Here is a 54958-nt window from a genome sequence, read left to right as displayed (position 1 = left end):
CTTGATCGAATCCGGGATCGACGGCTCGTTCACGTCGATCTTCTGGAACCGGCGGCTCAGCGCGCGGTCCTTCTCGAAGTGCTGCCGGAACTCCTTGTAGGTGGTGGAGCCCATGGTCCGCAGCTTGCCGCCCGACAGCGCCGGTTTCAGCAGGTTGGACGCGTCCATCGCCCCGCCCGAAGTGGCGCCGGCACCGATCACCGTGTGGATCTCGTCGATGAAGAGCACCGCGTTCGGGTGGTCCTCCATCTCCTTGACCACGGCCTTCAGCCGCTCCTCGAAATCGCCGCGATAGCGGGTGCCCGCCAGAAGCGCGCCCATGTCGAGGCTGTAGATCGTCGCCCGGGCCAGGATGTCCGGCACCTGGTTGTTGATGATCTTCCAGGCAAGGCCTTCGGCGATGGCGGTCTTGCCCACGCCCGGATCGCCCACCAGCAGCGGGTTGTTCTTGCGGCGGCGGCACAGGACCTGGATGCAGCGCTCCACCTCGGCCTCGCGGCCGATCAGGGGGTCCACGTCGCCCTTGCGAGCCTTCACGTTCAGGTCCACGCAATACTTGGACAGCGCGGATTCCTTGGTCTCCCCGGCCTCGGCCTTGGGCGTCTCGTGGTGATGCTCCTCGGCGCCCGACACGCCGCGGGGTTCGCCGAAGGCCGGGTCCTTCGCCACGCCATGCGCGATGAAGTTCACCGCGTCGTAGCGGGTCATGTCCTGCTCCTGCAGGAAATAGGCGGCGTTCGACTCCCGCTCGGCGAAGATGGCGACGAGGACGTTGGCGCCCGTCACTTCCGTCCGGCCCGAGGACTGGACATGGATCGCCGCGCGCTGGATCACGCGCTGGAAGGCGGCCGTCGGCACGGCTTCGGATCCCTCGACGCTGGTCACCAGCGTGGACAGGTCGTCGTCGATGAAGTCGACAAGGGTCTTGCGCAGCTCGTCCGTGTCCACCGCGCAGGCCTTCATCACGCGCGACGCATCGGGTTCGTCCAGCAGGGCAAGCAGAAGATGTTCAAGAGTGGCGAGTTCGTGGCGACGGGCGTTCGCAAGCGCCAGAGCGCCATGGATTGCTTGCTCAAGGGTGTTCGAAAACGATGGCACGATGTGGTGCTCCTGTCTTGCGGGCCGGGCGGGCGCGTGGGGGCCCGCTCGACCGTTGCCTCGTACACTTTAACATCGGGTCTTTGCCCAAAGCTTCAAGTGGAAATCCTACACGGCGGCCGCGCGCAGGCGATTGTGAACAGCCGGCGTGCGAGTGCCTAGAAATTGTCCTTCCTTTCGCGGATCGCGGCAAAGACCTCGACCACCGGGGCGTCCGGGAGGCCGACAGCCTGACGCAGATTCGGCCGGTCCGCGCGCAGGAAGGGGTTGGTGGCCAGTTCCTCGGCCAAGGTCGAGGGGACGGTGGGCCGACCATCGGCCCGCGCCTCCTCGGTGGTGTCGAGGCGAGAGATAAGGGCTGGATTTTCCGGTTCAAGAGAGTGGGCGAAGCGCAGGTTCGACTCGGTGTATTCGTGGCCGGAACAGATCAGCGTTTCGGGGGGAAGGGCGGCCAGTTTCTGCAGGCTGTTCCACATCTGGGCGGGCGTGCCTTCGAACAGTCGGCCGCAGCCCCCGGCCATCAGCGTGTCGCCCGTGAAGGCGTGGCCGGTTTCGGGGAAGTGGAAGGCGATGTGGCCGACGGTATGGCCGGGCGTGTCGATCACGTGCACCGGCGTGCCCAGCACCTTGAAGATGTCGCCTTCGGTCACTTCGATGTCCAGGGGGGGCAGGCGGGCCGCGTCGGCGGCGGCGCCCACGACCTTGGCGTCCGAAAAGGCCTGAAGCTTCGCCACGCCCGCGATGTGGTCGTCGTGATGATGGGTCAGCAGGATGTGCGTCAGCGTCCATTTCCGGGCCGAGAGCGCGGCCATGATCGGGCCGGATTCCGGCACGTCCACGCATACGGTTTCGTCGCGGTCGCTGTCGTGCAGCAGGAAGGCGTAGTTGTCCCTGAGGCAGGGGATCGTCAGCAATTCGATGGGCATGGCAATTCCTTCCGTCTCCGCCTAGAGTTCCAGCATTCCTCTAACGCGCGCCTTACGCAATGTATCTCGACGTCCTGGATTTGCGAAATTTCTACTATCGCACGCAGCTGGGCCGCGTGGCGCAACGGGCCATCCGCGACCGGCTGGTGGAGATGTGGCCCGAGGCCAAGGGCCAGACCGTGGTGGGCTTCGGCTTTGCTGCCCCCCTGCTGCGCCCCTATCTGGATCAGGCGCGGCGGGTGATCGCCGTGATGCCCGCGCCGCAGGGCGTGATGCCCTGGCCCGCGGGGATGGAGAACGTGTCCCTTCTGGCCGAGGAGGCCTCCTGGCCCTTGGAAACCGGCATGGTGGACAAGCTGGTCGTCCTGCACGGGCTGGAGCCGTCGGAGGAGCAGCCCGACCTTCTGGACGAATGCTGGCGCGTGCTGGGGCCGGGCGGGCGGGCGATCTTCGTGGTGCCGAATCGTTCGGGCTTCTGGGCCCGGACCGAAGGCACCCCCTTTGGCTTTGGCCGGCCCTATTCGGCCAACCAGCTGGAATCGCAGTTGCGCCGGCATTCCTTCGTGCCCGAACGCGCGGTGTCAGCCCTGTTCGCGCCGCCCTCGCACCGGCGGTTCTGGTTGCGCACGGCCGGGATGTGGGAACGGGCGGGGCGCCGCTTCGCGCCGTGGCTCGCGGGCGGGGTCGTGATGGTGGAGGTGTCGAAGCAGGTCTATGCCCCCCGCAAGCCCGGATTGACGGCGGCGGTGACGCGTCCCTTGAAGGCGCTGGAGGGGGTGACCGTCCCCAAGCCGCTTCCGGCGCCGCGCGCCTGGGCTGTCAAGAATTAATACATCGTTAACGCGTGAAAATGCCTGCGACATGGCGTCACATGCGACATCGGGGGCGCCCGGATGCGTCAGGAAATACAGGTTTCGCGGCGGCTTCACAGTTGCGGCACCCTTATTGCTCTGCTATTCCGACGCCGACCTGTGATGCATGTCCGACATGCGCACACCATTGCCTTGCGGAAGGGCTTTGTCCGCCGCAGGGGCAGAACATCGAAAGGGTTGAAGTGTCTGAACCGGCCTCGATTTCCACTGGTATCGCGACACGTTACGCGACCGCAGTCTTCGAACTGGCGAAGGACGCCAACTCGATCCCCGCTCTGGAATCCGATCTGGACACGCTCGACTCCGCCCTTGAAGGCAGTGCCGACCTGCGTGACCTGATCGCGTCTCCCGTCTACAGCCGCGCCGAACAGCAGGCGGGCATCCGCGCCGTGGGCGGGGCGATGGGCCTGTCGGACCTGACGGTCAACAGCGTGTCGGTGATGGCGTCGAAGCGCCGCTTGTTCGCCCTGCCGCGGATGATCGCCGCCCTGCGCACCATGATCTCGGACCATCGTGGCGAAGTGCTGGCCGAGGTGACCTCGGCCCAGCCGCTGTCGCCCGAACAGGCCGCGAGACTGTCCGAAACCTTGAAGGCCAAGGCCGGCAAGGACGTGAAACTGAAAACCGCCGTTGACGAGTCGCTGATCGGCGGCCTTGTCGTGAAGCTTGGTTCGACCATGATCGACACCTCGATCCGCTCGAAGCTTTCGGCTCTCCAGAATGCTATGAAAGAGGTTGGATAATGGCAATCCAGGCTGCTGAGATCTCTGCGATCCTTAAAGAGCAGATCAAGAACTTCGGTCAGGATGCCGAAGTGGCCGAAATCGGCCGCGTCTTGTCGGTTGGCGACGGGATTGCCCGCGTGCACGGTCTGGACAAGATCCAGGCCGGCGAGATGGTCGAATTCCCCGGCGGCGTGCGCGGCATGGCCCTGAACCTCGAGACCGACAACGTCGGCATCGTGATCTTCGGCAATGACAGCGGCATCAAGGAAGGCGACACCGTCAAGCGCACGAACTCCATCGTGGACGTGCCGGTGGGCGACGCCCTTCTGGGCCGCGTGGTGGACGCGCTGGGCAACCCGATCGACGGCAAGGGCCCGATCGTCACGACCGAACGCCGCGTGGCCGACGTCAAGGCGCCGGGCATTATCCCGCGCAAGGGCGTGCACGAGCCGATGGCGACGGGCATCAAGTCGGTCGACGCCATGATCCCCGTGGGCCGCGGCCAGCGCGAGCTGATCATCGGCGACCGTCAGACCGGGAAAAGCGCGATCGCGCTGGACACGATCCTGAACCAGAAGTCCTACAACGAAGCCGCCGGCACGGACGAGGGCAAGAAGCTCTATTGCGTTTATGTCGCGATCGGGCAGAAGCGTTCGACCGTTGCGCAGCTGGTGAAGAAGCTGGAAGAAACCGGCGCCATGGCCTATTCGATGGTCGTCGCCGCCACCGCCTCGGACCCCGCGCCGATGCAGTACCTGGCCCCCTATGCCGCGACGGCGATGGCGGAATACTTCCGCGACAACGGCCGCCACGCGCTGATCGTGTACGATGACCTTTCGAAGCAGGCCGTAGCTTACCGTCAGATGTCGCTGCTGCTGCGCCGTCCGCCGGGCCGCGAAGCCTATCCGGGCGACGTGTTCTACCTCCACTCCCGCCTGCTGGAGCGTTCGGCCAAGCTGAACGCCGACTTCGGCTCGGGCTCGCTGACGGCGCTGCCGATCATCGAGACGCAGGGCGGTGACGTGTCGGCCTTTATTCCGACGAACGTGATCTCCATCACCGACGGCCAGATCTTCCTGGAAACGGAACTGTTCTATCAGGGCATCCGCCCGGCCGTGAACACCGGTCTGTCGGTGTCGCGTGTGGGCTCCTCGGCCCAGACGGACGCGATGAAGTCGGTCGCAGGCTCGATGAAGCTGGAACTGGCGCAGTACCGCGAGATGGCGGCCTTCGCCCAGTTCGGTTCGGATCTGGACGCTTCCACCCAGCAGCTGCTGAACCGTGGTGCCCGTCTGACCGAGCTGATGAAGCAGCCTCAGTATTCGCCGCTGACCAACGCGGAAATCGTCTGCGTCATCTTCGCCGGCATCAAGGGCTACATCGACAAGGTGGCGGTCAAGGACGTCACCCGCTTCGAAGCGGAACTGCTGGCCTTCCTGCGGAACGATAAGCGCGATCTGCTGGACGACATCACCAACAACGACCGCAAGGTGAAGGGTGAGCTGGAAGAGAAGATCCGCGCGGCCTTGGACGCTTTCGTCAAAGACTTCGCCTGAGGGCGGGGCAGGGAGATAGAGCATGCCCAGCCTTAAGGACCTGAAAAACAGGATCGGAAGCGTCAAGAACACGCGGAAGATCACCAAGGCGATGCAGATGGTCGCCGCCGCGAAACTGCGCCGCGCGCAGGAGTCGGCGGAGGCCGCGCGCCCCTATGCCGAGCGGATGAACGCCGTGATGGCGGGACTCGCCGGCTCGGTGCAGGGCACGGACGGCGCGCCGCGCCTTCTGGCCGGCACGGGCCGCAACGCGGTGCACCTGCTGGTCGTGATGACGGCGGAACGCGGTCTTTGCGGCGGCTTCAACTCCTCGATCGTGCGCAAGGCGCGGCAGCATCTGACGACGCTGCTGGCGCAGGGCCGGACCGTGAAGATTCTGACCGTCGGCAAGAAGGGCCGCGAACAGCTGCGCCGCGACTTCGGCCACCTGTTCATCGGCCATGTGGACCTGTCGGACGCCAAGAAGCTGGGCTACACCCACGCACAGTCCATCGCGCGCGAGGTTCTGAGCCGCTTCGAGGCTGAGGAATTCGACGTCGCGACGCTGTTCTACGCGCGTTTCGTGTCGGTCATCAGCCAGGTGCCGACGGCGCAGCAGGTGATCCCGGCCGTGTTCGAGGCCGCGGGCGAGGAGCGGACGGACTACGACTACGAACCCTCGGAAGGCGAGATCCTGACGGATCTGCTGCCGCGGGGCGTGGCGACGCAGATCTTCACGGCGCTGTTGGAAAATGCCGCGTCCGAACAGGGCGCGCGGATGAGCGCGATGGACAATGCGACCCGCAACGCGGGCGACATGATCTCGGACCTGACGATCGAGTACAACCGGACCCGTCAGGCCGCGATCACCAAAGAGCTTATCGAAATCATCTCGGGCGCCGAGGCGCTCTGATCCCGAACGGAGAAACGACATGGCACAAGCAGCACAGGGCAAGGTGACGCAAGTCATCGGCGCCGTCGTGGACGTGCAGTTCGAGGGGCCGCTGCCTGCGATCCTCAACGCGCTGACCACCGACAACAACGGCAAGACGCTGGTTCTGGAAACGGCCCAGCATCTGGGCGAAAACACCGTCCGCGCCATCGCCATGGACGCGACCGAAGGTCTGGTGCGCGGCGCCGCCGTGACGGACATGGGCGCGCCGATCACCGTTCCGGTGGGCGACGCCACGCTGGGCCGCATCCTGAACGTCATCGGCGAGCCGATCGACGAGGCCGGCCCCGTGGCCGCGACCGAGATGCGCGCCATCCACCAGCCCGCCCCGGACTTCGATCAGCAGGCCACCACGTCCGAGATCCTGGTCACGGGCATAAAGGTCATCGACCTGCTGGCCCCCTATGCCAAGGGCGGCAAGATCGGCCTGTTCGGCGGCGCCGGCGTGGGCAAGACGGTTCTGATCATGGAACTGATCAACAACATCGCCAAGGTGCACTCGGGCTATTCCGTGTTTGCCGGCGTGGGTGAGCGCACCCGCGAAGGCAACGATTTGTATCACGAGATGATCGAGTCGGGCGTCATCAAGCCGGACAACCTGGCCGAATCGAAGGTGGCGCTGGTCTACGGCCAGATGAACGAACCGCCGGGCGCACGCGCCCGCATCGCGCTGACCGGCCTGACCATCGCCGAGCAGTTCCGCGACACCTCGGGTTCGGACGTGCTGTTCTTCGTGGACAACATCTTCCGCTTCACGCAGGCCGGGTCCGAAGTGTCGGCGCTGCTGGGCCGCATCCCGTCCGCCGTGGGCTACCAGCCGACGCTGGCGACCGACATGGGCGCGCTGCAGGAACGCATCACCTCGACGAAGAAGGGCTCCATCACCTCGGTGCAGGCCATCTACGTTCCGGCCGACGACCTCACCGACCCGGCGCCCGCCACGTCCTTCGCCCACCTCGACGCCACCACCACGCTGAGCCGTGCAATCTCGGAACTGGGCATCTACCCGGCCGTGGACCCGCTGGACTCCACCTCGCGCCTGATGGACCCGACCATCGTCGGCGAGGAGCACTACAAGGTGGCCCGCGACGTGCAGGGCATCCTTCAGCGCTACAAGTCGCTTCAGGACATCATTGCCATCCTCGGGATGGACGAGCTGTCGGAAGAGGACAAGCTGACCGTGGCCCGCGCCCGCAAGATCCAGCGCTTCCTGTCGCAGCCCTTCGACGTGGCGAAGATCTTCACCGGCGCGGACGGCAAGCAGGTTCCGCTGGAAGACACCATCTCGTCCTTCAAGGCGGTCGTGGCGGGTGAATACGACCACCTGCCGGAAGCGGCCTTCTACATGGTCGGCGGGATCGAAGAAGTCAAAGCCAAGGCCGAGAAGCTCGCCAAGGCCGCGGCGTAAGGGGGCAACATGGCCGATACCCTGCAATTCGACCTGGTCACCCCGGAGCGGAAGCTGTCTTCCGTTCCCGTGACCGAGGTGCAGATCCCGGGGGCCGAAGGCGACATGACGGTGATGGCGGGCCACGCGCCCACGATCACCACCCTGCGCCCCGGCATCCTCAAGGCCATCGGTCCGCAGGGTCATCTGACCTTTGCCGTCACGGGTGGTTTCGCCGAAGCCTCGGGCCCGTCGCTGTCGGTTCTGGCCGAACAGGCGATCCCGGTGGACGAAGCCAACGCCACCATCTTCGATGAGCTGGTGGCCGAGGCGCGCAGCTTGGCCGACGCAGCCTTGCCCGAGGACCGGGCGGTGGCGGACAAGAAGGTGGCCGATCTGATCGCCCTTCGCGCCGCCGCGGGATACTGAGAAAATACGGATGAAAAAGGGCCCGTCGCCATGTGCGATGGGCCCTTTTCCTATGCTGCGTCCGTGTTATCTTCCGCCGGACGTAGAGAAAATTTCATGAAACAGATCATATCCACGGCAAGCCTGGGGATTCTTCGCGGATCCCAGATGATGTTCACCGACTTCGCCGATGGAGGGGAGATGTGGACGAGCACCGGCCCTCGGGAACGGCGCCGGCCCATCCTGTTCTCCGACCGCTTCACCAACCTTCCCGTGGTGACCGTGACCGTGTCGATGTGGGACATGGCGCAGGAAACCGCCTTCCGCGCCGACCTTTCGGCCGAAAACGTGCGCGTGGACGGTTTCGATCTGGTGTTCCGCACCTGGTCGGACACGCGCATCGCGCGCATCCGGGCCGATTGGGTGGCGTTGGGCCCGATGCGCGACGACGATCAGTGGGACGTCGAATAACGCCTCAGCGCGAATAAAGACCTTCGTAGATCGGCACCAGCGTGTCCGTTTCGAACAGCGAGGAGACGGAGGTGCCGTTCCACGTGTTCAGGATGGCTTGGGCGAACATGGGGGCCGTCGGCACGATGCGGATGTTGGCGCAGTTGCGCACCGCGTCCGTCGGCTCGATCGAATCGGTGATGACCAGCGATTTCATGACCGATCTCGACACGCGTTCCACCGCCGGACCCGACAGCACGCCATGGGTGATGTAGGAATGAACCTCGGTCGCGCCGTTTTCCACCAGCACCTCGGCGGCCTTGCACAGGGTGCCGGCGGTGTCGCAGATGTCGTCCACGATGATGCAGGTCTTGCCGGACACGTCGCCGATCACCGTCATCTCCGCGATCTCACCGGCTTTTTCGCGGCGCTTGTCCACGATGGCCAGCGGGGCGCCGATGCGCTTAGCGATCTCGCGCGCGCGGGCCACGCCGCCCACGTCTGGGGACACGATCATCACGTCCTGCATCCGGCCGCGGAAGTGATGCTCGATGTCCAGCGCGAAGACGGGGGCGGAATACAGGTTGTCCACCGGGATGTCGAAGAAGCCCTGGATCTGCGCTGCGTGCAGGTCCAGCGTCAGGATGCGGTCCACCCCCGCCTCCACCAGCAGGTTCGCCACCAGCTTGGCCGAGATCGGCGTGCGGGCCTTGGCACGGCGGTCCTGACGGGCGTAGCCGAAATAGGGGATCACGGCCGTGATGCGGTCCGCCGACGACCGGCGCAGCGCGTCGGTGATGATCAGCAGCTCCATCAGGTTGTCGTTGGCGGGGTTGGAGGTCGGCTGGATCACGAACATGTCTTCGCCGCGGACGTTCTCGTAGACCTCGACGAAGATCTCTTGGTCGTTGAAGCGTTCGACCCGCGCATCGACGAGGCTGACAGCCATCCCCCGATGCACGGCCATGCGGCGCGCGATGGCCTTGGCAAGGGTCTGGTTGGCGTTGCCGGCAATCAGCTTCGGCTCGGTCAGTGCGGGCATGGGGGCTATCCTTGGCAGCGGAATCGTCGCGCCCCGAATAGCACCCAATGCCCGTGGCGGGAACGCCTATCCCCGCAGATGTGACAGGAAAGTATCGACCTCGTCGGCGGTCGTGGACCACGAGGTGACAAGCCGCGCCCCGAGGTTCGACCCGCCGTTCAGGTCGCGCAGGTTGTAGAACACGGCGCCCGCCGCGGTGGCCCGCGTGTGGCCCGCGGCCGGGAATTCCGCGAACAGCATGTTGGCCTGCACCGGGTGCATCAGGCGCCCGCCCGGCAGCGCCTCGATCCCCGTGGCCAGCCGCGCGGCGGAGGCGTTGGCCCGGCGGGCCAGATCCAGCCACAGATCCCCCTCAAGATACGCGTCCATCTGCGCCGAAAGATACCGGTGCTTGGAGAAGAGATGCGCCCCGCGTTTGCGGCGCAGCTCGAATTCCTTCGCCTTGGCGGGGTCGAAGAGGATGACCGCTTCCACGCCCATCAACCCGTTCTTGGTGCCGCCGAAGGACAGCACGTCGATGCCGGCCTTCCACGTCATCTCGGCCGGGGTGGCCCCGGTTGAGACAAGGGCGTTGGCAAAGCGCGCGCCATCCAGATGCGTCGCCAGCCCCGCGGCCTTCGCCATCCCGGTCAGTTCCGCAATCTGGTCGGGGGTGTAGACGGTCCCGAGTTCGGTCGTGTTGGTCAGCGTCAGGGCCGAGGGCTGGGCGTTGTGGACCGAGGCCGGGACCAGCCGGCCCAGCGTGGCCTTCAGCGCGGCCGGATCGATGCGGCCGTCGTCGCCGGGGACGGTGATCAGCTTGCCGCCGTTCATGAACGCCTCGGGGGCGTTGCATTCGTCCACCTGCACATGGGCCAGCGTGTGGCACAAAGCGGCGCCCCAGGGCGGGGTCAAGAGGGCCAGCGACAGCGAATTGGCGGCGGTGCCGGTGGCCACCAGATAGATCGCGGCCTCCGGCGCCTCGAACACCTCCCGCAGCCGGGCGCGGACGCGGTCCATCACCGTGTCGTTGCCATAGGGCATCTCATAGCCCCCATTGCAGCGGACAAGTGCGTCCAGAACCTGCGGCGGCACGCCCGAGGCGTTGTCGGAGGCGAAGAACATCAGGGGGTCTCCTCGATCAGGTAATCTTCCCAGTCCTCCTCGGATACCTGATATTCGGGGACAGTCCACCCCCGCACCGACGCCTGCGCCCTGTGGATCGATTCGCGGTCGCCGGTGATCAGGTGATGCCAGTCGGGCAAAGGCTTGCCTTCGTGCAGCCGGCGATAGGCGCAGGTCCTGGGCAGCCAATAGGCAATCTCGGGCAGCTTCTTCGGGGTCAGTTGCACGCAGTCGGGCACGTAGTCGCGCCGCGTCTCGTATTTCGAGCAGAAGCAGCTGGTGCCGTCCAGAAGCTTGCAGGCCACGCGGGTGAAGGCGATCTCGTTCGTGTCCTCGAACTCGATCTTGTTCAGGCAGCATTTGCCGCAGCCGTCGCACAACGCTTCCCATTCCTGGGGCGTCATGTTCTTCAGCTTCACGGTTTCCCAGAATTTGTCGCGCATCATGGGGCCCAAGTGGGGGTTGCGGGGCGGGATGTCAAAGCCCCGACAGACATTCGCGGGCACGGACGCAATCGGCGTCCATCTGGGCGATCAGCGCGGGCAGGCCGTCGAAGCGCAGTTCGGGCCGAAGATACTCCACCAGCGCGACGGACAGGTGCTGGCCGTAAAGATCGCCGGAAAAGTCGAACAGGAAGGTTTCCAGGTTCGGCACCTCTCCGTCGAACATGGGGCGCACGCCAAGGCTGGCCGCCCCCTGGTAACGCCCCGCCTGCGGGCCCGTCAGCACGTCCACCAGCACGGCATAAACGCCAAAGCGCGGCAGGTGCAGCCCCTTCAGGGCCATGTTGGCCGTGGGATAGCCCAGTTCGCGCCCGCGCTTTTCGCCGTGCAGCACCTCCCCCTCGATCCGGTGCCAGTGGCCCAGCATCGCGGCGGCGTGTTGGGGGTCCCCCTCGCTCAGCGCGCGGCGGATCGCGGTGGAGGAGATCTGGTCCCCTTCCAGCCCCACGAGTTCGGCGATCGTCACGTCGAAGCCAAGGTCGCGGCCCATGGCGGCCAGCGCCAGTGCGGTGCCGGCCCGGTCCCGCCCAAAGCAGAAGTCCTGCCCCACCACGATGCGCGACACGCCCAGACTTTCGGCCAGAACCTCGCGCACAAAGGCCTCGGGCGTCAGGGCGGCCAGTTCCTTGTCGAAGGGCAGTTCGTAAAGGTGCTGCACACCCAGCTTCGCCAAGCGGTTCGCGCGGCTTTCGGCGTTCATCAGGCGGAAGGGGGGCAGGTGGGGGGCGAACACCTCGCGCGGGTGCGGTTCGAACGTGACGACGCCCAGCGGGGCCGGTCCGCGCGCCAGGTCGATCACGGCCTGATGGCCCAGATGCAACCCGTCGAAATTGCCCATCGCGACCGCCGCGCCCCGCGCGTCGGTCGGAAGGTCGCGCCAATGCCTGTGGATGTTCATTGTCCGGTGCCCACCAGTGTCCACCCCCCTATCGCGCAGGGGGGCGGCGGTTGCAAGTCAGCGCAGGTGGCCGATGGCCCAGGTCGGCTCCAGCGTCTGCTCCAGGATCCAGCGCTCCAGCAGGGTGGCGTCGGGATTGGCGGTGTCGTCGCCGAAATGCCCGGCGGCGAGGCCCGAGGTGATGAAGAGCGTGTCGATCTTCTGGTTCAGCCCGCCCTGCACGTCGGTCAGGATGCCGTCGCCCACGCACAGCGTCTGGGCGTCCGTCACGTCGGCGAGGGCGGCCAGACGGCGGCGGGCCAGATCGTAGATCGGGGCGTGGGGCTTGCCCAGATACAGGCTGTCGCCGCCCATCTGGTCATAGGCCAGCGCGATGGCGCCCGCGCAGAAGACGCGGCGTTCGCCCACGTCCACCTCGATGTCGGGGTTGGCGCACAAAAGGCGCAGGTTGCGCGCCCGGGCCTGTTCCAGCACGTCCATGTAATCGGCGGGCGTTTCCGTCATGTCGTCAAACAGGCCGGTGCAGACGATGCCCTCCGCCTCCTCCAGCGGGACGCGGGTGATGGCGGGCTGGTTGGCGGCGACGGCCTTCAGATCGTCCGACAGGTCGGAAAAGAACGTCTCGTCCTTGGGGGCGCCGATGTGGTGGACGCGGCGACCCACTTCGCCCGTCAGCATCGCGAACTGCGCCGCATCGCCCGAGGTGGCGATGTCGTCCCAGCAGTCGCGCGGAACGCCCATGCCGTCCAGCTGCGCCGCCACCGACCGGCCGGGGCGGGGGGAGTTGGAGACGAGGATCACGACCCCGCCCGTCTTGCGGAACGCCCGAAGGGCCTTCACGGCATCGGGGAAGGGGGCCACGCCGTTGTGCACGCAGCCCCAGATGTCGCAGAACAGCGCGCGATACTGGCCCAGTTCGGCCAGTGCGTTGACGATCCGGGCCATCAGACGGCCAGCATCGGAATGATCTGCTTCTTGCGGCTCATCACGCCCGGAAGCACGACCGTGTCGCCCGTGACGGTGACGCCGAAGCTTTTCTCGGCGATGGTCTTCACCAGATCGTTCGGGACCAGCAGCGTCGCTTCTTCCTTCAGGATGTCGATCACGAACAGCAGGACCTGGTCGGCCCCATCCTCGGCCGCGACGCCGGGCATGGCCGCGACCAGCGCGTCCTTGCGCGACAAGATCTGCGCGGGCGAGGTGGTTTCAAGGACTGAGATGCGCAGCTCCTTCCCGCCGAGGCTGTATTCCTTGCTGTCCATCTTCAGCAGTTCCGCTTCGGAAAAGGCGGAGACGTCGGATTTCGCGGCGAACATGTCGGCGGCCAGTGCGGGGATGTCGACGCGCAGGGCGCGGGCCAGCTCCTCGGCCACGGCGCGGTCGTGCGGGGTGGTGGTGGGGCTGCGGAATTCCAGCGTGTCCGACAGGATGCAGGACAGCATCAGGCCCTGGATGTGGCGGGGCGCCCGTTCCACGGCGCTGCCCATCAGGTCGTACATGATCGTGGCCGTGCAGGCGAGGGGACGGATCGTGATGTCGATCGGCGTCTTGGTCTTCAGCCCGCCCACCAGCAGGTGGTGGTCGATGATCGCGGTAAGGGCGGCATCGCCGATGTTGTCGGGCAGTTCGGCCGGGTTGTTGGTGTCCACGATCACCACCTGGTCGCCCGCGGCCAGTTCCAGCTGGTCCGGCACCGGCGCGTCCCAATGCTTCAGCACGAACAGCGCCTCGGTGTTGGGGGTGCCCTGAACGAAGGCCTTGGCCGGCACGTTGCGCATCTCCGACTGGTACCAGGCCCAGACGATGGCCGAGGCGGTGGTGTCGGTGTCGGGGGATTTGTGGCCGAAGACCTTGAGCATGGGGATCATCCTGCATTGACGCGTTGCGGAATCTATAGGACGCACCTGCCCCCTTGTCACCCCGCCCGTTTTTGCGGCGCTTCCGGCACGGCCTATGCGTCCGGCGCATGACGGGTCTTCGCCTTTCCGCCGTTGTGGGGAAGGGCCCCGCAGCGCATCTTGTGGGCAACGGAGGACAACCGTTCCACATCGGAGAGACCGCCATGACCACGCTGAACGCCACCATCACCACCCCCCGCAACACCGCCCCCGCGTCGGGCCTGTTCGCGCGCATCGGTTCCTTCTTCGCCCTCATGGGCGCCGTGCACCGCGTGAAGGTGTCGCTGGAGTCCCGTCGTGAGCCGGCCGCGGCCGACCTGCAACTGCTGGGCATCAACCCCGCGCAGATGCCCAAGATGCACAACGCCCGCGCCTGAACCTCGGGCGCCCACGTTCCCTCGGCAAACACGCCGGAAGCCCCGCGCTTCCGGCGTTTTTGTTTTGTCTTGCACGGTGTCGTCAAAATTTCGCAGGACGCCCGTTGACAGGTCCGGACCACCTGCATAGCTTCCGGGTCGTTAGCACTCGGGTTGCCTGAGTGCTAAAGACATTCAACATGGACCCTGAGGGAGCTTCCAGATGGCATTCAAACCGCTGCACGACCGTGTTCTGGTCCGCCGCATCGAAGGCGACGAAAAGACCAAGGGCGGCCTGATCATCCCCGATTCCGCGAAAGAAAAGCCCTCCGAAGGCGAAATCGTCTCGGTCGGTGAAGGTGCGCGCAAGGATTCGGGCGAGCTGATCGCACCGTCGGTGAAAGCTGGCGACCGCATCCTGTTCGGCAAGTGGTCCGGCACCGAAGTGACGATCGACGGCAAAGAGCTGCTGATCATGAAGGAAAGCGACATCCTCGGAATTCTTTCCTGAGCCTTCGTTCTTCCTCAACGCAATTAGACTGACAGGAGCAATCCAATGGCCAAGGACGTCAAGTTCGACACCGATGCCCGCGACCGCATGCTGCGCGGCGTGAACATCCTCGCAGACGCTGTTAAAGTCACGCTGGGCCCGAAAGGCCGCAACGTCGTGATCGAGAAATCCTTCGGCGCCCCGCGCATCACGAAGGACGGTGTTTCGGTCGCCAAGGAAATCGAACTTTCCGACAAGTTCGAGAACATGGGCGCCCAGATGGTGAAGGAAGTCGCTTCACGCACCAACGACGAAGCCGGCGACGGCACCACGACGGCAACGGTGCTGGCGCAAGCCATCATCAAGGACGGCCTGAAGGCCGTGGCCGCCGGCATGAACCCGATGGACCTGAAGCGCGGCATCGACCTTGCGACCTCCAAGGTCGTCTCGGCGATCAAGGCGGCGGCACGTCCGGTGAACGACTCGGCGGAAGTCGCGCAGGTCGGCACCATCTCGGCCAACGGCGAAGCGGAAATCGGCCGTCAGATCGCCGACGCGATGCAGAAGGTCGGCAACGAGGGTGTCATCACCGTCGAAGAGAACAAGGGCCTCGAGACCGAGACCGAAGTCGTCGAAGGCATGCAGTTCGACCGCGGCTACCTGTCGCCCTACTTCGTCACGAACCCCGACAAGATGGTCGCGGAACTCGATGACGCGCTGATCCTGCTGCACGAGAAGAAACTCTCGTCCCTGCAGCCGATGGTTCCGCTGCTGGAAGCCGTGATCCAATCGCAGAAACCGCTGATCATCGTTGCTGAAGACGTGGAAGGCGAGGCTCTGGCCACGCTGGTCGTCAACAAGCTGCGTGGCGGCCTGAAGATCTCCGCCGTCAAGGCTCCGGGCTTCGGCGACCGTCGCAAGGCGATGCTGCAAGACCTCGCGATCCTGACCGGTGGTCAGGTGATCTCCGAAGACCTCGGCATGAAGCTGGAAAATGTCACGATCGACATGCTCGGCTCGGCCAAGAAGGTCACGATCACCAAGGACAACACCACGATCGTCGACGGCGCCGGCGACAAGGCCGAGATCTCGGCACGTGTGGCCCAGATCCGCACGCAGATCGAGGAAACCACCTCGGACTACGACAAGGAAAAGCTGCAAGAGCGCGTGGCCAAACTGGCCGGCGGCGTTGCCGTGATCCGCGTCGGCGGCATGACCGAAGTCGAAGTGAAAGAGCGCAAGGACCGCGTCGATGACGCCCTGAACGCAACCCGCGCGGCCGTCCAGGAAGGCGTTGTCGTGGGTGGTGGTGTTGCCCTGATCCAGGCCGGCAAGTCGCTGGAAGGCGTCGAGGGTGCGAACTCCGACCAGAACGCGGGTATCGCCATCGTGCGCCGCGCGCTGGAAGCCCCGCTGCGCCAGATCGCCCAGAACGCGGGCGTGGACGGTTCGGTGGTTGCCGGCAAGATCCGTGAATCGAACGACGTGAAGTTCGGCTTCAACGCCCAGACCGAAGAATACGGCGACATGTTCTCGTTCGGCGTGATCGACCCGGCGAAGGTCGTCCGCACCGCTCTGGAAGACGCGGCATCGGTGGCCTCGCTGCTGATCACCACGGAAGCCATGATCGCCGACAAGCCGGAGCCCAAGGCGGCCGCCGGCGGCATGCCCGACATGGGCGGCATGGGCGGCATGATGTAAGCTGCGGTTTCCGTTCGGAAATCAGGGGGCGTCCTTCGGGGCGCCCTTTTTCGTTTGCGCAAGAATCCGCGCATGCGGGTTGACAGCGGGAACCCGCGCTTGCCCGGACGCGGCTTCGCCCGCTAGCACTTCACCAACGATAACAAATCCGGGACGTGAAGATGCTGCGCACCACCCTTGCCCTGACGCTGATCCTTGGCCTTGCGGCCTGCGGAGGAGGGGGCGAGGTCTCCCGTGCGGCAGCACCCGATCTGTCGGTTCCATCTGGTCGCGCCGAAGTGTCGCGCATGGTCGACGATTACGCCGATCGCTACGGCGTGCCGCGCGCGCTGGCGCATCGGGTGGTGAAGCGCGAAAGCACCTACAACCCGGCGGCGCGCAACGGCACCTATTACGGGCTGATGCAGATCGCCCCGGCCACCGCCCGCATCATGGGCTTCCGAGGAGAGCCGACCGAGCTTCTGGACGCCGAAACGAACCTGACCTACGCGATGAAGTATCTGCGCGGGGCTTGGATGGTGTCCAACGGCAGCGAGGATCGCGCGGTGGAGTGGTATTCCAAGGGCTATTACTACGAGGCCAAGCGTAAGGGCCTGCTGGAACAGACGGGCCTCCGCTCCTGATCCTGCCGGTCGTTGCCCTTGCCGCGCTGCCCGTCCTGCTCCGCATGGCGCTGGACGGCGGGGCGGACCCGCGCAGCCTGACGGGAACGGTGCTGGCCTTCGCGGCTGCGTCCATGTGGCTTCTTCTTCTCGGGCGGCGCAGGCGGACGGGTCTTCGCCCGAAGCTGTCGATTGACGTCGCCTCGGGGCTTGGCGCGCTTGGCTGTGTCGCGTGGATCGGGGGGCTGGCCTTCGCGAAGGCCGATCCCAGCGCAGCGGTCGTGGTCGTTCCCGCGGCGGCCGCGCTGACCCTGCTGGCCGCGCGGCTGGTTTTGCGGGAACCGGTGCCGCCCTTGGCTTGGGGCTTCGCGCTTGTGGCGGCGGTGCCGCTGGCGCTGCTGGGGTCGCTCCTTCTGGTTCTGGCGGGCGCAGGCTTCGGGGCGCAGGCGGTGCTGATGCGGCGGGGCAGCGGCATGACTCGGCACGCAAGCCACCTGATCCTGTCCCTTCCCGTGGCGGTGGTCCTGCTGTTCGACCTGCCGCCCCTGCGGGGGGAGGCGCTGGCCTGCGCCATTGCCGCGGGACTCTGCGTCGGGGTGGGCGGCTGGGGCTGGAACTGGGTGCGCTTTCCGGCGCTGGCCCCGCTGGCGCTGGTCGGGGCAGCCCTGACGCTGGGGGTCGCGCCCTTGGTGCCGCTGGTGCTGGCCGTGATCGGCGCGTTCGGCGTTCAGCGGATGATCGGCTCCAACGGGTCGTAGATCATCCGGTCGCCCCACGCCGCTTCGGCCAGCGTGTCGGGCTTCACGCGCAGGGTGGCCAGTTCCTCCCGCGTCACCCAGCGGCGGTCTGTTACCACCCCTTCGGGATCGCGCCAGTCGTCCGACAGGGTTCCACGAACCAGGGTGCAGCGGAAGTAGAGGTCGACCTGGTGGAACGTGCCGTCCGGGTCGTGGAATTCGTTGACCAACACGGGCGCGCCGACGGACACGCTCAGGCCCGTTTCCTCATGCACCTCACGCATCAGGTTGTCGGGCAGGGCGCTGTGACGCTCCACCCCACCGCCCGGCGCGGTCCAGAGGTCGGACACGCCCCCGGGCCACGCGTTCACGATCAGAAGGCGGTCTTGCGCGTCCAGGATCAGGGCGCGGACCGCCAGCCGGGGGCCGGTCACTCGGAAACCGGCTTGGCCTCCAGCGCGGCGATGCGCGCGGACAGGGCCTCGTTCTCGGCACGGGCCTTGGTGGCCATCAGGCGGACGGCCTCGAACTCTTCCCGCGTGACAAGATCGCGGTCGGCCAGCCAGCGGTCGACCATGCCCTTGAAGGCGGTGTCGGCCTCAGTCTTGGCGCCCTGGGCCACGCCCATCGCGTTGGTCATCAGCTGCGACATGTCATCGAGGAATTTGGATCGCGCGGTCATGGCATCTCCTGTTGGCTTGGACCATGATATGGCGGCACGGGCCAAGGTTGACAACCCTGCCGCCGCACCGGACAAAGCGGCAAAACCCCCGAGGTGACATGAGCTACATCCCCTTTCCGGACATCTCGCCCGAGATCTTCACGCTGAGCCTTGGCGGATTCTCCTTCTCCCTGCGCTGGTACGCGCTGGCCTACATCGCGGGGCTGCTTCTGGGCTGGTGGGTGGTGCGCCGCGCGATCGGCTGCCCAAAGCTGTGGCCCGCCGACACCCCGCCCATGACGGCCGAGCAGGTGGAGCGCCTGCTGACCTGGGTGATCCTGGGCGTCGTGCTGGGCGGGCGGCTGGGCTTCGTGCTGTTCTACGAACCGGGATACTACCTGAGCCATCCGGGCCAGATCCTTCAGGTCTGGCAGGGGGGCATGTCCTTCCATGGCGGCTTCCTGGGGGTCGTGGCGGCCACCTGGATCTTCAGCGCGCGCGAAAGGGCGCCGAAGCTGTCGGTCGCGGACATGATGGCGCTGGCGGTGCCGCCGGGGCTGTTCTTCGGCCGCATCGCGAACTTCATCAACGCCGAGTTGTGGGGCCGTCCCACGAACCTGCCGTGGGGCGTGGCCTTTCCGGGCGAGGCCGCGCAGGAGTGCGGCCAGCTGACGGGCGTCTGCGCGCGCCACCCCTCGCAGCTTTATGAGGCGGGGCTGGAGGGGATCCTTCTGTTCGCGCTGATCTGGCTGCTGATCCTGCGCCGCCACTGGCTGAAATGGCCGGGGGCGATCTGTGGGGTGTTCATCGCGGGCTATGGCGTGTCGCGCTTTCTGGTGGAATTCGTGCGCCAGCCGGATGCGCAGTTCGTGTCCGAGGGCAACCCGCTGGGCCTCGCGTGGCAGATCGGCGGCTATGGCCTGACGCAGGGGCAGGCGCTGTCGCTGCCGATGGTCGCGGTGGGGCTGTGGCTGATCGGGCGGGCGCGGCGGGCGTGACGCCGCTGGGGGATCTTCTGGCGCGCCGCATCGCGCAGACTGGGCCGATCACCTTGGCCGACTACATGGCCGAATGCCTGCTTCATCCCGAACACGGATACTACACCACCGGAGAGCCGTTCGGGACCGCCGGCGATTTCACCACCGCCCCCGAGATCAGCCAGATGTTCGGCGAGATGCTGGGTCTGTGTCTGGCGCAGGCGTGGCTGGATCAGGGCGGCGGGGCGTTCACGCTGGCTGAACTTGGGCCCGGCCGCGGCACCCTGATGGCCGACATCCTGCGCGCGACGAAGGGCGTCCCCGGTTTCCATGCCGCCGCCGATCTGGTTCTGGTGGAGGCGAGCCCCCGACTGCGCGCGATGCAGGCCGAACGGCTGCCCGCGCGCCACGTGGACCGCGTGCACGACCTGCCGGACGGCCCCCTGTTCCTTGTCGCGAACGAGTTCTTCGACGCCCTGCCGATCCGCCAGTTCGTGCGCGAGGGCGCGGGCTGGCGCGAACGCGTGGTAGGGCCGGACCTGACGCCGGGCCTGTCTGCCCCGCTGACCCTTCAGTACTTGGCCCACCGGTTGGACGACACGCAGGATGGGGATGTGGTGGAGATCTGCCCGCAGGCCGCCCCCATCATGGAAGCGATCGCGCAGCGCGTGGCGCAGGGCGGTTTGGCGCTGATCGTGGATTACGGCGGCTGGCGGTCCCGTGGCGACACGTTCCAAGCGCTGTCGGGCCACGCCTCTGCCGATCCGTTCGCGGCCCCCGGGCGGGCCGACCTGACGGCGCATGTGGATTTCGAGGCGCTGGCCTTGGCCGCCATGTCCTGCGCCCACCGCTACACCACCCAAGGGCGGCTTCTGGCCGCGCTGGGCATCGGGCTGCGGGCCGAGCGCTTGGCAGTCAGGGGCAACGCCGCCACCCATCTTTCGGCGCTGGAGCGGTTGACCGATCCCGCGCAGATGGGTGAACTGTTCAAGGCGCTGGCGATCACGCCGCCCGCCGCACCACCACCACCGGGGTTCGCATGACGCTGGACATCATCACTTCGCGCGCGCTGCATCCGCTGCGCCACGGCTTCTTCACCCGCAAGGGGGGTGCCTCCTCGGGCGTGTTCGCGGGGCTGAACTGCGGCTATGGCAGCAGTGACATGCCCGAGGTCGTGGGCATCAACCGCGCCCGCGTGGCCAAGGCGATGGAGGTGCCGGCCGACGCGATCCGCACCCTGAACCAGGTGCATTCCGCCACGGTGGTGACGGCGCCCTTCGACGGCACGCCCGCCGCGGACGCCATGGTGACGAACCGGCCGGGGGTGGTCCTGTCCATCCTAACGGCGGATTGCCAGCCGGTGCTGCTGGCCGACGCCAAGGCGGGCGTGATCGGTGCGGCCCATGCGGGCTGGAAGGGCGCCATTGGCGGCGTGCTGGAGGCGACGGTGCAGGCCATGCGCGATCTGGGCGCCACGGACATTTCCGCCGTCATCGGCCCCTGCATCAGTCAGCGCGCCTACGAGGTGGGGCCGGAGATGCTGGACACCTTCCTGGCCGAGGATGACGCCTATGCCCGCTTCTTCGCGCAGGGGCAGGGGGACCGGCTGCTGTTCGACCTTCCGGGCTTCGGACTGTCGCGTCTGCGCGCGGCGGGGGCCGAGGCGGAATGGACCGGCCATTGCACCTATTCCGACCCCGACCGCTTCTATTCCTTCCGCCGCACCACCCACGCAAAGGAAGCCGACTACGGACGCCTTATCGCGACGATCCGGCTTTGATCCGCGCCTCCAGCACGTCGAAGGGGACGCCGGGTTCGTCCTTGGCCCCGCGGATGACAAGGCTGGTCTTCACGCTGGCCACGTTCGCGGCGCTGGTCAGATGTTGCGTCAGGAAGGTCTGGAACGTGCTCAGATCCGGGGCGACGCATTTCAGGATGAAGTCGATCTCGCCGTTCAGCATGTGACATTCGCGGACAAGCGAGAGGGAGCGGCAATGCTCCTCGAACGCGGACAGGTCGCGTTCGGCCTGGCTGTGCAGGCGCACCATGGCGAAGACCTGCACCTCGAATCCCATCTGGCGGGGATCGATCTGCGCGTGATAGCCGCGGACATAGCCCGCCTCCTCCAGCGCGCGGACGCGGCGCAGGCAGGGCGGGGCGGAAATGCCCACGCGGCGGGCAAGTTCGACGTTGGTGATTCGACCGTCGGCCTGAAGTTCTGCCAGGATCTGTCGGTCAATGGGATCGAGCTTCGATCCGGCCATGCAAGTCTCCGTTCGTGATGGTCGGACATTACAAGCGGCGCGTGCCGTGCGCAATATTCTGTCGCGCCCCCGGCGGGGGTTTTCGCCTGTCGGCGGCTCGCCTATATCGGGCCAGCATCATCGAAAGGGCATCCTCATGGCCGAAACGCGGCACAGCAAGGTTCTGATCATCGGTTCGGGACCGGCGGGGTATACGGCGGCCGTCTACGCGGCGCGGGCCATGCTGAAACCGATCCTGGTCCAAGGCCTTCAGCCCGGCGGCCAGCTGACCATCACCACCGAGGTGGAGAACTGGCCCGGCGACACGCATGTGCAGGGCCCGGACCTGATGGTGCGGATGGAAGAGCATGCCCGCGCCATGGGGGCGGAGATCATCACCGACTACATCACCGATCTGGACCTGTCGAAGCGGCCCTTCACGGCCTCGGCCGACAGCGGCACGACCTTCACCGCCGATGCCGTGATTCTGGCGACAGGGGCGCAGGCGAAATGGCTGGGCCTTCCCAGCGAGGAAAAGTTCAAGGGCTTCGGCGTGTCGGCCTGCGCCACCTGCGACGGCTTCTTCTATCGCGGGAAGGAGGTCGTGGTGATCGGCGGTGGCAACACGGCGGTCGAGGAAGCGCTGTTCCTGACCAACTTCGCCAGCAAGGTGACCCTGATCCACCGCCGCGACACGCTGCGGGCCGAAAAAATTCTTCAGGACCGTCTTTTCAATCATCCCAAGGTTGAGCTAGCTTGGCATTCGGTGGTTGAGGAGGTTGTGGGGACCGAAGGGCCGCTGGGCGTGACGGGTGTTCGGGTCCGGGACGTGCGCGACGGGGCGGAGCGGGTGATTCCCTGCGACGGTTTCTTCGTGGCAATCGGCCATTCCCCGGCGTCCGAACTGGTCAGGGATCAGCTGGAGCTGCATTCTGACGGATATGTGAAGGTGGAAGCCGGCGGAACGAAGACATCGATTCCGGGGGTGTTCGCGGCGGGGGACTTGACGGATCACGTCTACCGTCAGGCCATCACAAGCGCCGGAATGGGCTGCATGGCGGCCCTGGACGCCGAAAGATGGCTGGCCGGGATCGATACCGCCCACTTTTAGTAAAATGCAACATTTTACAATTGCTTCATAAAGACATGAAAAGGGCCAAGGTCGGCCCTTTTTAAGCTATAGAAGTTAGCCATTCGCTAATCCGTAACGCTTTTACGGAGACGAGTGATGTGGTTCTGGAATCCCGGCTGCGGGAATGCGGGTCAGACGGCAACCGACACCCCCAGCTGGGGGTGGTACAACGGGGACACGTGGCCGGATGGCTTCGGCGGCGGTCTTGATTATTTCGAGGCCAAGCGGGGCGAAGGCCTCAAGATCGACGCGGGCAGAAGCTATACCGACCTTGCGTTCCATGACGGCAACCGCGACGGCCAGCTGACCGAGCAGAACCAGTACGGCTTCTTCCCGCGCGACACCACGAATGGCGACCGGATCGAGATCGACGGCGAGTCGAAGAAGCTGGACGAGATCTACGCCTATCGCGACAGCACGCTGGAGATCGACGGCGTGCCGACCAAGGTCACGGCCTATGTCTTCCTGATGACCGACAAGTCTTACATGGTCCGGATCGCCGACGGGGACATTCCGGAAGGCGCGACGCCCGGTTCGTTCGGCGACCTGACGCTGGGCAAGTACGCGCTGGTGAACCTCCTGGACACGAAGGCGCCCATCGGCAGCTTCGACCAGCCGCTGATGCCGTGCTTCACCGCCGGCACCCTGATCGACACGCCCGAAGGCCCTCGCAAGGTCGAGGATCTGCGCGCCGGCGATCTGGTTCTCACGCTGGACAACGGCGCGCAGCCGCTGCGCTGGGTCGGTGGACGCACCATTCCGGGGCAAGGCGCCATGGCACCGGTCTGCTTCGCGGCGGGAACGCTGGGCAACGAGGCGGAGCTTCGCGTCTCCCCCCAGCACCGCATGCTCGTGGAAGGCTGGCGCGCCGAGTTGATGAGCGGCGAGACGCAGGTGCTGGCCGCGGCCAAGCACATGGTCAACGACGGGACGATCCGTCAGGTGCCGTGCGATTCCGTGACCTATGTCCACATCATGTTCGACCAGCACCAGATCGTGCGCTCGGGTGGCGTGTGGACGGAAAGCTTCCATCCGGGCCAGCACGGCGTGTCCGTGCTAAACGCCCAGTGGGATGAGATCGTGGCCATCTTCCCCGAACTGGCCGACGGTCCGAACGCCTATGGCCCGACCGCGCGGACCTGCCTGAAGGCATGGGAAGTGCAGGCGGTCCTAGCCTGAGCCATCACGAAAAAGGCCCCCGGTTCGGGGGCCTTTTGCCATCAGTGCACGTTCACCGGCGCAAGGTCGTTCTGCAGCGCAAGCTGGAAGGCCATGTGCCGGTTGCGCACCAGCGCCAGCTGTTCGCCGTCCGCGCTGTGCAGTGCGTAAAGCGTGTCGAGGCCTTCGGCCTGGTCCTGCACGTCCTGCGGAAGTTCGGCCACAAGCACCGGCCGGACATAGACCAGACGATCGCCGGGCGATTGGGGGGTGTTCATTTGGACTCTCCTTCGGCTTTGGCGGCGGTGCGAATGGGAATGGTCTGGACGATGGTGTCCGGAACCGTGCGGCGCAGATCGACATGCAGCAGGCCGTGATCCAGATCGGCGCCCGCCACCTCCACCCCTTCGGCTAGAACGAAGCTGCGCTGGAAGGCGCGCCCCGCGATGCCGCGGTGCAGGAAGACGCGGCGGTCCTGATCCTCGGGCTGGCGGCCCCGGATCACCAGCTGGCGATCCTCCACCGTGATGGACAGGTCCGCCTCGCGGAAGCCGGCCACGGCCAGCGTGATGCGATAGGCGTTCTCGGCCACGGCCTCAATGTTGAAGGGGGGATACCCTTCGGTCTTGGATGTGCGCTCCACCAGCCGTTCCAGCTGCTCGAAGCCCAGAAGATGGGGATGTGCCCCGAAGCTCAGTTTCGTCATGTCTTTTGCCCTTGCTGGAAGCGACAAATCGCAAAGGCCCGTCCGGCGCCTTCACTGACAATATGGGATGCGGGGCACAGGGGCGCAAGTCTTGGCCCCGATGCGAAAAATCCCGCGCATTTCACGGCGCCATCGGATAGATTGGACGCACCACAGCCCCGAGTTTGCCATGAACGCCCCAACCGAACTGAAACAGGAAGATGTGCTGCGGATCCGCGTGGAGGTGCTGCGGCGTGAGCACCGGGATCTGGACGACGCGATCCTTGCGCTGGAAACCCAGCCCGCGCCCGATCCCCTGCAGTTGCGGCGCCTGAAGAAGCGCAAGCTGGCCCTGAAGGACGAGATCACGCGGATCGAGGACGACCTGATCCCCGACATCATCGCCTGACGCCATTGCGGGCGGGCGGCACCGCTGTATGATGCGCGCTTTCAGCAACGGGGGATCGCCATGGGCGTGGAAGTCGGTATCATCATGGGAAGCCAGTCGGACTGGCCGACGATGAAGGAGGCGGCCACGATTCTGGACGAACTCGGCATCTCGTACGAGGCGAAGATCGTCTCGGCCCACCGGACGCCGGACCGTTTGTGGACCTATGGCAAGGAGGCGGCGGACCGTGGCCTGAAGGTCATCATCGCGGGCGCGGGCGGGGCGGCGCATCTGCCGGGCATGATGGCGTCCAAGACGCGGGTGCCGGTGGTGGGCGTCCCCGTCCAGACAAAGGCACTGTCGGGCGTGGACAGCCTGTATTCCATCGTGCAGATGCCCAAGGGCTTTCCCGTGGCGACCATGGCCATCGGGGCGGCGGGCGCGGCCAATGCGGGGCTGATGGCGGCCGGGATCCTGGCGATCCACGATCCGGCGCTGGCGCAGCGGCTGGACGCCTGGCGCGAGGCGCTGTCCGCCTCCATCCCCGAGGAGCCGCAGGAATGACCCTTCAACCCGGCGGCATCATCGGCATTCTGGGCGGCGGGCAACTGGGCCGCATGCTGGCGGTGGCGGCCAGCCGCCTTGGCTTTCGCACCCACATCTTCGAACCGGCGGCGAACCCGCCCGCGGCGGATGTGGCCTATGCGCTGACAACCGCAAGCTATGACGATCACGCTGCGCTGCGCGCCTTTGCCGAGGCCGTGGACGTCATCACTTATGAATTCGAGAACGTTCCCACGGCCGCGCTGGACGTGCTGGAGGCCGTGCGGCCGATCCGTCCGAACCGCCGGGCGCTGGCCACCAGCCAGGACCGGCTGGTGGAAAAGGACTTCCTGTCCTCTCTTGGCCTGAAGGTGGCGCCCTATCACGCGGTGAACGGCCCGGCCGATCTGGCCGCCGCCCTTGACGCCGTGGGCACGCCCGCCATCCTGAAGACCACCCGCTTTGGCTATGACGGCAAGGGGCAGGTCCGGATCATGGCGCCCGAGGAGGCGGAGGCCGCACTGGCCGCCATGAACGGCGCGCCCGCCGTGCTGGAAGGCTTCGTGACCTTCAGCCACGAGGTGTCGGTCATCGCCGCCCGCGGTCTGGACGGGGCCGTGTCGGCCTACGACCCGGGCGAGAACGTGCACCGCGACGGCATCCTGCACACCACCACGATCCCGGCGCGGCTGACGCCGAACCGCCGGTCGGACGCAGTGCTGATGGCGGCGCAGATCCTGAACGCGCTGGATTACGTCGGCGTCATGGGGGTGGAGCTGTTCGTGACCGCCGACGGGTTGATCGTGAACGAGATCGCGCCGCGGGTCCACAACTCGGGCCACTGGACGCAGAACGGCTGTGCCGTGGACCAGTTCGAGCAGCACATCCGCGCCGTGGCGGGCTGGCCCCTGGGCGATGGCGGGCGGCATTCGGACGTGGTGATGGAGAACCTGATCGGGGACGACATCGGGCGCGTGCCCGACATCGCGGCGGAACGCGGGGCGGCGCTGCATCTCTATGGCAAGACCGAGGCGCGGCCGGGGCGCAAGATGGGCCATGTGAACCGGGTCACGCAGGGCGCATGACCGGGGGGCTGGCGGTTCCCGCCCGCGCTGACTAGCTTCATGGGCAAAGGAGATGCCCATGACCGCCCACGCGAACCCGCTTCTTTCCGACTGGACCGGCCCCTTCGGCCTGCCCCCCTTCGACGCGATCCGGGACGGGGATTTTGGCCCCGCCTTCGACGCCGCCATGGCCGAGGCGCGGGCCAACATCGCCCGCATCGCGACGGACCCGGCCCCTCCGACCTTTGCCAACACCATCGAGGCGCTGGAACTGGCTGAAGGGGCGCTGGACCGGGTGGGGGGCGTCTTCTACACCCTGGCGGGGGCGGACAGCACCGACGCGCGCGAGGATCTTCAACGCGATCTGGCGCCGAAGATGTCGGCCTTTTCGTCCGAGATCATCAACAACCGCGCGCTGTTCCTGCGGATCGACACGCTGTGGCAATCCCGCGACCGGTTGGACCTGGGGGCCGAGGAGGCGCGCGTTCTGGACCTGTATCACCGCATGTTCGTGCGGGCGGGTGCGCAACTGGCCGGGCCGGAGGCGGAGCGGCTGACGGCCGTGAAGGCGCGGCTGGCCGTGCTGGGCACGCGGTTCAGCCAGAACCTTCTGGCCGAGGAGCGGGACTGGTTCCGCGACCTGTCGGCGGACGATCTGGCGGGCCTTCCGGACTTCGTGGTGGAAACGGCGGCCGCCGCCGCCGCGGAGCGTGGCCGCGAAGGGCATGTGCTGACGCTGAACCGATCGCTCATCGTGCCGTTCCTGCAATTTTCCCCGAACCGCGCGTTGCGCCGCATCGCCTATGAGGCGTGGACGGCGCGGGGCGCCAATGGCAACGCGGCCGACAACCGCGCCATCGCGGCCGAGATCCTCTCCCTGCGGCAGGAACGGGCGACGCTGCTGGGATATCCCAGCTTCGCCGCCTACAAGCTGGAGCCGGAAATGGCGAAGACGCCGGACGCGGTGCGCGACCTTCTGATGCGCGTCTGGCAGCCCGCGCGGGACAAGGCCGAGGCCGACGCCGCGGTGCTGGCCCGGATGATGCACGAGGGTGGCATCAACGGCGATCTGGAGCCGTGGGACTGGCGCTATTATTCGGAAAAGCGCCGGAAGGCGGAGCATGATCTGGATGAGGCGGCGATCAAGCCGTACTTCTCGCTGGAAGCGATGATCGAGGCGTCGTTCGACGTGGCGCACCGCCTGTTCGGGCTGGAGTTCCGGGCGCTGGACGTGCCGCTGTATCACCCCGACGCGCGGGCGTGGGAGGTGACGCGGGACGGCCGGCACATCGCCGTCTTTATCGGCGACTATTTCGCGCGAGCGTCCAAGCGGTCGGGCGCGTGGTGCACGGCGATGCGCACGCAGCGCAAGCTGGGCGGGGCGCAGGCCCCGATCGTGATGAACGTGTGCAACTTCGCCAAGGGCAACCCCAGCCTTCTGTCCTATGACGACGCGCGCACGCTGTTCCACGAATTCGGCCACGCGCTGCACCAGATGCTGTCGGACGTGACCTATGGCTTCATCTCGGGCACCTCCGTCGCGCGGGACTTCGTGGAACTGCCGAGCCAGCTTTACGAACACTGGCTGGAGGTGCCGGAGGTTCTGGCCAAACACGCCCGCCACTACCGCACGGGCGAGGCGATGCCGCAGGACCTGATGAGCCGGCTTCTGGCGGCGGGCACCTATGATCAGGCGTTCGCGACGGTGGAATACGTCTCCTCGGCCATGGTGGATCTGGCGTTCCACGAAGGTCCCGCGCCTGCCGATCCCATGGCCCGGCAGGCGGAGGTTCTGGGCGAACTGGGCATGCCGAAGCCGATCCGGATGCGCCACGCGACGCCGCATTTCAGCCATGTCTTCTCGGGCGACGGCTATTCGTCGGGCTATTACAGCTACATGTGGTCAGAGGTGATGGACGCCGACGCCTTTGCCGCCTTCACCGAGGCGGGGGATGCCTTCGATCCCGAAACCGCGCGGAAGCTGGAGACGCACATCCTGTCCGCCGGTGGCTCGCAAGAGGCGGAAGCGCTCTACACCGCGTTCCGTGGCCGGATGCCGGGGGTGGAGCCGCTGTTGAAGGGAAGGGGGCTGGCATGACCGGCCCCGCCATCACCTTCACCTATTGCACGCAATGCAACTGGATGCTGCGCACCGCCTGGATGGCGCAGGAGCTGTTGCAGAGCTTCGGGCAGGACATCGGGTCGGTGACGCTGGTGCCGGGCACGGGCGGGATCTTCACCATCACGCTGGACGGGGATCTGGTCTGGGACCGCAAGCGCGACGGCGGCTTTCCCGACAGCAAGGCGCTGAAGCAGTTGGTGCGCGACCGGGTGTGGCCCGACCGCGATCTGGGCCACGTGGACCGATAAGGGGAAGGGCGGGCGGCGGGGGCATCGAACCCCCGCCGCCCGCGCTGCCGCCCGCCTTATTCGCCGCGTGGGAAGCGCTTGCTGGTTTCCAGCACGTTCAGGTCCATGTGGTTGCGCATGTAGGCCTCGGACGCCTTCTTCAGGGGCTGGTAGTCCCAGGGGTAGTAGCCGCCCTGGCGCAGCGCCTCGTACACGATCCAGCGGCGGGCCTGGCTTTCACGGACCTGCGCGTCGTACTGGGAAAGGTTCCAGCGGTGGTCGGCCTGATCGCGCAGGCGGGCCAGCGTGTCGGCATGAGCCGGATCCTCGGCCAGGTTCGTCCGCTCACCCGGATCGGTGACAAGATCGTAGAGCTGTTCGGGATCGGCGTCGCAGCGGATGTATTTCCAGCGGCCGTCTCGGACAGCGACCAACGGCGCGATGCTGCCTTCGGCCGCATATTCCATCGGGACGGGTTGGCGCGCTTCGCCTTGCGCGATCGGCAGAAGGGTCGTGCCGTCGGTCCAAGGCATGATCTCGGCCATGGAGATGCCGGCGAGGTCGCAGAGCGTGGGCGTCACGTCGATGGTGGAGACGGGCGTGTCGACCCGGCCCTTTCCGATCCCCGCGATCATCAGCGGCACGCGGGCAGAGCCTTCGAAGAAGTTCATCTTGAACCACAACCCCCGGTCGCCCAGCATGTCGCCGTGGTCCGAGGTGAAGACGATGATCGCCTCCTGCCGCGTCGCCTCCAGCACGTCCAGGATCTCGCCGATCTTGTCGTCTACATAGGAGATGTTGGCGAAATAGCCGCGGCGGGCGCGGCGGATCATGTCATCCGTGATCGTGGCGTTGTTCGTGTCGCAGGCGTCCCACAGGCGTTGGGAATGGGGGTCCATCGCGTCGTAGGGGATCGTTTCGGGCGGTTCGGTCTGGGGGCAGTTTTCGTACAGGTCCCAATATTTCCGGCGCGCGACATAGGGGTCATGCGGGTGGGTGAAGCTGACGGTCAGGCACCACGGGCGCGGATCGTGCCCGCGCGACAGGTCGTAGAGCTTCTGCGTGGCCTGATGCGCCACGTCGTCGTCGTATTCCAGCTGGTTCGTGATCTCCGCCACTCCGGCGCCCGAAACGGAGCCGAGGTTGTGATACCACCAGTCGATCCGTTCGCCCGGCTTGCGGTAGTCCGGGGTCCAGCCGAAATCGGCCGGGTAGATGTCGGTGGTCAACCGTTCCTCCAACCCGTGCATCTGGTCGGGGCCGACGAAATGCATCTTGCCCGACAGGCAGGTCTGGTAGCCCGCACGGCGCAGGTGGTGGGCATAGGTGGGGATGTCGGAGGCGAATTCAGCCGCGTTGTCGTAGACGCGGGTGCGTGACGGCAGCTGGCCCGACATGAAGCTGGCCCGTGCCGGTGCGCAGAGGGGCGATCCTGTGTAGGTGTTCGTAAACCGCACGGACCGTTCGGCCAGCCGCTTCAGGTTCGGGGCGTGCAGGAAATCGGCCGGACCGTCGGGAAACAGCGTTCCGTTCAGCTGGTCGACCATCAGGATCAGGATATTGGGACGCGACATGAAACCTCCGGGGTCGGACGGCCGGCTGTGTCGCATGCTGTGCCCGGTGCCGCAAGGACCGGGAAGGGGAAAGGCGCGGCCGAAGCCGCGCCCCCAAATCTCAGGCGAGCTGGATGTTGACCGCGGATTCGCGGCCGTCACGGCTGGCTTCGACGTCGAAGGTCACGGCCTGACCATCATCCAGCGAGCGGATGCCAGCGCGCTCCAGCGCGGTGATGTGGACGAACACGTCCTTGCTTCCGCCTTCGGGGGCAATGAAGCCGAATCCCTTGGTGGCGTTGAACCATTTCACGGTGCCTTTGGCCATCGTGAGTGTCTCCTGTTCCGGGACCGTCCGCGTCATGCGACGGCGTGGCTAAGTCAGAGCAAGATCGAATCGCTGTGGCCGCAAAGGACAGGTCGATAAAGGGTAACGTCGCACACACAACGCTAGCACGAAAAATCCATCGCGCAAGCGTCGTGTGCCGGCGAAGCCGGGGTTAGCGTTAACGCGTGAACTTCTTGTGTTTCACGCGCTTGGGGTTCACCGCGTCGGGGCCCAGACGGCGGATCTTGTCCTTTTCGTAATCCTCGAAGTTGCCTTCGAAGAATTCGACATGGGCGTCACCCTCGAAGGCCAGAATGTGCGTGCACAGACGGTCGAGGAAGAAGCGGTCGTGGCTGATGATGACGGCGCAGCCGGCGAAGTTCTCGATGGCGGCTTCCAGCGCCTGCAGCGTTTCCACGTCCAGGTCGTTGGTCGGTTCATCGAGCAGGAGGACGTTTCCGCCCGACTTCAGCAGCTTGGCCAAGTGCACGCGGTTGCGTTCCCCGCCCGACAGCAGGCCCACCTTCTTCTGCTGGTCCGTGCCCTTGAAGTTGAACGACCCTACATAGTTGCGCGAGTTCACCTGCGCGTCGCCCAGTTCGATGATCTCGGCCCCGCCGGAGATTTCCTCCCACACGTTGGCCTCGGGGTTCAGCGAATCGCGCGACTGGTCCACGAAGGCCAGCTTCACGGTGTCGCCCAGCGTGACGGTGCCGGAATCGGGCTGTTCCTGCCCCACCAGCATCTTGAACAGGGTGGACTTGCCCGCGCCGTTCGGACCGATCACGCCGATGATGCCGCCGGGGGGCAGCATGAAGGAGAGGTTCTCGATCAGCTGCTTGTCGCCCATGGCTTTCGACAGGTTCTCGACCTCGATCACCTTGCCGCCCAGACGGGGGCCGTGGGGGATGACGATCTGCGCGCGGCCGACCAGATCCTTCACCGATTCATCGGCCAGCTTGTTGTAGGCCGAGATGCGGGCCTTGGATTTCGCCTGACGAGCCTTGGCGCCGGCGCGGATCCATTCCAGCTCCTTCTCCAGCACCTTCTGCTTGGACTTGTCCTCGCGCGCTTCCTGCGCCACGCGCTTGGCCTTGGCTTCCAGCCACGAGGAGTAGTTCCCCTCGTGCGGCAGGCCGCGGCCCCGCTCCAGCTCCAGGATCCAGGACGTGATGTCGTCCAGGAAGTAGCGGTCGTGGGTGACCGTCAGGATGGTGCCCTTGTATTCAATCAGGTGCTTTTGCAGCCAAGCGATCGTTTCGGCATCGAGGTGGTTGGTCGGTTCGTCCAGGAGCAGCATGTCCGGCTCTTCCAGCAGCAGCTTGCAGAGCGCGACACGGCGGCGTTCCCCGCCCGACAGGGTGGACACGTCGGCATCGTCCGGCGGGCAGCGCAGGGCTTCCATCGCGATGTCGACCGTGTTGTCCAGTTCCCAAAGGTTCTGGGCGTCGATCTGGTCCTGAAGGGCGGCCATCTCCTCGGCGGTCTCGTCCGAGTAGTTCATCGCCAGTTCGTTGTAGCGGTCCAGGATGGCGCGCTTGGCCGCGACGCCTTCCATGACGTTGGCGCGGACGTTCAGCGCCTCGTCCAGTTGCGGTTCCTGCGGAAGATAGCCGACGCGGGCGTCCTTGGCGGCCCATGCCTCGCCCTGGAAGTCCTTGTCGAGGCCGGCCATGACCTTCAGCAGCGTGGATTTCCCCGCGCCGTTGACGCCGACGACGCCGATCTTCACGCCCGGCAGGAAGTTCAGGTGGATGTTCTCGAACACCTTCTTGCCGCCGGGATAGGTCTTGGAGACGCCCTCCATGTGGTAGACGAATTGGTACGAGGCCATGGGCTGTGTTCCATCTTTCGGGGATTTGGCCGTCTACATAGCGATAATGCTGGACAAGGGCAATGTGGGGGTGGTTTCTGGCCGCCGGACAACGGGAGGGGCGTCTTGCAGGGCTGGCCAGTGGCGCGCAGGGGGATGGTGGTCGGGCTGCTGGGGGGATCGTTCGATCCGGCCCATGCGGGGCATGTCCACATCACGATGGAAGCGATGAAGCGGTTCGGTCTGGACCGGGTATGGTGGCTGGTCAGTCCGGGCAACCCCTTGAAGGCCAAGGGCCCCCGCCCGATGCAGGAACGCTTGGACCGGTCGCGCGCCCTGATGCGCCATCCCCGCGTGGCGGTCACGGACCTTGAGGCGCGGCTGGGCACGCGCCACACCGCCCAGACCCTGCGGGCCCTTCGCCGGCGCTATCCGGGGGTGCGGTTCGTGTGGCTGATGGGGGCCGACAACCTCGTGCAGTTCCATCGCTGGGACGACTGGCGCTGGATCATGAAGACGGTGCCGATCGGGGTCCTGGCGCGTCCGGGGTGGGGCGTGCAGGGACGGCTGGGGCGCGCGGCCCGCGCCTTCGGCAACTGCCGCACCGCGCCGGAGCGGTTGGGCCATGCGGACGCGCCCGCCTGGGCCTTCGCGGACCTGCCGATGGTGGACGTCTCCTCCACCGCGATCCGGGCGCGTGGCGAATGGGGCTAGCGCGGAAACACTGGCTTGGATAGCGTCCGACACATGATCTCCAGACGTTTCATCATGGGCGGTTTGGCCGCCATCGCCGCGGTGCCCGGATGTGCCGGCGCCCCCGCTGTATCCCCCCGTCCGCCGGTCCGCCTGACCAGCACCGGCGCGGCCGAGGCGCTGATCGCGCGGTCGGGCGTGTCGGGCAACGTGGCCTTCGTGGTGGCCGACGCCTCGGGCCGGGTGCTGGACAGCCGGGGCGGGGACGCGACCCTGCCGCCAGCATCGACCACAAAGGCGATCACCGCGCTTTATGCGCTGGACCGGCTGGGCCCGGGGTTCCGCTACGCGACCTCGCTGATGGCCTCGGGGCCGGTGTCGGGCGGCGTGGTGCAGGGGGACCTGTGGCTGGTGGGCTCGGGCGATCCGACGCTGGACACGGACGCGCTGGACGCGCTGGCGGCGCAGCTGGCCGCGCGCGGCGTGCGCGGGGTGACGGGACGGTTCATGGCCTATGGCGGTGCGCTGCCGCTGGTGCCGCAGATCGACCCGCAGCAGCCGGTGGGCGCGAACTACAACGCCGCCATTTCGGGTCTGAACCTGAACTTCAACCGCGTGTATTTCCGCTGGGGCGCGGGGGGGGCGGGGGCCAGCCTTGATGCACGGTCGGGGCGCGTGGTGCCGCCGGTGACGATGTCGCGCATCCGCGTGGTGGGCCGGACCAGCCCTGCCTACACCTATTCGTCCGGGCAGGGGGTGGACAACTGGACAGTGGCTTCGGGCGCGCTGGGCCGCGGGGGCAACCGCTGGCTGCCGGTGCGCCATCCCGACGATTACACGGCCGAGGTGTTCCGCTGGCTGGCCGCGCGCCACGGTGTCGCGCTGCCGCAGCCGGTGGTCACCCGTTCGGCCCCGTCCGGGACGGCGCTGGCCACCCATGCGAGCGGCCCGCTGACCGAGATTCTGGCGGACATGCTGGAATATTCCAACAACATGTCGGCCGAGGCTGTGGGGCTGACCGCTTCGCGCCAAGGGTCGCTGGCGGCCTCGGGCGCAGCGATGAGCCAGTGGGCCGCGGCCAAGTATGGCGTGGCGATGGACCTGCGCGACCATTCGGGCCTGTCGGGCCGGTCGCGCGTGGCCCCGGCGCAGATGGTGCACGCGCTGGCGCTGGCGCAGGCGGATCCGAACGGGCGCTACCTGCGCGGCCTGATGAAGAACGAGGGGCTGTTCGACGCCAACGGGCGCGAAACGCTGTCGGACGCGATCCGCATCAAGGGCAAGACCGGCACGCTCAACTTCGCGTCGGGGTTGGTGGGCTATGTCAGCGCGGGCGGGGTAGAGCGTGTCTTCGCCATCTATTGCGCCGACCTGTCCCGGCGCGAAGGGCTGGAGTCCGACGAGGAAGCCCGCCCCGTCGGCGGCGCCGCATGGACGCGCAACGCGCGGATCCTGCAAAGCCGCCTGATCGAGGCGTGGGTCGCTCAGGCCTGAAGGCGGGCGTGGCGGGCGCGGGCGCCGCGCTCGATCGCGGCGGCGTGCAGGCGGTCGAGGCGCAGTTCCTCGCGGATCTCCTCCAAGAGGCGCAGTTCGGTCTGATACAGGCGGCCGTCGGCGGCGGCGACGTCGCAGGCCAAGGCATAGGCCGTCTCATGCAGGCGTTCGTCCAGCGCGGTGCGCACCAGGGCGAACAGCGCGTCCAGCCCGTCCTCCTCGTTGAACAGGTCGAACACGACGCGGGCGACGTTGCCCAGACGGTCGATGTCGTATTCGGCAAAAACCGGCAGATGGTTCAGCATCTGCTGGATCGCCACCAGTTCGGACGTTTCCACCGCCCCGTGCGAGGCGGAAACGGCGATCATCAGCGCCAGAAGCGCATCGGGCTGCGAAAGGGAGGGGATGGTGTCGTCCATGGTCGTGTCCTTCTTTTGTCCCAGATTATTGACGCGCAGGGGTGGCGGCAATAGACCACGCGCAGCGGCAGGGTGCCGCGCAACAAGGGAGATGTGCCCATGACGGCCCTTCAGGACGCCGCGATGAATTCCAAAGCCTGGCCTTTCGAGGAGGCCCGCCGGATTCTGAAACGCGTTGGCGGCAAGGTGCCCGAAAAGGGATACGTCCTGTTCGAGACGGGCTACGGCCCTTCGGGTCTGCCCCATATCGGCACCTTCGGCGAGGTGGCGCGCACCACCATGATCCGCCGCGCCTTCGAGGCGATCTGCGACATCCCCACGCGCCTGATCTGCTTTTCGGACGATCTGGACGGGATGCGCAAGGTGCCCGACAACGTCCCCGAGCAGGAGATGCTGCGCGAGAACATCCAGCGGCCGCTGACCTCGGTCCCCGATCCGTTCGGGGAATATGACAGCTTCGGCGGCCACAACAACGCCATGCTGCGCCGGTTCCTGGACACGTTCGGGTTCGAGTACGAGTTCTATTCGGCGACCGACTTCTACAAGTCCGGGCGGTTTGACGCGGTGCTGCTGCGCGCGGTGGAGCGGTACGATGATCTGATGAAGGTGATGCTGGCCTCGCTTCGCGAAGAACGCAGCGCGACCTATTCCATCTTCCTGCCGATCAGCCCCAAGACCGGCCGGGTCCTGTATGTCCCGATCCGCGACGTGAACGCCAAGGACGGCACCATCACCTTCGACGACGAGGACGGGACCGAGACAACGCTGCCCGTCACCGGCGGCAATGTGAAGCTGCAATGGAAGCCTGATTTCGGCGCCCGCTGGGCCGCGCTGGACGTGGACTTCGAGATGTACGGCAAGGACCATTCCACCAACACGCCGATCTATGACCGGATCTGCGAGATCCTTGGCGGAAAGAAGCCCGAGCACTTCACGTATGAGCTGTTCCTGGACGAGAACGGAGAGAAGATCTCCAAGTCCAAGGGAAACGGGCTGACCATCGACGAATGGCTGACCTATGCCAGCACGGAGTCGCTGTCCTACTTTATGTATCTGAAGCCCAAGACGGCGAAGCGGATGCATTTCGACGTGATCCCGAAGGCGGTGGACGAATACCACCAGCAGTTGCGCGCCTTTGCCACGCAGGACGAGGCCAAGCGCGTCGACAACCCGGTCTGGCACATCCACAGCGGCAATCCGCCGGAATCGAAGATGGTGGTGCCCTTCGCGATGCTGCTGAACCTTGCGTCCGTGTCGGCGGCGAAGGACAAGGCGGGGCTGTGGGGCTTCATCAGGCGCTACGCGCCCGACGCCTCGCCCGAGGGGAACCCGGATCTGGATCAGGCGGCGGAATTCGCGGTCCGCTACTTCAACGACTTCGTGGCCCCCAAGCGCCAGTTCCGCCTGCCGACCGAGCAGGAGCGTACGGCGATGGAGGATCTGCTGGCCCGCCTGAAGACGTGGGACGGCCCGATGGAGGACGAGGCGTTGCAGACCATGGTCTTCGCTGTCGGCAAGGAGCACGGGTTCGAGCCGCTGCGCGACTGGTTCAAGGCGCTGTACGAGGTGCTGCTGGGTGCGTCGGAAGGGCCGCGTTTCGGCGGGTTCATCGCGCTCTATGGCGTGGACGAAACGGTCGCCCTGATCGAGTCCGCCCTGCGCGGCGAGCTGGCCTGACGTTGCGCCCCTCCGCACGGTGGTGTCGGGGGGGCTTAACCGCCCGTTGATACTCCTGCCCGCAACTCAAGCGAGGCGAGGATTTCGATGAACAAGGCGATTACCGACGGTCTGGTGTTGATGCCGCCCGCCTTCTCCCAAGGGCTGAGCCTTTGGTCGCGGGCGGACGGGGAGCCGGGGCAGGCCAGCTATGCCGGGCAGGCGAACGCGGCCTATGTCCCCTCGGACCAGGATTTCGCCGGCTGCATGGAGCTTCTGAAGCAGGAAACGACGCAAAAGCTGCGGTGCTTCCAGTCGATCCCGTTCCAGCCGGGCCTGTACCTGCGCGTGACGGCGCGCATCAAGGCCATCAGCGGCACCTTCCCCACGGTGCGGATCGCCGCCTGGGCGGGTGACGCCAAGGGCAAGGCCGTGAGCGTTCCGCTGACGGGGCCGGAAGTCACGCTCAAATCCTATGGGCAGGTGGTGGAGGTGACGGCCATCATCGGGTCGGGCAACCGCAAGGGCGTGGACATGGTCTGGGGCACGGCCCCGGTCTATTCCCACCTTGGCCTTGACCTGACGGGCCCGAACGGCGGCGTGGTGCGGATCGACGACATCGTGGTGGAGGATGTGACCTCCGTCTTCCTGCGCGACATGCTGGGCATGGTGGACGTGCGCGATTACGGCGCGCTGGGCGACGGGGTCACCGACGACCGGGCCGCCTTCCTGGCCGCCGACGCTGCCACCAACGGCCAGCGGCTGTTCGTGTCGCCCGGGACCTATTACATCGCCTCGCACCTGACCCTGAACAGCCGCGTGCGCTTCGAAGGCATGCTGAAGATGCCCGACGCCATGCGTCTGGCCTGCACGCACAACTTCGATCTGGACACCTACGCCGCGGCGTTCGGCGGCGAATACCAAGGCTTCCGCAAGGCGCTTCAGGCGCTGTTCCATTTCACTAACCACGTGTCGCTGGACCTGTCGGGCCGCATCGTTGACATTCCCGAACCCGTGGACGTGGCCGCCCTGTCGGGCCTTGCCAACTTCGAGCAGCGGCGCGTGCTGACCAACGGCCAGCTGAACGCGGTGCAGAGCGCGAGCTGGACGACGGGCGTCGTCACCTCGGTCGCGACCTACAGCACCTCCAACCCCTACCGCCTGACGGATGTGGCGAACGTGGCCAGCATCGCCGTCGGATCGCATGTCCGCGGCCCCGGCATCCCGCGCGAGATATACGTGAAGTCGGTGGACGTGGGCGCGGGCACGGTGGAGCTGAACCTGCCGCCGGGCGCCACGGTCGGCACGCGCACGCTGACCTTCTCGCGGTTCAAGTACATGCTCGACTTCTCGGGTTTCTCCAAGTTCTCGAAGTTCGAGATCACGGACGTGGAGATGCAATGCAACGGCTATTGCAGCGCGATCATGCTGCAACCGGCGGGCACCATCTTCCGGCTGGCCCACAGCGTCATCAACAAGCCGCTGGACCGGGGCATCACCTCCATCGGGACGGGCTGCCAGGGGCTGATCCTGGACGAGAACCAGTTCCTGTCGAACGAACAGGCCGTCAACGCGGGCGACCGGACCTCCATCGCGCTGAACATCAACGCCAACGACGTGAAGCTGCGCGACAACCGCGTGGTGCGGTTCGCCCATTTCGTGGTGGCCCACGGGTCGGGCCACATCTTCATCGGCAACCACTTCTTCCAGGGGGACGGGGAAACCTCTGTGCGCCGCGCCGGCGTCGTGATGACCGAGATGAACTGCAAGACGCTGTTCACCGGCAACTATGTCGACAACTGCTTCCTTGAATGGACGAACGAGCATGATGTCGCGCCGGAATTCGCCTCGGAATTCTCCTATGGCGGGCTGACCATCACGGGCAACATCTTCATGGCCAGCGGGGTGCTGCCCTCGTTCCGCTGGCTGGTGGTCACGCCCCGAGGCGCCGGCCATTTCATCAACGGGCTGAGCGTGATGGGCAACGCGTTCCGGACGGTCAACGCGGCGGTGGACCGGGTGGACATGGCGGACGAGACCTATGCGACGCTGAACCACAGCCGGTTCCGCAACACGGTGTTCCTGTCCAACACCTTCAACGGGGTGACGCAAGCCACCTTCAGCCCCGTGACGGTGGAGCATGCGCAGAACACCGCCTCGGCCACGTGGACGGTGGATTCGGGCGGGTTCCTGCCCTTCGGGGGGTATGCGCGGAACGTGACGGCGGTGATCGCCAAGGGCGCCATCACCGACAGTTCAGGCCGCACCCAGCTGCCCGCCCCCTGGACCGAAGCCGAGCAGGGATCGGCCAAAACGGCGGTAAACCTGCGCTGGATGCAGGCGGTCAAGGGTGTGGCACAGGTGACCCTGCGCTGCGACAATCCGACCTGACCGTTCCTTTCCGGAAGCGGGTCACACGATGTTCGGTGCCCGCTTGGGCACCGCCGTGGGCGACGGTACCGTCCTTGCGGATCGCAGCAAAGGCCACCAGCCCCTCCGATGACGTGTCGCTTTAACCCGACGGCCGATTGCCCTTGCCGTTGGACGCCAGCAGTTCACGCCCCTCGGCCGGCTTGTAGTTGCCGCTGAACTTGTCGGCTGACACGTCCGCCAGGAAATAGTTCGGGTTCGAATGGGCCATGTCGCTACTGGACGCGCACGCCGCCAGCGCAAGGCATGCGACGATGAAAACGACGACACGTCCACATGTCGTGGCTTTCGGCCGATTGTAACGAAAAACATCTGTTGATGGCCGGGTTTGGCCCTGATCCACTCATAGACGGTGGAGGTGATCGGGATGATGGGATCGCGGCAGATGGCGCAAGGCGCACTCGTCTACGAGTTCTCGCTGGAGGATCACATCCCGCAGGACCACCTTATCCGGGCCATCGCCCGGTTCGTGGATCTGGGCGACATCCGTCAGCATCTGGACCGTCCTACCGCAGCACCGGCCGACCGTCGGTCGATCCAGAGCTGATGATCCGCATGCTGCTGATCGGCTACGGCTTCGGCATCCGGTCGGAGCGGCGGATCTGCGAGGAGGTCCATCTGAACCTCGCGCACCGCTGGTGCTGCCGGCTCGACTTGAACACGGCGGTGCCGGATCATTCGACCTTCTCCAAAAACCGGCATGGCCGCTTCCGCGACAGCGACCTGCTGCGTCAGGTTGTCGAAACGGCCGTCCGACGCTGCATCGCAGAGGGGTTGTCCGCCGACCTTCGACATCCCTAAGAGATCGGCGGCTGACTTTGGGATTTAGCAGGGCCGCCCCTGCACGGAACGTAACCATTGCCGTGACACCGTTTCTGCAGTTTGACATGACCCATGACATCCATTTTGCCGCCCGACCGTCTAAGCCTGACCAGTCTGCGCATCTTCGTCGCCATCGCGGAGGAGCGGAATCTGACCCGTGCGGCCGGGCGGGAGGCGATCGCCTTGTCTGCGGCCAGCAAGCGGCTGGCGGATCTGGAGGCCGATTTCGGGGTTCGCCTGCTGGACCGGACCCCGCGGGGCATGCGGCTGACGGCAGCGGGGGAAAGCCTGCTTCATCATGCGCGACGGGTTCTAGGGGCCGCGCAGGATCTGACGGCGGACATGTCCGACTTTCGCAAAGGCGTGCGCGGTCATGTGCGCCTTCTGGCGAACCTTTCCGCCATCGTCGCCTATCTGCCCGAGGATCTGGAGCGATTCTTCCTGAATCATCCCGATCTGCGTGTCGATCTGCAGGAACGTCCCAGCCTCGAGGTTGTGCGCGGGGTGGAGGAGGGGCAGGCGGAACTGGGCATCTGCTCCGCCCATGCGGACCTGCAGGGGCTGACGGTCGTGCCCTACAAGACGGACGATCTCGTCGTCGTCATGCGGGCGGATCATCCTTTGGCGGGGCGGGGACCGCTGGCCTTCCGGGACACCCTGGCGTTCGATCACATCGGCCTGCATGCTGAAAGCTCCATCTTCATGCGGTCTCAACGGGCGGCACGGGACGAAGGAATGTCTCTTCGCCGCCGCATCCATGTTCCGGGGTTCGACGCCGTGTGCCGCACGGTTCAGGCGGGTCTGGGCGTCGCGCTCATTCCCGCACCGGTGTTCGGCATCCTCGGCTCGTCGATGTCGCTGCACGCCGAAGCCCTGACCGACCCTTGGGCGCGGCGCGAGATCGTCATCGTCCACCAGTCCGCGCGCCCGCTGTCCGCCGCCGCCGAACGGTTGCACGACGCGCTGCGACGTGGGTGACCCTTCGCGATCGGCGAAGGCGTATTCCTGCATCAGGAATGGAGGGTTGGCCCGAATCGCCATATCCTTTGGTGGGAAGAGGAGGATCGACATGTCTGGACCATTGGCCGGCCTTCGCGTGCTGGAAATCGGCACGCTGATCGCGGCACCCTTTGCCGCACGGATGTTCGCTGAATTCGGGGCCGAGGTTATCAAGGTGGAACAGCCGGGATCTGGGGATCCGCTGCGCCGTTGGCGTAAGATGCACAAAGGAACCTCGCTTTGGTGGTATCTTCAGGCCCGAAACAAGCGGTCCGCCGCGCTGGACTTGAAATCCCCCGAAGGACTGGAAGCCGCGCGCGATCTGGCCGCAAGCGCCGACGTGGTGATCGAGAACCTGCGCCCGGGCGGGCTGGAGAAGCTGGGCCTGGGCTGGGACGTGCTGAAGGCGTTGAACCCGGACCTCGTTCTGGTGCGCATCTCGGGTTATGGGCAGGACGGCCCTTATCACGACCGCCCCGGCTTCGGCGCCATCGGCGAAGCGATGGGCGGCATCCGCTACACCACCGGCGATCCCGCGTCGCCCCCGGCACGCGTGGGTGTCAGTCTCGGCGATACCCTCGCCTCGCTGCACGGAGTGATCGGGGCGCTGATGGCGCTGCTGCACGCCCGCTCGAAGGGGGGCGGGCAGGTCGTCGACGTGTCGCTGACCGAAAGCGTGTTCAACGTGATGGAAAGCCTGATCCCGGAATACGCGATGTTCGGCCTTGTGCGAGAGCGGACCGGCGGGGCACTGCCCGGCATAAGCCCCTCGAACACCTATCAGACGCGCGATGGCGCCTATGCCGTGATTGCCGGAAACAGCGACGCGATCTTCCGTCGCCTGATGATGGCGATCGGACGTCCCGATCTGGCCGAAGACCCGGCCTTGGCCACCAATGATGGCCGGGTCGCGCGGAATGCCGAACTGGACGCGGCAATCCTGAGTTGGACCTCGGTCCGGGAAATCGATGAGGTTCTGGCACGGCTGGAGGCGGCCGAGGTGCCTTCGGGGCGTATCTACTCGGCGGCCGACATCGTCGCCGATCCCCATTATCAGGCGCGCGACATGCTGCTTTCGGCGGCCTTGCCGGATGGCACCGCCGTGACCTTCCCGGGCATCGTGCCAAAGCTGTCCGAAACGCCCGGCCGGATGCGGTGGGTGGGCCAGACGCTGGGGCAGGACACGCGCGCGGTGCTGGAAGACCTCGGCTATGCGCCGGATCGTGTGGACGCGGTGACGGCAGGGAGGGGCTGAGCCATGGCAGACGTGTTCCTGCAGGAGGTTGGCCCCCGCGACGGGCTGCAGATGGAAGCCGTCTTCGTGCCCACGGCGCAGAAGATTGCGTTGATCGATGCACTGACGGCAACTGGCCTGTCGCGGGTGGAGGTTTCGAGCTTCGTGTCGCCCAAGGCGGTTCCGGCGCTGGCCGATGCGGCCGACGTGTTCGCCGGTATTGCACGGCGTCCGGGCGTGATCCATGTGGCGCTCGTGCCGAACGCCAAGGGGGCCGAACGCGCCATTGCGGCCAAGGCCGATGAACTGAACATGGTTCTGTCCGTCAGTCGCACGCACAATCTGGCCAACATGCGCATGACGCCGGAGGAAAGCCTTGCAGGGTTCCGCGACATCGTCCGCATGGGCAAGGGGGCGGGCGTCCTGTTGAACGGAACCGTCGCCACCGCCTTCGGCTGCCCGTTTGAAGGGGCCGAACCGCCGGAACGGGTGCTGGAACTGGTGCGCCTTTATCTCGAGATGGGATGCACGGGTGTCACGCTGGCGGACACGACGGGCATGGCCAACCCCCGGCAGATCGAGGACCTCGCGGGCGCAGCCCTCTCCATCGCCGGAGCGGGAGCGTTGACGCTGCATTTGCACAACACCCGCGGGCTTGGGCTGGCCAACGTCTTCGCTGCCTGGCGGGCGGGGGTGCGGCGGTTCGATGCGGCCTTGGGCGGATTGGGCGGTTGCCCTTTTGCGCCCGGCGCGTCTGGAAACATCGCCACCGAGGAGACGGCGGCGATGTTCAGCGAGATGGGCGTTGACACCGGCCTCGACCTGCGGGCGCTTCTGGAGGAGGCGCGGGGGCTTGCCGCGATCGTTGGCCACGATGTGCCCAGCCAGCTGACCAAATCCGGGCTTGTAGAAGACCTGCATCCGGCGCCCGCCCCGCGCTGAGGAGGCGCGGGGCGATCTGAGACGTCGATCCTTTGGGAGGAGGAATCGTGCCTGAACTTCTGGTTCTCGCGAACGCGATGTTCGCGATCGTTCTTGTCGTGCTGCTTGTCATTGTCGTGCGGGTTCACCCCTTCATCGCACTGCTGGTGGGGCCGATGTATCTTGGCCTCAGCTCTGGTCTGGGTTTCGTGCCCACGATCACCGCGATCACCACCGGCTTTGGCGAGTTGATGGGGGAGATCGGCCTGCTGATCGCCTTCGGCATCATGATCGGCAGCTTCATGCAGCGCATGGGCGCGTTCCAGCGCGTCGTCGATCTGCTGACCAACCGCATGGCCCCCGGCCGCATCCCGTATGCGCTGACCGGTGTCGTAACGGCCATTTTTCCCGCGATCTACACGGATGTGCTGCTGTTGATGGCCACACCTCTGGCGCGGCGGATCGCGGCCCGGATGGGGCCGGAGGGGGTTCCCGTCATGGCGGCGGCCACTTCGGTCGGGATCTATCTGGCGCTGACCTTGGTCGTGCCAGGTGTGGGCGCACTTGCCTTGGCGGCGATGCTGGGCGTGGATCTGGGCACGATGCTGTTGTTCGGCCTGATCGTCGCCTTGCCCACGGGCTTCATCACGGTCTTCCTCGTGACGCGGCTGGCCAGGCGGGGTCTGTGGGATCCGGCCCTGGACGAAACGACCGACGCGACCGAGGTGGTGGACGAGGACGTGCGCCCCATCTCCTTGCGGATGTCCCTTCTTCCCGTTCTCGTACCGATCGCAATGATCGCGGCGGGCGCCGTGGACCGCGCGCTGGGTCTGGGAAATCCCATGCTGACCGCGGTGGGCAACTCCACATTTGCCTTGTTCGTCGGGATGGTGATTGCCCTTCTCATCGCCAAGGCGCGTCTTCCGATCGAGGTCCGCCTTGATGCGATGTCCGGGGCCTTCGCACAAAGCGGGCAGATCCTTCTGCTGACGGGCGTGGCAGGGTCGCTGTCGGCGGTCGTTGCCCTGACTGATCTCGGCGACATTCTGTCGGGATACTTCTCGGCCGACACCTCGGCACCGCTGGTTCTGGTCTGGCTGATAGCCGCCGTGCTGCACATCGCCATCGGGTCGGTGTCGGCGTCCGCTATCACCTCTGCGGCTCTGCTTGCCCCTGTCGCACAGACCTTGGGGATCTCACCGGTTCTGATCGCCTTGGCCGCAGGATCTGGCGCGCTGTTTCTTGTGCATGTCACGAGCAACAGCTTCTGGATGATGTCGAGCCTTATGGGATTGACCGTCCGCGGCACGCTGAAAGGGCTGAGCTTGCCGGTAAGTCTGGCATCCCTCGTGTCGCTGCCCATCATCTTGCTTTTGTCGACGGTGCTGTAAGGGATTCCGGTCAATCAAAAGCATGAAGAAAGCGGCCTGATAGCTCCTTGGCTGCCGGCCCGCACCAGCATTGTGGAGCGATGAGCGACCATCCTCCAAGCTGGAACAGGGTTGAACATCATGCTACGCTTGTTCAGTATTTGGAACGGAGCGGTTATGAGCGGACGTGGTGTCGAACGGATACTGGATCTGGTGGAATGGTTCGCCGTGACACCGGGCGCCGTCTCCCTTTCGCAAGTGTCGACGGCGCTGAGCATGCCCAAGTCAAGTGCACTGCAAATGCTGCGGACACTCAATGAAAGAGGCTACATCGAACGCGATAACACAGGCCGCTATTTACTGACCCGACTCCCCGGGGAAATCACGGCCTTCGGAAATTCACACGGTGCGCTTTTGGCACTTGCGGCTCCTTTGATCGCCCGGGCGGTGGACGAAGTGGGGGAAAGTGGATTCCTCGCCGTGTTGGAGGGCAGTGAGATTCGCTACCTCAACAAAATCTTGCCGGCCCGGGAAATTCGATATGACCGGGACATGTCGATGACCCGTCCGGCACACAAGGTCGCGAGCGGGATCGTCATCTTGTCGAATGCGGCGGCGGAGGTCTTGGAGGGGATCAACGCGCGTTTGTCTGCAAAGGACAGAGCGGACCTTCAGGCAGCGATAAAGGGCGCAAAGCGCGATGGGTTCTACATGAACGCACATGGCGTGGTGGAAGGAGCGGCAGGCGTTGCGGCCCCGGTTTTTGACGCCGAGGGTAGGGTCGTCGGCGCGATTAACATCGCCGGACCCCAAGGCCGCATGGCGGCGGCGGCCGAGCGGGTGAGTGCGACAGCACTTTCCACAGCGCGAGCCGTCACGGAGGAAATTCGGAGACGTGCCATTCACGCTCACTGACGTCTCGACGCTACAGTCCATCTGCGAAAGCCTCCCCTTCCGGGAGGCTTTCTCCTTTCATGCGAAAGGATGTTGACCCCGTTCAAGATGGAGTTCAATATGAAGAATATGTTCACAATAGTGAACATTAAGTATTTCGCGACGTGGCATTCGGACGACTGCTATCCCCAACCAGGCCGTGGAGGCGGCATTGATTGGGGAAGGTGAAAGACTTGTTCTGGGAGGAACGCATGAAACTGCAACTTCGTCATATGATCACCGCGGCCGTGATCCTGCCTGGGGGCGTACTGGCGCAGCAGCTGCCGGATTATTATCCCGCCAATTATTCCGCTATCGTCGAGGGGTCGCGGTCCGAGTCCGGACTGACCATCTATTCCAACATGGCCGACAACAACTGGCAGCCGATTCTGGATGGCTTCAAGGCCGAGTTCCCGTGGATCAATGTGGAGACGATCGATCTCGGCTCCGGCACCGTTCATTCCCGCTGGGAGGCGGAGAAGGGATCGTCGAGCCGGACTGCCGACGTGCTGGTCTCGGGCGCGAACGATCGCTGGGCGAGCTATGGCAAGGACGGGCTGATGGAGCCCTATGACAGCCCCGAATTCGCGCATCTGCCCGCTTTCGCGCATCCCTATCCGGGCGTGGCGGTGATGTCCGCGGACCCGCTGGTCATCACCTACAACGCGGCCCTGCTGTCGGACGAACAGCGCCCTACGGGCTTCGCCTCGCTGATCGCCGCGGCCGAGGCCGATCCGGGCACCTTTGACGCGCGCATCACCACCTATGACGCGGCCCGCAATTCTTTCGGGCTGGCGGCGTGGTGGAACTACATGAACGTCAAGGGCGACGAGGGCTGGGACAACCTTCGCAAGATCGGTCCGATGATCCGGGGCGAAACCTCTGGCGGGCCGATGAACGAGAAGATCGCGACCGGCGAATACGTCATGGGCATCGCGGTGTCGGGCATCACCATCTTCCCGCGGCTGGAGCAGCCCGGCGGCGAGATCCTGGGCTTTGCCTTCCCGGACGATGGCACAATCATGATGCTGCGCGGCCTCGGCATTCCCAAGGGCGCGGCCAACATGAACTCGGCCAAGCTGTTCGTCGACTATGTTTTGTCCACCGAGGGGCAGACGACGGTGGGCAAGGGCGGTCTGGTCCCGTATCGGGAGGATGTGCCGGAGGATCAGGTCCGCTACACCTACCAAGGGATCGCCGAGCAGATTGGCGAGGACAACCTGATCATCGCGGGCTTTGACGAGCGTCTGATTACCGAGGCCGGTCCCTTCGTGGAAAAGTGGAACGCGGCGCTGGCCGGCAACTGACATCGCGGGTGGCCCTGCGCCACCCGACCTTCCAAGGACATTTCCGATGACGGATATCAGCGATACCGGCCCCCGCCGGTCGATCGACCGGTCACGCCTGATCTTCTGGGGCGTCACAGCCCTGACGACGGTGCTGGTCGCGGGGCCGATTGTGCCCATCATCATCCAAGCCTTCCTCGACAAGCCGCTCTACGACACCACAGCAGGCTTCACGCTGGGCAACTTCACCCGCCTCGCGTCCGAGCCGGGGATGGCGCGGGTGTTCCTCAACACGCTCTATTTCGGGGCGCTGACGATGGTGCTGGCGCAGGTCTTCGGCGCGGTCATGGCGGTGCTGGTGGGGCGGACGAACCTGCCCGGACGCCGCTGGATGGGCGAGATCTTCATCTGGCCGCTGTTCGTGTCGAACCTCGTGATCGCGTTCGGGTGGTTCACGATGTATGGCCCGTCGGGATTTATGACGCTGGCGGCGAAAAGCTACCTCGGCGGGGCGCCTTGGAACCTTTATTCCGTGACGGGCATGGGCATCGTCGCGGGGCTGAGCCAGGCGCCGCTGACCTACCTCATGTGCCTTGCCGCCGTGACGAAGGCCGATCCTCAGTTGGAGGATGCCGCGCGTTCCGCCGGGGCGGGCCCCGTCCGCGCTCTGTGGTCGGTGACGATCCCGATGATCCGTCCCGCCGTCATCTATTCCGCCGTCCTGAACTTCGTCGTGGGCATCGAGATGCTGGCGATCCCGCTGCTCTTCGGCGGCCCCTCCGGGATCCAGACGGTGACGACGTTCCTGTATGACAAGGGCATCAACGCCGCGGTGCGTCCGGAATACGGCATCGTCGGCGCAGCGGCGATCCTGCTGCTGATCCTCGTGGCGCTTCTGGTGTGGTTGCAGGGATACCTGATGCAAGCGTCGGGACGCTTCGTGACAGTGCGCGGCAAGGCCAGCCGCCCGTCCACGCTGGATCTGGGCAAGTGGCGCTGGCCCGCCTTCGCCTTCGTGTTCAGTTTTATCTTCTTCACCATCCTGTCGATCTTCGGCGGCATCTTCCTGCGGTCGACGGTGACGTTCCTGACGCCACTGATCCCGTTCTGGAAGGTGCTGACAACGGCAAACTTCGATCTGGTGTTCAACTCCTCCACCTATGTCCGTTCCATCGTGAACTCGGTGCTCGTCTCCACCATCGGGGCGGCGCTCGGCACGTTCTTTATCGTCGTGATCGCGCTGGTCGCCCGCCGGTCTGAGTTTCGGTTCCGCCGGCCCCTGGAATACGTGGCGCTTTTCCCGCGCTCGCTGCCCGGCATCATTGCGGGCCTTGGCTTCTTCTATGCGGTGATCTGGTTGCCGGGCGCGGATGTGATCCGCGGCACGATCCTCGTGCTGATCATCGCCTTCATGGTCCGCTACATCCCGGTGGGCTTTGGCGCCATTGCCCCCGCCTTGGCCCAGATCGGCGAGGAACTGGACCGCGGGGCCCGCATCTCGGGTGCGGACTGGTGGACCACGGTGACGCGGATCATCATGCCGATCCTGAAGCCCGCGCTTTTCAGCTGTTACGCGCTGCTGTTCATCCACTTCTTCAAGGAATACGTGACCGCCGCGTTCCTGTACCAGCCGGGGTCCGAGATCATCGGCACCACCATGCTGCAGCTTGTGGCGCAGGGCGACAATGGCCCCGTCTCGGCCCTCGCCACCATCCAAGTCATCATCACGGCGCTGTTCGTCATCCTTGCGCGCCGCCTGCTGGGAGCCAAGATCTATGGCTGATCTCGTCCTTGAAAACCTGACCATCAAGTATGGCGCCGTCACGGCGGTTGAAAACCTGAACATCCACGTCGCCTCGGGCGAGTTCCTGACCCTGCTGGGGCCGTCGGGCTGCGGAAAGTCCACGTCGCTGTTCGCGGTGGCGGGGCTGAACCACGCAACTTCGGGCACGATCCGGGTGGGCGACAAGGTGCTGTTTGACGGCAATCCGCGCAACACCGTCCCACCTGAACGGCGCAACATCGGCCTCGTCTTCCAGTCTTACGCCCTTTGGCCGCACAAGACGGTGGCCGACAACCTCGCCTTTCCGCTGATCCTGCGGAAGATGGGCAAGTCCGAACGGGAGGAACGCATCAAGGAGGCCCTCGGCCTTGTAGAAATGCTCCCCTATGCCGAACGCTATCCGTTCGAACTGTCGGGCGGCCAGCAGCAGCGCGTGGCGCTGGCCCGCGCGCTGGTTTATCGCCCGCCCTTGCTGCTGCTGGACGAGCCGTTGTCGAACCTTGACGCGAAGCTGCGCGAACGCGCCCGCGTCTGGCTGCGCGAGTTGCAGGAGCGGCTGAAGGTGACGACGATCTACGTCACCCACGACCAGTCCGAGGCGCTGGCCGTGTCCGACCGGATCGCTGTGATGAGCATGGGGCGCATGCGCCAGCTCGGCTCCCCCCGCGACATCTACGAACGGCCCGCCGACAGCTTCGTCGCGGATTTCATCGGCTCGTCCAACTTCCTTGACGCCACGATGATCGAGGCGGGAACCGAAAGTGCTCGCGTGCGGCTGGTCGACGGAACCGAGATCGTGACCGCCCCCGGCCGGGCGTCAAAGGACGGATCGCTGGTCGTGGCCATCCGCCCCGAACGGATCGAGGTCGTGTCCGAGGTGGGTCCGAACTGCCTGCGCGTCCGCGTGGACCAGAAGGTCTATCTTGGTTCCGTGTGGCAATATGTCGTCCGCTCGGGCGAGATGGAGTTCCGTATCCAGACCACGTGGGAAATCGACGCTCCCACCGTCATCGTCCGCATCCCGCCCGAACACTCCGCCGTGTTCGCCGAGAAGTTCGGGAGCAGCTGAGATGATCCGTTTTGATCCCACACTGCGCGGTCCCCTTCACGGGGTGCGCGTGATCGACCTGTCCCGCCTTGTTGCCGGCAACATGATGTCGTTGCAACTGGCCGATTTCGGCGCCGACGTCATCAAGATCGAGCCGCCGCAGGGAGACCCGCTGCGTGATTGGCGCGATGGGGGGCAGTCGCTGCACTGGAAGACCTACGGGCGCAACAAGCGTTCCATCGCGTTGAATCTGCGCGAGGCAGGGGCGATGGCGGTGCTGCGCCGCCTGCTGGAAACCGCCGACGTGTTCATCGAGAACTTCCGTCCCGGCACGTTGGAAGAAATGGGCCTTGGCCCCGGCGTTCTGGCCGAACTCAACCCCCGCCTGATCACCGTGCGCATCTCGGGTTTTGGGCAGACGGGGCCTTACGCCAAGCTGCCCGGCTTCGGCACGCTGGTGGAGGCGATGAGCGGCTTCGCCTCGCGCACGGGCTTCCCCGACCGCGAACCCGTACTGCCCCCGCTGGCGCTGGCCGACATGATCGCCGGCATCACCGGGGCCAACGCGGCGATGATGGCGCTGTTCGCCCGTGAACGCGGCGACGCGCAGGGCCAGGTGATCGACCTGTCGCTGCTGGAGCCTATCTTTGCCGTTCTCGGGCCTGAGGCCGCGATCTACCGCACGACCGGCAAAATCAAGGAGCGCTCCGGCTCGGCGTCGAACACAGTGTCGCCGCGCAACGTCTATCGCTGCGGCGACGGCAAGTTCGCGGCGCTGTCGGGATCGACCCAGACCGTCGCGATGCGCATCTTCGACGTGATCGGCAAACCCGAGATGAAGTCCGATCCGCGCTTTGCCACCAACGTCGCCCGTGTCGCCCATCGCGACATCGTGGACACCGCCGTGGCGCAGTGGTTCCTCGCTCGCCCGCGCGACGAGGCACTGGTCGGAATGCGGGAGGCGGGGGCGACGGTCGGCCCCGTCTACGATATCGCGGACATCGCTCAGGACGCCCACTTCGCCGAACGCGGGATCATCGTCGAGGTGGAGGATGCCGAAAACGGCCACCTGCCGCAGCACAACGTCTTCCCGCGCCTGTCCAACACGGCAGGCGGCTTTCGCCGCGCCGCGCCCGGGATCGGTGAGCACACGGACGAGATCCTGGCAGAACTGGGGATGACCCTATGATCCGCTCCCTCCTCTATGTGCCAGGCAACATACCCCGCTTTCTGGAAAAGGCCGGGCAGCGCGGCGCGGACGTCGTCATCATCGACCTTGAAGATGCCGTTCCCGAGGCCGCTAAGACTGCGGCGCGCGAAGCGTTGACCAGCAGCGTGCCGATGGCAGGCCGCCGTGTCTTCGTGCGTGTCAACATGAACGAGCGGCTTTTCGACGACGCGGCCGCGGCGGTGCGGGCGGGGGCGGAGGGGCTGTATCTGCCTAAGGTGGCCCATGTGGACGTGCTGCATGATCTGGCCGCCCACCTTGCCCCGCTGGAAACCGGGCGCGCGCCCATCGACTTCGTGCCACTGATCGAGGACTCCGAAGGGTTGTTTGAAGCCCGTGCCATTGCGAAGGGGCCGCGCGTTCTGGCCCTGTCGTCGGGCGGTGAGGATCTGGCGACCTCCATGGGGGCCAAGCCCACCGCCGAGGTGCTGCGCGTGCCGAAGCTGATGATCCATTATGCCGCAAAGGCGGCGGGGGTCATGTCCTTCGGCATGTTCCGCAGCACGGTGGACTACACCGATCAAGCGGCGATCCGCGAGGCGGCGCGAGAGGCGCGCGACTTCGGCTTCGACGGTGCGAGCTGCATCCATCCCGCAGTCGTCCCGATCCTGAACGAGGGATTTACACCCTCCGCCGACGAGATTGCCTGGGCACGGCGCGTCGTCGAAGCGAACGCGATCGAGGCCGCGGCCGGGCGGGGTGCATTCACGCTGGACGGCAAGTTCATCGACGCGCCCATCGTGACGCGAGCCGAACGCCTGTTGTCAGTAATTGACCGCCAGCCGCATCCCGGTGGCCCGGTTTCCTTTCTGAAAGGCTTCTGTTCATGACCACCATCGGCTTTCTGGGTTTCGGCAAGGCGTCCTTCAGAATCACGGACGGGCTGCGCGATGAGGGCGATGGTGTGCACGCCTTCGATGCCGCATGGCAGACCCCACCCGCCAGCCAGACGCGGAAATTTATCGTTGTGGGGTGCTTATCCTCTGGAAGATGATGCAAGGAGCGTTCAATCAGATGAAGTAAGCTTGACCTGCGGGAGCCCTACTCGCCGTCAAGTCATTCCTTGATGTAGCGCTTTGGCGGCTTTGCGCGGATCTCGTTCTTGTTCAGATGGGCGCCGATGAGAGTGAGGTTGACCACCGAGTTTTCGTTCCCGATACCGCGCGTCTGCAAGTGTTGCTTCGGGAAAAAGTGGTGGCAATTTTTAGATGAGGCGATCTTTAGGCAACTGTTGTCGAGGATGACCCGACCATTGTTGTTGAAGTTGTTCGGCTGGGCAGACGCGATCAGGCAGATGACGCCTTTGCAGAGCGAGTTGTCGCCGCCGGTGATCAGCGCACGACGGCCCGGCAGGCGGTTGGAGCCGACATAGCTCTCTTCGCCATGATCGGGCGGGTGTCATCTTGCTGGCGAGGCCCGGCCATTGCTGCTGCTGCGCCTCGAACGGCGTCTGGGGATAAGCCGTTTGCGGGTTGCGCATCTTGGTCAGGGGAGAGGTCTGGGCTGTGCCTCCGTCGGTCTGCGCCTGCGCCGCCCCGGCAAGGCCCGCAGCGGCGAAGCCCCCGACCATCCTGCCCCTGGCAGGGAGTGCGCCCGAGCGAGCTCATCACCTTCCTCCGGCGCAACGGCTTCGCCATCCGCCGGATGCCGAGGCCGTGGCGCGGAACTCAGGTGAGGATGACGGCCGCCGACCGGCGGGAGTTCCACGCGCGCTTCATCAGATTCCGCAGGCTGGGCGTGGCGGCAGGGATGGACTGAGACACCCTGCACGCACGCCTGAACGCTGACAGGATCACGCCCGCGGACGGTGGCGCACGCATCTACGACCGCGCCGCCGTCGCCCATCTTCTATGATAAACGGCCTGCGTCACAATTGGTCTTGACGCCCTTGCGCACGCTATTGCGGTCGTTGGCGCACGCTTCTCCTGTTTCTGGCAACAACTGTCAAAGAAAGGAAAAGCGTGCGCAGGACGTGCCTGACGGCTGATTCTGAGAATCGAAAAAGTATTTCGATTCAACTGGTTAACATCTCTCTGATTGGCCACGAAAAGCAATAGCCTGCGCAGGAAAGGAATAGCATGCGCATGCGTAAGTATCTGGTTATATTGAGGATTCGGTGTGGTCAACGTTACCCGAATTCTTGGTCATGACGAAGGTCTAGTCAACAATAAGAAACTGGCGGTTGATTTGCTGACGCCCGAGCCTCATGGTCGGGGTGTCTGCGCAGAAGCGCCTTAACAGCCAAGGCAGTCATTAGGCCTTTGGACCTCCCCTCGTTTGTAAGCGGTGCTCCTCCTCACTCTGCAATAATCCATGGCCAAATTGCTCTTCTGGCATGAAGACCCGCTCTACCGGCATGCTTGACTGGACCCCACAGCTCTGGCGAAGACACACTCGCTGGACCGCGGCTTATTGCAGTCGTCGATGGCACTACTCAGCCCGGGATTTGATGCGGGCCCTATGGCGGTTGCCGGAGAAAAGGTAAGGGCCGGCCTCCGACCTGCAGGCACCGCGCGACACAGGAAGGTGGCGCGAAAGCGCCGTCAGCGTTGAGTGAAAAGGTTCCATAGCTCTCGGTTAAGCGTCATCGCAGGCGCTTGCGTTTTCAGAAGGGGCGAACCCGGAACCCGGATCAATGCGCGACCCGTTCACCGAGTTGAATCGTGACGCCACCGGTCTCATCAATTGCGTAGGAGACGATTTCGTAGACTGCGATCAGCATGCCGGACCCGAATAATTTTTGGTTCTCATCCTTTCCACCCTGCCGGACCAAGGCATACTTGCTCACCTCAAGAGATGCGGTGAATTGCTGGTATTTTTTAAGAAAGCCGTTGCGAGGCCCTTCGAAGGGGTCATGGTATATCTGCTTGGGACCGATCCGTGCGCTATGAAGAATCGGAGCGTTGCTTATGTCGAGGCCTCGGCCTTTGGCATATCCGATCCAAGCCGAACGATACGAGAAGCCAGTATTCAAATCTTTCATCTTTATCATCCGTGGGTCTCCAGGTTTGGTCGCCATTGTTCTGTATATATAGTAAAGCACACCAGGTGCGAGATCCGCACGTTGGAGTCGAGCTGACATGGCATAAACCTCCCTATCAGACTGGAAGAACTCACCTGCAACACCGGAAAAATTGATTCAGAGCCACGTTGTGATGGAGATCAGCAAAAGGAGGACTTCAAGCGCACTTTTCGTTCTTCTGCCAGCTAGAATAGATTGCTCGGGGGATAGTCGCTTTGTATAGGTATGCAGCATGCCAATGGTAAAAAGTAGATTGGTGCCGACCCCAGAAACATGCGGCTATGCTAGGATTCGCGCGTATTCATCTGTGGTAGGACGTGAAGAAAGCTCGCTCAAAACCGTGCCATGCCTTGAAGCAGTGCACCCTAATCTCCTAAAAATTTTTGCACTGTCAGAATAAACACGAACAGCACTTCGCAAACGATGGTGTCGGGCTCTCTTACTTTTTGGATTGCTCGTCCTCTCCTCGCTGTCACGAACTGAAGTAATCTGTTCATTTATTGCATGGACATGACTGCGCAGATGAACGAAGTCGGATATCATATCTGACGGAAGGCGCGACATGTCGAATTCACGCATTCCGAGAATCATCTCAGACGTGCGATTTCCTTGGAGCGACAATCTTCTTAGTGGGTTGTTCGGTGTGAGAGCAATTTCTAAACGTTCACTCACGGTTTCGAGGGCTTCAAACGCAAGTCGATATGCTGCTTGGACATGTAACCTGCTACCGGCATCAATTATATCTTGTTGAGCTTTTTTCTGAGCGTTGGCTATATTGAATCCGAAAATGATTGCAAGGATTGCACCCACAGCTTGAACCCAAGCTTCTAATTCCCCGTCGAACATGCAGCGAAACAAGAGTGCAGAAGGAAAAGATATTAGTAGCACTGCGAGCGCAGTTCCGACTACGGGGAGTTGTGACTTAAAATCCCGCGATGTATTTCAACATTTGACCGTTATAATCATAGGTTCTGCGCCTGATCCGTTCGCGCTTGAGCAGGTTGAAGAAGCTTTCGGCGACGGCGTTGTCATGGCAGTTGCC

The 54958-nt window shown here is 65.2% G+C and carries 56 protein-coding genes and 1 pseudogene (1 of these 57 cut by a window edge); 38 read left to right on the top strand and 19 right to left on the bottom strand.

The window, feature by feature from the left end; all coding sequences use genetic code 11:
• Together clpA and gloB are read right to left on the bottom strand one after the other, a co-directional pair.
• Nucleotides 1-1098 carry the beginning of an ATP-dependent Clp protease ATP-binding subunit ClpA gene (gene clpA / locus PIJ50_RS09130; protein ID WP_271974604.1) on the bottom strand. Its footprint begins 1221 nt before the window's first position, so only the first 1098 of its 2319 coding nucleotides appear in the window; its start codon is at nt 1096-1098; its stop codon lies off the left edge, out of view.
• A gap of 158 nt (nt 1099-1256) precedes the next feature.
• Entirely contained in the window at nt 1257-2024 is a 768-nt protein-coding gene (gene gloB, locus PIJ50_RS09125; protein WP_271974603.1) for a hydroxyacylglutathione hydrolase, read from the bottom strand.
• A 59-nt stretch (nt 2025-2083) separates the two neighbouring features.
• Here gloB and PIJ50_RS09120 point away from each other — a divergent pair, with 59 nt between their 5' ends.
• The 7 genes from PIJ50_RS09120 to PIJ50_RS09090 all read left to right on the top strand — a co-directional run bounded on the left by PIJ50_RS09120 (nt 2084) and on the right by PIJ50_RS09090 (nt 8374).
• Nucleotides 2084-2854: a class I SAM-dependent methyltransferase gene (locus tag PIJ50_RS09120; protein ID WP_271974600.1), complete on the top strand. Its 771-nt coding sequence runs from the start codon at nt 2084-2086 to the stop codon at nt 2852-2854.
• Nucleotides 2855-3078: 224 nt separating this feature from the next.
• A complete protein-coding gene (locus PIJ50_RS09115) occupies nt 3079-3639 on the top strand; it encodes a F0F1 ATP synthase subunit delta (RefSeq protein ID WP_271974598.1) in 561 nt (186 codons plus the stop codon).
• A complete protein-coding gene (atpA, locus tag PIJ50_RS09110) occupies nt 3639-5177 on the top strand; it encodes a F0F1 ATP synthase subunit alpha (protein ID WP_271974597.1) in 1539 nt (512 codons plus the stop codon). The genes PIJ50_RS09115 and atpA overlap by 1 nt, the downstream gene beginning before the upstream one ends.
• A gap of 22 nt (nt 5178-5199) precedes the next feature.
• Nucleotides 5200-6069 carry a F0F1 ATP synthase subunit gamma gene (locus tag PIJ50_RS09105; RefSeq protein WP_271974596.1) on the top strand — a complete coding sequence of 290 codons (870 nt, stop codon included), beginning with the start codon at nt 5200-5202 and terminating at the stop codon, nt 6067-6069.
• Nucleotides 6070-6088: 19 nt separating this feature from the next.
• Complete coding sequence (atpD, locus tag PIJ50_RS09100; RefSeq protein ID WP_271974595.1) at nt 6089-7516, top strand: F0F1 ATP synthase subunit beta; 1428 nt, start codon at nt 6089-6091, stop codon at nt 7514-7516.
• Between the two features lie 9 nt (nt 7517-7525).
• Nucleotides 7526-7924 (top strand): F0F1 ATP synthase subunit epsilon, encoded by a 399-nt coding sequence (locus PIJ50_RS09095; RefSeq protein WP_271974593.1) that lies wholly within the window; start codon nt 7526-7528, stop codon nt 7922-7924.
• Between the two features lie 96 nt (nt 7925-8020).
• Nucleotides 8021-8374 (top strand): H-type lectin domain-containing protein, encoded by a 354-nt coding sequence (locus PIJ50_RS09090; protein ID WP_271974591.1) that lies wholly within the window; start codon nt 8021-8023, stop codon nt 8372-8374.
• A gap of 4 nt (nt 8375-8378) precedes the next feature.
• Here the strand turns inward: PIJ50_RS09090 and PIJ50_RS09085 are convergent, their stop codons facing one another.
• From PIJ50_RS09085 to PIJ50_RS09060, 6 genes are all read right to left on the bottom strand, one after another.
• On the bottom strand, nt 8379-9395 hold the full coding sequence (locus PIJ50_RS09085; RefSeq protein ID WP_271974589.1) for a ribose-phosphate pyrophosphokinase: 1017 nt from the start codon (nt 9393-9395) through the stop codon (nt 8379-8381).
• 66 nt (nt 9396-9461) lie between these two features.
• Nucleotides 9462-10499, bottom strand: a complete 1038-nt coding sequence (locus tag PIJ50_RS09080; RefSeq protein WP_271974588.1) for a threonine aldolase family protein — start codon at nt 10497-10499, stop codon at nt 9462-9464.
• The gene (locus tag PIJ50_RS09075) at nt 10499-10942 is read right to left on the bottom strand and encodes a YcgN family cysteine cluster protein (RefSeq protein ID WP_271974587.1); all 444 of its coding nucleotides are present in this window, start codon (nt 10940-10942) and stop codon (nt 10499-10501) included. Before PIJ50_RS09075 ends, PIJ50_RS09080 begins: the two co-directional genes overlap by 1 nt.
• 34 nt (nt 10943-10976) lie before the next feature.
• Nucleotides 10977-11900, bottom strand: coding sequence for a bifunctional riboflavin kinase/FAD synthetase (locus PIJ50_RS09070; RefSeq protein WP_271974585.1), 924 nt, complete (start codon nt 11898-11900; stop codon nt 10977-10979).
• A 57-nt stretch (nt 11901-11957) separates the two neighbouring features.
• Nucleotides 11958-12845: a TIGR01459 family HAD-type hydrolase gene (locus PIJ50_RS09065; RefSeq protein WP_271974583.1), complete on the bottom strand. Its 888-nt coding sequence runs from the start codon at nt 12843-12845 to the stop codon at nt 11958-11960.
• Nucleotides 12845-13759 carry a manganese-dependent inorganic pyrophosphatase gene (locus PIJ50_RS09060; RefSeq protein WP_271974582.1) on the bottom strand — a complete coding sequence of 305 codons (915 nt, stop codon included), beginning with the start codon at nt 13757-13759 and terminating at the stop codon, nt 12845-12847. The genes PIJ50_RS09065 and PIJ50_RS09060 overlap by 1 nt, the downstream gene beginning before the upstream one ends.
• Nucleotides 13760-13962: 203 nt before the next feature.
• Here PIJ50_RS09060 and PIJ50_RS09055 point away from each other — a divergent pair, with 203 nt between their 5' ends.
• From PIJ50_RS09055 to PIJ50_RS09035, 5 genes are all read left to right on the top strand, one after another.
• Nucleotides 13963-14175: a hypothetical protein gene (locus tag PIJ50_RS09055; protein ID WP_271974580.1), complete on the top strand. Its 213-nt coding sequence runs from the start codon at nt 13963-13965 to the stop codon at nt 14173-14175.
• Between the two features lie 202 nt (nt 14176-14377).
• Nucleotides 14378-14665, top strand: a complete 288-nt coding sequence (locus tag PIJ50_RS09050) for a co-chaperone GroES (RefSeq protein ID WP_271974578.1) — start codon at nt 14378-14380, stop codon at nt 14663-14665.
• 45 nt (nt 14666-14710) lie between these two features.
• The gene (gene groL, locus PIJ50_RS09045) at nt 14711-16345 is read left to right on the top strand and encodes a chaperonin GroEL (RefSeq protein ID WP_271974577.1); all 1635 of its coding nucleotides are present in this window, start codon (nt 14711-14713) and stop codon (nt 16343-16345) included.
• Between the two features lie 161 nt (nt 16346-16506).
• A complete protein-coding gene (locus PIJ50_RS09040) occupies nt 16507-16968 on the top strand; it encodes a lytic transglycosylase domain-containing protein (protein ID WP_271974575.1) in 462 nt (153 codons plus the stop codon).
• A gap of 44 nt (nt 16969-17012) precedes the next feature.
• The gene (locus PIJ50_RS09035; RefSeq protein WP_271974573.1) at nt 17013-17705 is read left to right on the top strand and encodes a hypothetical protein; all 693 of its coding nucleotides are present in this window, start codon (nt 17013-17015) and stop codon (nt 17703-17705) included.
• Here PIJ50_RS09035 and PIJ50_RS09030 read toward each other — a convergent pair.
• Nucleotides 17675-18118 (bottom strand): NUDIX domain-containing protein, encoded by a 444-nt coding sequence (locus PIJ50_RS09030; RefSeq protein ID WP_271974571.1) that lies wholly within the window; start codon nt 18116-18118, stop codon nt 17675-17677. The two genes, PIJ50_RS09035 and PIJ50_RS09030, sit on opposite strands and share 31 nt — an antisense overlap.
• Complete coding sequence (locus PIJ50_RS09025; RefSeq protein WP_271974569.1) at nt 18115-18366, bottom strand: accessory factor UbiK family protein; 252 nt, start codon at nt 18364-18366, stop codon at nt 18115-18117. Before PIJ50_RS09025 ends, PIJ50_RS09030 begins: the two co-directional genes overlap by 4 nt.
• Before the next feature lie 98 nt (nt 18367-18464).
• On the opposite strand from PIJ50_RS09025, the gene lgt reads away from it, so the two are divergent.
• The 3 genes from lgt to pgeF are packed head-to-tail and all read left to right on the top strand — an operon-like array spanning nt 18465 to nt 21102.
• Entirely contained in the window at nt 18465-19343 is an 879-nt protein-coding gene (gene lgt, locus PIJ50_RS09020; protein WP_271974567.1) for a prolipoprotein diacylglyceryl transferase, read from the top strand.
• The gene (locus tag PIJ50_RS09015) at nt 19340-20365 is read left to right on the top strand and encodes a class I SAM-dependent methyltransferase (RefSeq protein WP_271974762.1); all 1026 of its coding nucleotides are present in this window, start codon (nt 19340-19342) and stop codon (nt 20363-20365) included. The genes lgt and PIJ50_RS09015 overlap by 4 nt, the downstream gene beginning before the upstream one ends.
• On the top strand, nt 20362-21102 hold the full coding sequence (pgeF, locus tag PIJ50_RS09010; RefSeq protein ID WP_271974565.1) for a peptidoglycan editing factor PgeF: 741 nt from the start codon (nt 20362-20364) through the stop codon (nt 21100-21102). Before PIJ50_RS09015 ends, pgeF begins: the two co-directional genes overlap by 4 nt.
• Here pgeF and PIJ50_RS09005 read toward each other — a convergent pair.
• A complete protein-coding gene (locus tag PIJ50_RS09005; protein WP_271974564.1) occupies nt 21080-21586 on the bottom strand; it encodes an Lrp/AsnC family transcriptional regulator in 507 nt (168 codons plus the stop codon). The genes pgeF and PIJ50_RS09005 overlap by 23 nt on opposite strands.
• A 136-nt stretch (nt 21587-21722) precedes the next feature.
• Here PIJ50_RS09005 and trxB point away from each other — a divergent pair, with 136 nt between their 5' ends.
• Together trxB and PIJ50_RS08995 are read left to right on the top strand one after the other, a co-directional pair.
• Complete coding sequence (trxB, locus tag PIJ50_RS09000) at nt 21723-22676, top strand: thioredoxin-disulfide reductase (protein ID WP_271974562.1); 954 nt, start codon at nt 21723-21725, stop codon at nt 22674-22676.
• Between the two features lie 117 nt (nt 22677-22793).
• Nucleotides 22794-23876, top strand: coding sequence for a Hint domain-containing protein (locus PIJ50_RS08995; RefSeq protein WP_271974560.1), 1083 nt, complete (start codon nt 22794-22796; stop codon nt 23874-23876).
• A gap of 41 nt (nt 23877-23917) precedes the next feature.
• On the opposite strand, the gene PIJ50_RS08990 is transcribed toward PIJ50_RS08995, so the two are convergent.
• Entirely contained in the window at nt 23918-24133 is a 216-nt protein-coding gene (locus PIJ50_RS08990; RefSeq protein ID WP_271974559.1) for a DUF1150 family protein, read from the bottom strand.
• Nucleotides 24130-24561, bottom strand: a complete 432-nt coding sequence (locus tag PIJ50_RS08985; protein WP_271974558.1) for an Hsp20 family protein — start codon at nt 24559-24561, stop codon at nt 24130-24132. The genes PIJ50_RS08990 and PIJ50_RS08985 overlap by 4 nt, the downstream gene beginning before the upstream one ends.
• Before the next feature lie 169 nt (nt 24562-24730).
• On the opposite strand from PIJ50_RS08985, the gene PIJ50_RS08980 reads away from it, so the two are divergent.
• The 5 genes from PIJ50_RS08980 to PIJ50_RS08960 are packed head-to-tail and all read left to right on the top strand — an operon-like array spanning nt 24731 to nt 28905.
• Nucleotides 24731-24949 carry a YdcH family protein gene (locus PIJ50_RS08980; protein ID WP_271974557.1) on the top strand — a complete coding sequence of 73 codons (219 nt, stop codon included), beginning with the start codon at nt 24731-24733 and terminating at the stop codon, nt 24947-24949.
• Nucleotides 24950-25009: 60 nt separating this feature from the next.
• A complete protein-coding gene (gene purE / locus PIJ50_RS08975) occupies nt 25010-25492 on the top strand; it encodes a 5-(carboxyamino)imidazole ribonucleotide mutase (protein WP_271974555.1) in 483 nt (160 codons plus the stop codon).
• Nucleotides 25489-26556, top strand: coding sequence for a 5-(carboxyamino)imidazole ribonucleotide synthase (locus PIJ50_RS08970; RefSeq protein WP_271974553.1), 1068 nt, complete (start codon nt 25489-25491; stop codon nt 26554-26556). The genes purE and PIJ50_RS08970 overlap by 4 nt, the downstream gene beginning before the upstream one ends.
• Nucleotides 26557-26614: 58 nt before the next feature.
• Nucleotides 26615-28633, top strand: a complete 2019-nt coding sequence (locus PIJ50_RS08965; RefSeq protein WP_442900721.1) for a M3 family metallopeptidase — start codon at nt 26615-26617, stop codon at nt 28631-28633.
• On the top strand, nt 28630-28905 hold the full coding sequence (locus tag PIJ50_RS08960; RefSeq protein ID WP_271974550.1) for an Rdx family protein: 276 nt from the start codon (nt 28630-28632) through the stop codon (nt 28903-28905). Before PIJ50_RS08965 ends, PIJ50_RS08960 begins: the two co-directional genes overlap by 4 nt.
• A 56-nt stretch (nt 28906-28961) precedes the next feature.
• Here PIJ50_RS08960 and betC read toward each other — a convergent pair whose 3' ends face one another.
• The 3 genes from betC to ettA all read right to left on the bottom strand — a co-directional run bounded on the left by betC (nt 28962) and on the right by ettA (nt 32599).
• Nucleotides 28962-30458: a choline-sulfatase gene (gene betC / locus PIJ50_RS08955; protein WP_271974548.1), complete on the bottom strand. Its 1497-nt coding sequence runs from the start codon at nt 30456-30458 to the stop codon at nt 28962-28964.
• Between the two features lie 100 nt (nt 30459-30558).
• A complete protein-coding gene (locus PIJ50_RS08950; protein ID WP_271974546.1) occupies nt 30559-30765 on the bottom strand; it encodes a cold-shock protein in 207 nt (68 codons plus the stop codon).
• Nucleotides 30766-30943: 178 nt separating this feature from the next.
• Nucleotides 30944-32599, bottom strand: a complete 1656-nt coding sequence (ettA, locus tag PIJ50_RS08945) for an energy-dependent translational throttle protein EttA (RefSeq protein WP_271974544.1) — start codon at nt 32597-32599, stop codon at nt 30944-30946.
• Between the two features lie 135 nt (nt 32600-32734).
• Here ettA and PIJ50_RS08940 point away from each other — a divergent pair, with 135 nt between their 5' ends.
• Together PIJ50_RS08940 and dacB are read left to right on the top strand one after the other, a co-directional pair.
• Nucleotides 32735-33292 (top strand): nicotinate-nucleotide adenylyltransferase, encoded by a 558-nt coding sequence (locus PIJ50_RS08940; RefSeq protein ID WP_442900726.1) that lies wholly within the window; start codon nt 32735-32737, stop codon nt 33290-33292.
• A 33-nt stretch (nt 33293-33325) separates the two neighbouring features.
• On the top strand, nt 33326-34765 hold the full coding sequence (gene dacB / locus PIJ50_RS08935; RefSeq protein ID WP_271974542.1) for a D-alanyl-D-alanine carboxypeptidase/D-alanyl-D-alanine endopeptidase: 1440 nt from the start codon (nt 33326-33328) through the stop codon (nt 34763-34765).
• On the opposite strand, the gene PIJ50_RS08930 is transcribed toward dacB, so the two are convergent.
• Nucleotides 34756-35184 (bottom strand): tellurite resistance TerB family protein, encoded by a 429-nt coding sequence (locus PIJ50_RS08930; protein WP_271974541.1) that lies wholly within the window; start codon nt 35182-35184, stop codon nt 34756-34758. The two genes, dacB and PIJ50_RS08930, sit on opposite strands and share 10 nt — an antisense overlap.
• Nucleotides 35185-35283: 99 nt before the next feature.
• Between PIJ50_RS08930 and PIJ50_RS08925 the strand changes: the two genes are divergently transcribed.
• Together PIJ50_RS08925 and PIJ50_RS08920 are read left to right on the top strand one after the other, a co-directional pair.
• Entirely contained in the window at nt 35284-36861 is a 1578-nt protein-coding gene (locus PIJ50_RS08925; protein ID WP_271974539.1) for a lysine--tRNA ligase, read from the top strand.
• Between the two features lie 87 nt (nt 36862-36948).
• Entirely contained in the window at nt 36949-39231 is a 2283-nt protein-coding gene (locus PIJ50_RS08920; RefSeq protein ID WP_271974537.1) for a glycosyl hydrolase family 28-related protein, read from the top strand.
• 121 nt (nt 39232-39352) lie between these two features.
• Here the strand turns inward: PIJ50_RS08920 and PIJ50_RS08915 are convergent, their stop codons facing one another.
• Nucleotides 39353-39481: a hypothetical protein gene (locus PIJ50_RS08915; RefSeq protein WP_271974535.1), complete on the bottom strand. Its 129-nt coding sequence runs from the start codon at nt 39479-39481 to the stop codon at nt 39353-39355.
• A 156-nt stretch (nt 39482-39637) separates the two neighbouring features.
• Here PIJ50_RS08915 and PIJ50_RS08910 point away from each other — a divergent pair.
• From PIJ50_RS08910 to PIJ50_RS08855, 12 genes and pseudogenes are all read left to right on the top strand, one after another.
• A pseudogene (locus tag PIJ50_RS08910) lies at nt 39638-40047 on the top strand (transposase); the annotation flags it as partial.
• Nucleotides 40048-40164: 117 nt separating this feature from the next.
• A complete protein-coding gene (locus PIJ50_RS08905; RefSeq protein ID WP_271974533.1) occupies nt 40165-41070 on the top strand; it encodes a LysR family transcriptional regulator in 906 nt (301 codons plus the stop codon).
• Between the two features lie 91 nt (nt 41071-41161).
• The gene (locus PIJ50_RS08900) at nt 41162-42346 is read left to right on the top strand and encodes a CaiB/BaiF CoA transferase family protein (protein ID WP_271974531.1); all 1185 of its coding nucleotides are present in this window, start codon (nt 41162-41164) and stop codon (nt 42344-42346) included.
• Between the two features lie 3 nt (nt 42347-42349).
• Nucleotides 42350-43267, top strand: a complete 918-nt coding sequence (locus tag PIJ50_RS08895) for a hydroxymethylglutaryl-CoA lyase (protein ID WP_271974530.1) — start codon at nt 42350-42352, stop codon at nt 43265-43267.
• Between the two features lie 47 nt (nt 43268-43314).
• On the top strand, nt 43315-44637 hold the full coding sequence (locus PIJ50_RS08890; protein ID WP_271974529.1) for a GntP family permease: 1323 nt from the start codon (nt 43315-43317) through the stop codon (nt 44635-44637).
• A 156-nt stretch (nt 44638-44793) separates the two neighbouring features.
• On the top strand, nt 44794-45531 hold the full coding sequence (locus tag PIJ50_RS08885; RefSeq protein ID WP_271974526.1) for an IclR family transcriptional regulator: 738 nt from the start codon (nt 44794-44796) through the stop codon (nt 45529-45531).
• A gap of 230 nt (nt 45532-45761) precedes the next feature.
• Complete coding sequence (locus tag PIJ50_RS08880) at nt 45762-46856, top strand: ABC transporter substrate-binding protein (protein ID WP_271974524.1); 1095 nt, start codon at nt 45762-45764, stop codon at nt 46854-46856.
• A gap of 46 nt (nt 46857-46902) precedes the next feature.
• Nucleotides 46903-48618, top strand: coding sequence for an ABC transporter permease (locus PIJ50_RS08875; RefSeq protein WP_271974522.1), 1716 nt, complete (start codon nt 46903-46905; stop codon nt 48616-48618).
• The gene (locus tag PIJ50_RS08870; RefSeq protein ID WP_271974521.1) at nt 48611-49687 is read left to right on the top strand and encodes an ABC transporter ATP-binding protein; all 1077 of its coding nucleotides are present in this window, start codon (nt 48611-48613) and stop codon (nt 49685-49687) included. The genes PIJ50_RS08875 and PIJ50_RS08870 overlap by 8 nt, the downstream gene beginning before the upstream one ends.
• 1 nt (nt 49688) lies before the next feature.
• Complete coding sequence (locus PIJ50_RS08865) at nt 49689-50855, top strand: CaiB/BaiF CoA transferase family protein (RefSeq protein WP_271974519.1); 1167 nt, start codon at nt 49689-49691, stop codon at nt 50853-50855.
• Nucleotides 50852-51724, top strand: a complete 873-nt coding sequence (locus tag PIJ50_RS08860) for an HpcH/HpaI aldolase/citrate lyase family protein (RefSeq protein WP_271974517.1) — start codon at nt 50852-50854, stop codon at nt 51722-51724. Before PIJ50_RS08865 ends, PIJ50_RS08860 begins: the two co-directional genes overlap by 4 nt.
• The gene (locus PIJ50_RS08855; protein WP_271974515.1) at nt 51721-51888 is read left to right on the top strand and encodes a hypothetical protein; all 168 of its coding nucleotides are present in this window, start codon (nt 51721-51723) and stop codon (nt 51886-51888) included. The genes PIJ50_RS08860 and PIJ50_RS08855 overlap by 4 nt, the downstream gene beginning before the upstream one ends.
• 1638 nt (nt 51889-53526) lie before the next feature.
• Here the strand turns inward: PIJ50_RS08855 and PIJ50_RS08850 are convergent.
• Nucleotides 53527-53877 carry a hypothetical protein gene (locus PIJ50_RS08850; protein WP_271974514.1) on the bottom strand — a complete coding sequence of 117 codons (351 nt, stop codon included), beginning with the start codon at nt 53875-53877 and terminating at the stop codon, nt 53527-53529.
• Nucleotides 53878-54958 lie beyond the last annotated feature (1081 nt).

Source organism: Falsirhodobacter sp. 20TX0035 (assembly GCF_028307215.1).
Taxonomy (GTDB): Bacteria; Pseudomonadota; Alphaproteobacteria; order Rhodobacterales; family Rhodobacteraceae; genus Falsirhodobacter.
This window is presented reverse-complemented; position numbering and strand designations above follow the sequence as displayed.

What these genes read in the sequence shown, in the direction of transcription:
- PIJ50_RS08880 (WP_271974524.1), top strand. Translation starts at nt 45,762, where the DNA reads ATGAAACTGCAACTTCGTCATATGATCACCGCGGCCGTGATCCTGCCT.
- PIJ50_RS08885 (WP_271974526.1), top strand. Translation starts at nt 44,794, where the DNA reads ATGAGCGGACGTGGTGTCGAACGGATACTGGATCTGGTGGAATGGTTC.
- PIJ50_RS09060 (WP_271974582.1), bottom strand. Translation starts at nt 13,759, where the DNA reads ATGCTCAAGGTCTTCGGCCACAAATCCCCCGACACCGACACCACCGCC.
- PIJ50_RS08860 (WP_271974517.1), top strand. Translation starts at nt 50,852, where the DNA reads ATGATCCGCTCCCTCCTCTATGTGCCAGGCAACATACCCCGCTTTCTG.
- groL (WP_271974577.1), top strand. Translation starts at nt 14,711, where the DNA reads ATGGCCAAGGACGTCAAGTTCGACACCGATGCCCGCGACCGCATGCTG.
- dacB (WP_271974542.1), top strand. Translation starts at nt 33,326, where the DNA reads ATGATCTCCAGACGTTTCATCATGGGCGGTTTGGCCGCCATCGCCGCG.
- PIJ50_RS09120 (WP_271974600.1), top strand. Translation starts at nt 2,084, where the DNA reads ATGTATCTCGACGTCCTGGATTTGCGAAATTTCTACTATCGCACGCAG.
- atpA (WP_271974597.1), top strand. Translation starts at nt 3,639, where the DNA reads ATGGCAATCCAGGCTGCTGAGATCTCTGCGATCCTTAAAGAGCAGATC.
- PIJ50_RS08980 (WP_271974557.1), top strand. Translation starts at nt 24,731, where the DNA reads ATGAACGCCCCAACCGAACTGAAACAGGAAGATGTGCTGCGGATCCGC.
- PIJ50_RS09080 (WP_271974588.1), bottom strand. Translation starts at nt 10,499, where the DNA reads ATGTTCTTCGCCTCCGACAACGCCTCGGGCGTGCCGCCGCAGGTTCTG.
- PIJ50_RS08940 (WP_442900726.1), top strand. Translation starts at nt 32,735, where the DNA reads ATGGTGGTCGGGCTGCTGGGGGGATCGTTCGATCCGGCCCATGCGGGG.
- PIJ50_RS08990 (WP_271974559.1), bottom strand. Translation starts at nt 24,133, where the DNA reads ATGAACACCCCCCAATCGCCCGGCGATCGTCTGGTCTATGTCCGGCCG.
- PIJ50_RS09085 (WP_271974589.1), bottom strand. Translation starts at nt 9,395, where the DNA reads ATGCCCGCACTGACCGAGCCGAAGCTGATTGCCGGCAACGCCAACCAG.
- PIJ50_RS09095 (WP_271974593.1), top strand. Translation starts at nt 7,526, where the DNA reads ATGGCCGATACCCTGCAATTCGACCTGGTCACCCCGGAGCGGAAGCTG.
- PIJ50_RS09025 (WP_271974569.1), bottom strand. Translation starts at nt 18,366, where the DNA reads ATGACCGCGCGATCCAAATTCCTCGATGACATGTCGCAGCTGATGACC.
- PIJ50_RS09035 (WP_271974573.1), top strand. Translation starts at nt 17,013, where the DNA reads ATGGCGCTGGACGGCGGGGCGGACCCGCGCAGCCTGACGGGAACGGTG.
- lgt (WP_271974567.1), top strand. Translation starts at nt 18,465, where the DNA reads ATGAGCTACATCCCCTTTCCGGACATCTCGCCCGAGATCTTCACGCTG.
- PIJ50_RS08865 (WP_271974519.1), top strand. Translation starts at nt 49,689, where the DNA reads ATGATCCGTTTTGATCCCACACTGCGCGGTCCCCTTCACGGGGTGCGC.
- pgeF (WP_271974565.1), top strand. Translation starts at nt 20,362, where the DNA reads ATGACGCTGGACATCATCACTTCGCGCGCGCTGCATCCGCTGCGCCAC.
- PIJ50_RS09040 (WP_271974575.1), top strand. Translation starts at nt 16,507, where the DNA reads ATGCTGCGCACCACCCTTGCCCTGACGCTGATCCTTGGCCTTGCGGCC.
- PIJ50_RS09065 (WP_271974583.1), bottom strand. Translation starts at nt 12,845, where the DNA reads ATGGCCCGGATCGTCAACGCACTGGCCGAACTGGGCCAGTATCGCGCG.
- PIJ50_RS09105 (WP_271974596.1), top strand. Translation starts at nt 5,200, where the DNA reads ATGCCCAGCCTTAAGGACCTGAAAAACAGGATCGGAAGCGTCAAGAAC.
- PIJ50_RS08995 (WP_271974560.1), top strand. Translation starts at nt 22,794, where the DNA reads ATGTGGTTCTGGAATCCCGGCTGCGGGAATGCGGGTCAGACGGCAACC.
- PIJ50_RS08855 (WP_271974515.1), top strand. Translation starts at nt 51,721, where the DNA reads ATGACCACCATCGGCTTTCTGGGTTTCGGCAAGGCGTCCTTCAGAATC.
- gloB (WP_271974603.1), bottom strand. Translation starts at nt 2,024, where the DNA reads ATGCCCATCGAATTGCTGACGATCCCCTGCCTCAGGGACAACTACGCC.
- PIJ50_RS09090 (WP_271974591.1), top strand. Translation starts at nt 8,021, where the DNA reads ATGAAACAGATCATATCCACGGCAAGCCTGGGGATTCTTCGCGGATCC.
- PIJ50_RS08930 (WP_271974541.1), bottom strand. Translation starts at nt 35,184, where the DNA reads ATGGACGACACCATCCCCTCCCTTTCGCAGCCCGATGCGCTTCTGGCG.
- PIJ50_RS09075 (WP_271974587.1), bottom strand. Translation starts at nt 10,942, where the DNA reads ATGCGCGACAAATTCTGGGAAACCGTGAAGCTGAAGAACATGACGCCC.
- PIJ50_RS08950 (WP_271974546.1), bottom strand. Translation starts at nt 30,765, where the DNA reads ATGGCCAAAGGCACCGTGAAATGGTTCAACGCCACCAAGGGATTCGGC.
- PIJ50_RS08965 (WP_442900721.1), top strand. Translation starts at nt 26,615, where the DNA reads ATGACCGCCCACGCGAACCCGCTTCTTTCCGACTGGACCGGCCCCTTC.
- PIJ50_RS08920 (WP_271974537.1), top strand. Translation starts at nt 36,949, where the DNA reads ATGAACAAGGCGATTACCGACGGTCTGGTGTTGATGCCGCCCGCCTTC.
- PIJ50_RS08905 (WP_271974533.1), top strand. Translation starts at nt 40,165, where the DNA reads ATGACATCCATTTTGCCGCCCGACCGTCTAAGCCTGACCAGTCTGCGC.
- PIJ50_RS09005 (WP_271974564.1), bottom strand. Translation starts at nt 21,586, where the DNA reads ATGGCCGGATCGAAGCTCGATCCCATTGACCGACAGATCCTGGCAGAA.
- PIJ50_RS09070 (WP_271974585.1), bottom strand. Translation starts at nt 11,900, where the DNA reads ATGAACATCCACAGGCATTGGCGCGACCTTCCGACCGACGCGCGGGGC.
- PIJ50_RS08875 (WP_271974522.1), top strand. Translation starts at nt 46,903, where the DNA reads ATGACGGATATCAGCGATACCGGCCCCCGCCGGTCGATCGACCGGTCA.
- atpD (WP_271974595.1), top strand. Translation starts at nt 6,089, where the DNA reads ATGGCACAAGCAGCACAGGGCAAGGTGACGCAAGTCATCGGCGCCGTC.
- PIJ50_RS08895 (WP_271974530.1), top strand. Translation starts at nt 42,350, where the DNA reads ATGGCAGACGTGTTCCTGCAGGAGGTTGGCCCCCGCGACGGGCTGCAG.
- PIJ50_RS08985 (WP_271974558.1), bottom strand. Translation starts at nt 24,561, where the DNA reads ATGACGAAACTGAGCTTCGGGGCACATCCCCATCTTCTGGGCTTCGAG.
- PIJ50_RS08970 (WP_271974553.1), top strand. Translation starts at nt 25,489, where the DNA reads ATGACCCTTCAACCCGGCGGCATCATCGGCATTCTGGGCGGCGGGCAA.
- PIJ50_RS08850 (WP_271974514.1), bottom strand. Translation starts at nt 53,877, where the DNA reads ATGAAAGATTTGAATACTGGCTTCTCGTATCGTTCGGCTTGGATCGGA.
- trxB (WP_271974562.1), top strand. Translation starts at nt 21,723, where the DNA reads ATGGCCGAAACGCGGCACAGCAAGGTTCTGATCATCGGTTCGGGACCG.
- PIJ50_RS09055 (WP_271974580.1), top strand. Translation starts at nt 13,963, where the DNA reads ATGACCACGCTGAACGCCACCATCACCACCCCCCGCAACACCGCCCCC.
- ettA (WP_271974544.1), bottom strand. Translation starts at nt 32,599, where the DNA reads ATGGCCTCGTACCAATTCGTCTACCACATGGAGGGCGTCTCCAAGACC.
- PIJ50_RS08900 (WP_271974531.1), top strand. Translation starts at nt 41,162, where the DNA reads ATGTCTGGACCATTGGCCGGCCTTCGCGTGCTGGAAATCGGCACGCTG.
- PIJ50_RS08925 (WP_271974539.1), top strand. Translation starts at nt 35,284, where the DNA reads ATGACGGCCCTTCAGGACGCCGCGATGAATTCCAAAGCCTGGCCTTTC.
- PIJ50_RS08870 (WP_271974521.1), top strand. Translation starts at nt 48,611, where the DNA reads ATGGCTGATCTCGTCCTTGAAAACCTGACCATCAAGTATGGCGCCGTC.
- PIJ50_RS08915 (WP_271974535.1), bottom strand. Translation starts at nt 39,481, where the DNA reads ATGGCCCATTCGAACCCGAACTATTTCCTGGCGGACGTGTCAGCCGAC.
- betC (WP_271974548.1), bottom strand. Translation starts at nt 30,458, where the DNA reads ATGTCGCGTCCCAATATCCTGATCCTGATGGTCGACCAGCTGAACGGA.
- PIJ50_RS09050 (WP_271974578.1), top strand. Translation starts at nt 14,378, where the DNA reads ATGGCATTCAAACCGCTGCACGACCGTGTTCTGGTCCGCCGCATCGAA.
- PIJ50_RS08960 (WP_271974550.1), top strand. Translation starts at nt 28,630, where the DNA reads ATGACCGGCCCCGCCATCACCTTCACCTATTGCACGCAATGCAACTGG.
- purE (WP_271974555.1), top strand. Translation starts at nt 25,010, where the DNA reads ATGGGCGTGGAAGTCGGTATCATCATGGGAAGCCAGTCGGACTGGCCG.